This is a genomic window from Nostoc sp. FACHB-888, from assembly GCF_014696655.1.
Lineage (GTDB): Bacteria > Cyanobacteriota > Cyanobacteriia > Cyanobacteriales > Nostocaceae > Nostoc.
This window is the reverse complement of sequence record NZ_JACJQM010000043.1, coordinates 1-56,690: the sequence shown is the minus strand read 5'-3', so window position 1 is coordinate 56,690 and position 56,690 is coordinate 1. Positions and strand designations below refer to the sequence as shown.

Here is a 56,690-nt window from a genome sequence, read left to right as displayed (position 1 = left end):
TGACCATTAGTAATCCTTCCGCAGGTATTACACTAGGCACTACTTCCCAAAACGTCACTATCGCTGATAATGATATTGCTGCCTTTCCAAGCGTCAACTTATCCCTGAGTACTACTGCTGGCTTGGAAGCAAACACAACAGCTACCATCGTTACTGCTACTGCATCCAGTGCCGTATCTGGTAATCAAACAGTCAATTTAGGTGTAACAGGAACAGGCATCACTACCAGTGATTACAACCTTAGCAACAATATCATCACCATTCCTAGTGGGCAAACCGCAGGTTCTGTCATCTTCAGCGTTGTAAATGATGCTGTGATTGAAGGCACAGAAACCGCTACATTGACCATCAGTAATCCTTCCGCAGGTATTACACTAGGCACTACTTCTCAAAACTTCGCGATCGCTGATAATAATATTGCTGGCTTTCCAATTATCACGGTTTCTAGTAACAATACCGTACCCGCCACTACAATCTTTGGTAATGGTGGCACAACTACCCCAATAACGGTACTCGATAACAACACTATCAGTAATTTAGTGTCGAATGCTCCCACAATACTACAGAACAGTACTATTACTTCTAGCACTGGTCAATCGACGCTCACTACCAACAACCTCGAAAACCTTAACACAGTTAGTGATCTAACCAACTTTAACAACTCCACTGTAGTTAATTCCCTAACTGGGAGCAATCTCGTAGTCGGCACTGATGCCAGTGAAAATATCAATGGTAGCCCAGGCAATGACTACCTTGATGGCAAGGGAAACAACGACACCCTCCGTGGAGGCGATGGCAATGACACAATTTTAGGCGGACTTGGCAGTGACACCCTTTTTGGAGGCAAGGGCAATGACCGCCTCATTGGTTGGGGGGGTGGCTCAGGCGAAATTGATCTACTCAACGGTAATCAAGGTGCAGATACTTACGTCTTGGGTGATGCCAGTTCAGTTTTCTATGCCAGTTCCGGTAACGGTGACTATGCCGATATTGCCAGCTTTAAGGCTAAGGATCAAATTGAACTCAAGGGACTTGCTAATAATTACTCACTAGGGTCTGCATCAGCGGTGTCTGACAACAAGTCTGCTGTCGGCATTTTTACCAGCAATGGAACAGAGTTAATTGCTGTTGTTAAAGATGGATTAAAGCTCAACACAAATTTGGCAACAGATACTGGCTTTGTATTTGTTTAACCTGTTTGCGTAATTCCTCATCCCTCTACGGGGTGGGGATGTAAGCGAGTCAAAAACGAAACGTCCTCAAAGTATTTTTCCCAGTAGCTGGAACAATCTTGAGGACAGTTGAGTTTTTGACAACATATTATGTAAGTCTTAGTTAAATTCCAATGATCGAGGTCACGTTAAAAGCAGAAGCCCCACTCAGTTTTGAGCAGGGCTATGTGAAGTTTTATTGCTAAAATTAGAAATGTTTATCTTAGAAAAAGTTCATTATTGTAATAACGCTAACGCTGGTCAACATCATTAAAGCGCCCATAATTATAGATTCACCTAAGCGATTGGGGGATTTTGAAGTGTTCATTTAAGTAAAATCCTTTTTATTAATTGTTCCTTAACCATATCAAAATCAGTATAAATATCTATAAAAGCATTGTAAAACTTAAATTACCGCAAACTTTCTTAGTAATTACTTAATTTATACTTAAATATTTTTACTGAGAATGCGCCATTCTCCTAGTTTCCCCAATACCGTTTGGTTAAGGAATTTCTTGCTTGAGGCAGACAGGGGGTAGTTCGGGAATAGAACCTGTTCCTGAGAAAAAAATTACTCAATACTCAATAATAACCCTCTTTCCTCAAAAGCCTCCCCTGCCTCTCCTGCTCCCCCTGCCGAACCATATTACTAATTTCCCCACAATCCATTCTCCAGTTCCACAATGTAGTAATTTCCGAACAGAATAATTACCTTATCTCCGAGCGGAATATGGGCCTTTGTGGAGTAAAATAAATTTTAGTCAAGGTAAAAATATTTGAACAGAAGATTATCATGACAGTATCTGCGGCATCTAGAAATCAAGCGATCGCTTTTGACTTAGAAAAATTAAATCAGCAATTTGAAACTGCCACTCCCAAAGAAATACTGGCATGGTCTATAGAGAATATCCCAACGGGACTGGTGCAAACAAGCGCCTTTAACGTGGATGACATGATAATTACCCATATTCTTTACAGTGAACTGAAGCATCCCGTTCCTGTAATCTTTCTCGACACCTTGCACCACTTTGCCGAAAGCTTAGAATTAGTAGCCAAAGCCAAAGAAGTCTACAAGCTGGATTTGCAAACTTTCAAAACCCCAGACGTAGACACCCGCGAAGCCTTTGAAACCAAGTATGGCGACAAACTTTGGGACAAGGATATTGCCCAATTCCACCACATTACAAAAATTGAACCACTGTTACGGGGTCTAGACGAACTCAACAGCGTCGCTTGGATTACTGGCCGCCGCCGTGACCAAGCAGTAACCCGTGCGAATATGCCCATATTTGAATTCGACGGTAAAGGTCGGTTGAAAGTTAATCCCATAGCTACCTGGACACGCCAAGATAGTTGGGTTTACGTGGCTGAACACGGAGTAATTTACAACCCTTTACACGACAAGGGTTATCCCAGCATAGGCGACGAACCGATTACCACCAAAGTAGGCGAAGGCGAAGACGAACGCGCCGGACGTTGGCGGGGAAGTGATAAAACAGAATGCGGAATTCATATTTAGTTGTTATGTATTAGTCATTAGTCATTAATATGTTAGACAAATAACTAATGACTAAGGATAAATATGATTAAAATCCTCCATCTCTCTGACATCCACATGGGAAGCGGCTTCTCTCACGGACGAATTAATCCCACAACTGGATTAAATACACGATTGGAGGATTTTGTCAATACCTTATCTATATGTATTGACCGAGCGCTGACAGATGCTGTTGACATGGTGATATTTGGTGGCGATGCTTTCCCAGATGCCACACCACCGCCTTATGTACAGCAAGCTTTTGCCAGCCAATTTCGCCGTCTCATGGATGCCAATATTCCAACAGTGCTGTTGGTAGGCAACCACGACCAACACTCCCAAGGGCAGGGAGGAGCGAGTTTAAATATTTACCGCACTTTAGGAGTGCCAGGATTTGTTGTCGGTGACACAGTAACTACTCACTGCATCGAAACCCGTAATGGCACAGTGCAAGTAATTACCCTGCCTTGGCTAACGCGTTCGACTCTGATGACTCGTCAAGAGACTGAAGGTTCATCTTTGGCAGAAGTCAACCAACTGTTAACAGAACGCCTGCGAGTTGTTCTAGAAGGGGAAATTCGCCGTCTTGACCCAGATGTGCCTACTGTCCTTTTGGCTCACTTGATGGCTGACAATGCTAGCTTGGGGGCAGAACGCTTTTTGGCAGTAGGTAAAGGCTTTACTCTACCCCTATCTTTGCTGACGCGACCTTGTTTTGATTATGTAGCGTTGGGACACGTCCACCGCCACCAGAATTTGAATAAATCCAACAACCCGCCTGTGATTTATCCAGGCAGTATTGAGCGGGTAGATTTTAGCGAAGAGAAAGAAGACAAAGGTTATGTGATGATAGAACTGGAGCGAGGGAAGGCTGAATGGGAATTTTGCCCCTTAACAGTTCGGACTTTCCGCACCATTGAGGTGGATGTCTCGAAAGCAGATGAGCCGCAAGCGGTTTTAATGAAAGCGATCGCTAAGTATGATATTCAAGATGCTGTAGTGCGGCTAATTTACAAACTCCGCTCCGAACAGATGGATTTAATTGACAGTTCCTCTCTACATACTGCTTTAAGTCCTGCTCATACCTACACTATTCAAGCAGAATTAGTGAGTCAGTTGGCTCGACCCCGGATTCCTGAATTGAGTGCAAGTAGTAGCATCGACCCAATGGAAGCCTTGAAAACGTACTTAAATAACCGCGAAGACCTCAAAGACATAGCAACATCAATGCTGGATGCTGCACAGAAGTTGCTAGCGGATGATGTAGAAGTTTGGCTAGAAGCAGCAACTAGTGAATAGGATAAATACAAATTATATTTAGTACAGCGTGTAGAGACGCGTTAGCAAAGCTGGATAAAGTCCAATTTTGCCTCTCTACTAAATCTGACAATTCAAGGTCATCTGTAAAAACCTAACCCCCTAACACCTTTCTCGACGCGGGAAGGGGAAATTTCAAAGTATATCTCCTTTTAGGCTAAGGTATACACACAAGTCTTTCTAAACGCAATTTATGGTTAAGTCTCAGAGGTTGTTTGAAAAGTGGTTGGCTGTGATTTTAGGCACTTATTGATCCCCCCTAACCCCCCTTAAAAAGGGGGGAACCGGAATCAGAGTCCCCCTTTTTAAGGGGGATTTAGGGGGATCTAAAACGTTTTGCTACTAAGATGAGGACTTTTCAAACATCCTCTCAGAGCTACTTAGACACTTCACCGTGATTTTTACTACGTAAAACCTGTCCTTCTCCTTACCAAGGATAGGGATGTCCGATAGGATAGAGTGAGGTTTTGGGGGACTTTCGGGTAATCGGATAACTTGTATGTAGGTCGTAGCCTTAAAAAAGAGAGATTTAGAGACAGGTTCTTCGACAAGGTGCTAGAACCCTTTGATGGATTGTCCGATACAGGTTAGGATAATCCATCAATTAGAGGAAAAACTTTAAGCACGCTTCATCGCGCTGCAACACAAAAATTACCCGAATTTATATTTGGGCACATTTTTGAGGGGTTTGCTACTCTACTATCTATCAATTGTTGTTTTTCTTCTAGCCAGAGGAAATTTTGTAATCAGTAAACAAAATATTGAGCCTTGAATAAGCTATTCTTTACGGGTAAATCTTTTCGTTTTATAGCTTTTGTCTTACCGCTAATTACGTGGTGGGGATACAAAGAAGTACAAAACCAATTTGTACAGCCGCAAGCAGTTGTAGTGTTGGGTGGTTCAACGAGACGTTTAGAGCGAGAGAAGTTTACGGCCAAATTTGCCCGCCAGCATCCAAACATACCAATTTGGATTACTGGGGGTAGTCCACCTACATTCACCCAACGAGTGTTTACCAAAGCTGGTGTTGATCCCAAACGTTTACACTTGGACTATGAGGCCGTAGATACAGTTACTAATTTTACTACGTTGGTAGATGATTTGCAAGCTCGTGGCATCAAGAGCGTTTATTTGATTACTTCAGATTTCCATATGCGTCGGGCTTGTGTCATCGGCGAAATTATTTTGGGTAGTCGAGGCATTTATTTAAAACCAGTGCCCGTTCCTTCAGAAAAACCCTCTGAATCTATCGAAAAATCTATCAGAGATGGAGCTAGAGCAATAATTTGGATAGCAACTGGTTACACTGGTGTAGATGCAGCTAAAAATAAACGGTAAATTATCAGTGCGAATTTGCATGATTTTGATCTAACTCAATATAGGCAAATTAAACAATTAATGCCAATAATAATGATATTAACTAAGTAATAAAAAACACATGAAAATACAATTATCCAAAAACTAGCGCAACACCAACCTTCAAACAACACAATATAAGAACCAATTAATAATTTTTACTCATTTGGTTGCTTGGTAAATACTTTGCGTCCATCAAAGTTTCGAGCTGCGACTTGGGTAACTCGAATCTATCTGTGTAGTTCAGGGAAAAAAACGCCCCAACTTCTCTCACAATTTGATACCCTAGCTTAAATAGATTTGAGAAAAATTAAAGCGTGGAAATTCAACTTGGGCGGGGAAAAACAGCTCGCAGAGCTTACGGAATAGATGAAATTGCTTTAGTCCCCGGTAACAGAACACTAGACCCCAGTTTGGCAGATACTAGATGGCGTATTGGCAATATTGAGCGAGAAATCCCGATAATTGCCAGTGCGATGGATGGCGTAGTAGATGTTCGTATGGCTGTACGTTTGTCACAGTTAGGAGCATTAGGTGTCCTCAATTTAGAAGGTATTCACACTCGCTATGCTGACCCAGAGCCAATATTAGATCGGATAGCCTCTGTGGGGAAAGATGAATTTGTTGCCCTGATGCAAGAACTCTATGCCGAACCAATAAAGCCGGAATTAATTGAAAAACGTATTCAGGAAATTAAAGAACAAGGTGGCATCGCGGCGGTAAGTGCGACTCCAGCCGGTGCAAGTAAATACGGCGAGGCGGTGGCAAAAGCTGGGGCAGATTTATTTTTTGTACAGGCTACGGTAGTTTCTACTGCACATCTGTCGCCAGAGTCTATAGTACCACTTGATTTAGCAGAATTTTGCCGTTCCATGCCTATCCCTGTGGTGCTGGGTAATTGCGTGACTTACGAAGTTACGTTGAATTTGTTGAAAGCTGGGGCGGCTGGGGTACTGGTGGGAATTGGGCCTGGTGCCGCTTGTACCTCCCGTGGTGTGTTGGGTGTCGGTATACCACAGGCAACTGCGATCGCAGATTGTGCTGCTGCACGAGATGATTACTACAAGGAAACTGGTAACTATATCCCCGTCATAGCTGATGGCGGTTTAATCACCGGTGGCGACATTTGTAAATGCATCGCCTGTGGTGCTGATGGTGTCATGATTGGTTCCCCCTTTGCTAGGGCCGCAGAAGCCCCAGGACGAGGTTATCATTGGGGTATGGCGACTCCCAGCCCTGTCTTGCCTCGTGGCACCCGCATTCGCGTTGCCACCACCGGTAGCCTAGAGCAAATACTCGTTGGGCCAGCAGGGCTAGATGATGGCACTCACAATCTTTTAGGAGCCTTAAAGACCAGTATGGGCACTTTAGGAGCCAAAAATATTAAAGAAATGCAGCAAGTAGAAGTTGTGATTGCGCCTTCTCTATTAACCGAGGGTAAAGTTTACCAAAAAGCCCAACAATTAGGTATGGGAAAATAAGGGAGCAGGGAGATGAAGAAGCAGTTCTTGCTGGCGACAAGGGGAGAATAAAAAATTACCTCTTTCTCTTTCCCCTCTGCTCCCTGCCCCCTGCCCCCTGCTTCCCCCACTCCCCACTCCCCAATTCTTCAATAAATTTTTCCAGCCCCCTAAACAATTGCTGGAAAAATCCGATATGTCGCCTACAATAGAGATAGCGGAGACAAATGTTTCCGTTCACTCCTCACACCACACTCCGCCCGGACTACTGTTCGGGCGGTTCCTTATGTTTGTAAATAAATTTTAGAGCTTCTTTGCAAATGTACATCCTTGGACTCCCAAGCTGAGGTTTATTGCTATGGTAGAATTTTCACCAAGTTCAGATATTATTGGCGAAGGTTTTAGGCATGTCAACAGCCGCACAAGTTACCGATTCTAGTTTTAAGCAAGAAGTACTCGACAGCGATGTACCCGTTTTAGTTGACTTTTGGGCACCCTGGTGCGGACCATGCCGTATGGTAGCTCCTGTTGTCGATGAAATCTCCGAACAGTACAAAGGTCAAATCAAGGTCGTCAAAGTCAACACGGATGAAAATCCTCAAGTTGCTAGTCAGTACGGCATCCGCAGTATTCCCACATTAATGATTTTTAAGGGTGGACAAAAAGTTGATATGGTGGTAGGCGCTGTGCCTAAAACTACATTAGCTTCCACTCTCGAAAAGTATCTTTGAGGCTCAATTGGCAATAAAATCCTGTTGAGCTATCCATCTTGTTCTAACTTTAGGTTAATTTTTATAAACAAGTTTGAGAGGCGCAAATTTTGCCGTCTATCAAACTTGTTTACATTTGTATATAGTTTCAGCTTCCGAATATTTTTAGGAGTTTTCTAGCTCAAAAACAACTCCTTAATTCCCGTACTACCAATTTCCACCGCTAGCGCCGCCAATAGAAAGCCCAAAAGTTGAGTTACAATCACTCCACCTTCTGCACCAATCCACTGGTCAATCAGATTTGCTAAACGCAAAATCAACCAAGTAATAAACATCGCCCCTAATATACCTACCACCACAGCAAGATGTGGACTCTGTGATTTCGACATCAGCAACATCACCGTCGTCAAAGTCCCTGGTCCCGCTAGCAATGGTAAAGCTAGTGGAGTAATTGCGACATCGCGTCCTTCCTCAATAATCGGCTGATCTAATTCTCCCCGCAGCATTTGCAAAGCAATTAACAGCAACAATAGACCTCCTGCTATTCGCAAAGAGCCGATACTGATTTCTAAATAATTTAAAATTATTTGCCCAGCAAAGGCAAATAGCAAAAGAACTGCGATCGCAACGATAATTGCTTTATCTATAACTTGGTTTCTTTGCTCTGGCATCATGCCCTTAGTCAAAACTAAAACAATCGGTATATTGCCCACGGCATCCGCCAAGACAAACACAGCGATAAATGTTTGAATGAGAATAGAAGTATCCACGGTAGACAGTTTTTATCAAGGTTTGATCACAACCTAATCTTTATCCTGCTCAGTTTACTAGAACCCAGAGGAAGATTAAGATCAGTAATAAAACAAGTCTGTTGAAGAAAATCTAGGAGTTACGCATTTCTAATTAAGTTCCACAGATATTGAAGTAGCGATATATTTTGATAATCTCTTTTCCATCAATCAACTGTTCGTTGTTGAATCTATGAAGCCTTATTTAGCCGCCGCTATTCAATTGACCAGTGTGCCTGATCTACAGAAAAATTTGGCACAGGCAGAAGAATTAATAGAGCTTGCCGTGCGTCAAGGTGCTGAATTGGTAGGTTTGCCAGAAAACTTTTCCTATATGGGAGAAGAAAAAGACAAGCTCGCGCAAGGTGATGCGATCGCTCTTGAAAGCGAAAAATTTCTGAAAAAAATGGCTCAACGCTTTCAAATTACGATCTTGGGCGGCAGCTTTCCAGTTCCCGTAGACAATACAGGCAAAGTTTATAACACCACTCTACTCATTGACCCAAACGGTCAAGAACTTTCCCGCTACTACAAAGTACACCTATTTGATGTTGATGTCCCCGACGGCAACACCTATCGGGAATCCAGCACGGTTGTGGCTGGTACAGAACTACCACCCGTCCATTTTTCCGAAAAACTTGGTAATTTAGGGCTTTCCATTTGTTATGATGTCCGCTTCCCTGAACTGTACCGTCATCTAGCAGATAAGGGAGCTGATGTTATCTTTATTCCCGCCGCCTTTACTGCCTTTACTGGCAAAGACCACTGGCAAGTACTACTACAAGCCAGAGCCATCGAAAATACCGCCTACGTCATTGCTCCTGCCCAAACAGGCAATAACTACGCCCGCCGTTTAACCCACGGTCACGCCGTTATTATCGACCCTTGGGGCGTAATTTTAGCCGATGCTGGGGAAAAACCGGGAATTGCGATCGCAGAAATCAAGCCCACTAGATTAGAACAAGTCCGCCGTCAAATGCCCTCTTTACAGCATCGGGTGTTCTAAAGACTGGAAAGCAGGGGAGGCAGGGGAAGAAGAACTATTGATTATCGACAGAATGCCCAATGCCCAATACCCCATGCCCAGCCCAGCCCTTATGAATACAACAAAAAACCGGGTAAACACCCGGTTTCTGACAACATTAAAATCATCAGTTTTTTAGGAGGATAGCAGGACTATGCTCCTATTTATTTGTTGTCAAAATTAAACTTTAGCAGCTGATTTGGTAACAACGTTGAGTTCACCTTTAGCATACTTAGCAGCAAAATCTTCCAAAGAAATTTGCTTAATCTTGCTTGCGTTACCAGCTGTGCCAAATTGCTGATAGCGTTCAGCACAAACCTTCTGCATATATGTGATAGAAGGCTTAAGGAAGTGACGGGGGTCAAACTCCTCTGGTTTTTTAGCCAAAGCTTCACGTACAGCAGCAGTGATAGCCAAACGGTTGTCGGTGTCGATGTTTACTTTACGTACACCACTCTTAATACCTTTTTGGATTTCTTCTACAGGTACACCGTAGGTTTCAGGAATTGCACCACCATACTGGTTAATCAGTGCAAGCAAATCTTCAGGTACAGAAGAAGAACCGTGCATTACCAAGTGGGTGTTAGGCAGACGGCGGTGAATTTCTTCAATGCGGCTGATTGCCAAAATTTCCCCAGTCGGCTTACGGGTAAACTTGTAAGCACCGTGGCTTGTGCCAATAGCAACTGCCAAAGCATCTACTTGGGTTGCTTCTACGAAGTCAACAGCCTCATCGGGGTCAGTTAACAGTTGAGAGTGGTCGAGTGTACCTTCAAAGCCGTGACCATCTTCAGCTTCACCAGCACCAGTTTCTAGAGAACCTAAACAACCGAGTTCACCTTCAACGCTGACACCCAAAGCATGAGCTACATTTACAACTTCGCGGGTAACATTAACGTTGTACTCGAAGCTAGCGGGGGTCTTAGCATCAGCTTCTAAAGAACCATCCATCATCACGCTGGTGAAGTTGTTCTTAATTGCTGAGTAGCAGGTAGCAGGCGCATTACCATGATCTTGGTGCATGACAATGGGAATGTGAGGATAGGTTTCTACGGCTGCCAAAATCAGGTGGCGTAGAAAGTTTTCTCCTGCATAATTACGAGCGCCGCGTGAAGCTTGCAAAATTACGGGGCTATCTGTCTCGACAGCAGCCTTCAGGATTGCCTGAATCTGCTCCAAATTGTTAACGTTGAAAGCTGGGATGCCGTAACCGTTTTCAGCTGCGTGATCCAACAGCAGCCGCAGTGGTACAAGCGCCATAGATAGTCCTCCTAATGTGGTTGTCAGCTAGTCGGTCTGAGAAAAGCGTATTTATTACGCTAAATCTTAAGAGTTTTTTCAACTTATAGGAAATTATAACTAGTGTCGTGTATCTATGTTGAAAAAGTTTACGCCATCGTTACTATAACTATGTTCTATACTCCTGTACTATGAACCATAGTTGCTCTGTATTGCTGTAGATTTAGTTACCCTACAGTTAGTAGCTCTGGTAGCCCAGTATCCCAAATGGTCATCTCAAAGCGATCGCACTCCTAACTATTTTGGCAAATTTACAAGCGATCGCATCAGGCAAAAGGCGCTAATCTCTCAACAAATGCTGCGTGTTCAGGAGATTGCAAGCCTGTTTGCAAAACAGTCAATACGGACTGCATATTCCCTGCTAATAACTCTGCAACCCCTAACCACAACCCTGGAAAAATTTGACTTCGCAGAATACCGTTACTATCAGTAGCCAACTCTATATACTCACCCTGTTCCAAATAGAACCAGGTCAATTTATGATCGAGTACTTGCCAGACGATATATTCTTTGACTCCATTGCGACGATAGGCTTGTTTTTTAGCATGGAGGTCAATAGCGACACTACTGGCAGCAATTTCGACAATTAACTCTGGTGCGCCTTCAATATAATCATCTTCACTCAGCCTTGCTTGACCACCCGCTTCTGGGTTGATCAGAAGTACAGCATCTGGTTGGGGTTCGTTATCTAAGTCTAAGCGCACAGTGGGTTCTACTGCTGACGCTACACCAGGTGTAGCGGCTTCGTAAGTAAATAACCAACCAACAATCCAACCGTGCGGTTGACCGTGACTTCTAAAACGTAAAGCAGCAGGCATGATGTAGACAATTCCCTCAATCAATTCGGCTTTTTTCAAGTTAGGCATGGCGTTGTAGCGACGCTCAAATTCATAAAGGCTGAGTTTGTCGCCATTTTCCAGAAGGGGAATTGTCCAATGCTGTGGAAGTGTTTTTACCATGACAATGGTGTTTGGAATTAGTCTATGCCTATCCTACCGAATTGCAGAAATTTCTTGGATGCTGCGATCGCTTTCTTTCAATCTAATAATTATGATGTTAATTTTATGGGTCGCCCGGGATTCGAACCCGGAACTAATCGGTTAAAAGCCGAGTACTCTACCGTTGAGTTAGCGACCCTTTCGCTGCATTTCGCAACTTTGCAATCATAGCATATACATCTGTAGATTTGTAAAGGGGTTTAGAAAAAATTAGCAGTCAACCTTATAGATGCTGTATGGCTAGCTCCTGGTGGTAACACAGTCAGGTTATCACCAGTATTAAGAGAGTTACGGGTGGCACTCCACGGTTCTAGACAGTAGAATTCTTTGCCTTTGACTGTCCAAAATACCAGGTAGGTAGAGAAATCATCATAATCCAAGGTGAGTTTTAACTTCCGGCTGCCATCTATGGCAGTGGCCGATTTACTCGTTAGCTGTCCAAAGGCAAAATCAATTTCATCACGGCTAAAGTCAAAATTGCCATCAAAAGAGTGAATTTCCTTAGTTTGATTATCTTGATACTGCTTAGAGGGAATTTCAAGCTCTAGCTGAGTTTTATCACCACACAGAAAGTAGGGATGGAAACCAGCCGAAAAAGGCATTGGTGTGGATGACAAGTTTTTATACTGCTGGCGGACTTCTAAGGTATTACCTTGAAGTTCGTAGGTGAAAGCCAGTTGAAAATCAAAAGGATAAACTGCCTTAGTTTGCTCATTGCTATCAAGAACGACAGTGAGACTAGCTTTATCTCCAGTTTCTTGTTCTGTTGCTTTCCAAGGCAATTCACGAGCAAAACCGTGTTGTTTGAGAGTATATTTTTGCTCGTTGTGAGTGTAAGTATTATCTGGTAGATTGCCACAAATAGGAAACAAAATTGGATTCCCACCTCTAACACTCAAATCAGGATGAGTAAAGCGTTCAGTGTCCAGGTAAAAAATTTCTTGGCCTTGAATGCGCCAACGGGTGATGATCCCACCACGTTCTGGTACGACTTCTAATTGAGAACCAGCGCCTTCATCAGAAAGAATGTAGGTCTTGTACTGTTGCTGTTGAACTGCAATGCTAAACACAAATTTTAGTCCTGGGTATAGGGATAGTTAGGAGTTAGGAGTTATGAATTTTTAACTCCTCACTCCTGACTCCTAACTTTTACTCGTCTTCTGCAAACACGAAACGATATAACTCGCTCGGGTCTGGTTCTGGGCTGCTTTCGGCGAATTTAACCGCTTCGTCGATTACATACTGAATTTTACGATCAATGGCTTTGATTTCTCCCTCATCCGCCAGTTTTTGCTCCAGCAAATAAGCTGCCAACTTTTTAATTGGGTCACGGGCGAACCAAAATTCTTTCTCCGCTTTGCTTCGCATTTCATCTGGGTCTGCCAAGGAGTGACCCCGGAAGCGGTAGGTAAGCGCCTCAATTAATGTTGGGCCTTCACCTGCGCGGGCACGAGCTACAGCTTCTTGGGCCACGGCTCGGACTGCTAGTACATCCATGCCATCTACTTCGACGCCCACCATGTTAAACGCACTGGCTTTTTTGTAAATCTCTGGCTGGGAAGTGGCTCGTTCGTGAGACATCCCAATGGCCCACTTATTATTTTCGACTACAAAAAGAATTGGCAGTTTCCATAAAGCTGCCATATTTAGCGTCTCGAAAAACTGACCATTATTAGCTGCACCGTCGCCAAAAAAGCAAGCTGTCACTTGGTCAGCATTTTTATCTCCCAGCACTTCGCGGCGGTATTTGCTTTGAAAAGCCGCCCCAGCTGCTACAGGAATTCCCTCAGCCACAAAAGCGTAGCCACCTAGCAAGCGATGTTCCGCAGAAAACATATGCATGGAACCACCGCGCCCTTTGCTGCAACCTGTGGCTTTACCAAATAATTCTGCCATTACCTCTCTTGCTGGTACTCCCGCACTCAGAGCATGAACGTGGTCGCGGTAAGTACTACAAACGTAATCTTCACCCGGTCGCATTGACTGCACAACACCACTGCAAACGGCTTCTTGACCGTTGTACAAATGGACAAAACCAAACATTTTACCTCTGTAGTACATTTCAGCGCACTTGTCTTCAAACAAGCGCCCTAACACCATATCCTCATACAACCGTAACCCTTCTTCTTTAGTGATGTGCGTAGTAGCAGGATTAAATGTGGGTAAAGTACGCTCTTGAACCATTATTTTTGAGTATTCCTGTTGTAAAACTTAAAGTTACGGTCGTGAAGTACCTACACTGATACTTTGTATACAGTGTAGGTTTCGCGTCTCATTCGCCGCTGCTCTGCCCTTGTGTATTCATTGCTGAATACCCGAAACTAAATCCGGTCTGAGTCTTACGCAGCGTTTCTGGTCTTGCGACCTTTATCTCCTTAAGGAAGAACCCGCGCAGCCGCCCACCTTCCGTAGGCAGTTTGATTTTCTTCGTACAACACCGCTTGGATTTACTGCAATGGCATACCAGCGATGGCGTGTTAAATAAGTTGATCTGATAACACCTCAGCTTTTAACAGGCTAGCGTTTGCAAGACTCAACAATCAAACTTTATTTATGCACCAAAAAAGGCCCTTAGGGAATAGCTGAATTTTTAATGTTTGATTTTTAAGTTTTCAGTCACTGCCCTGTGAAAATTTGACTCTAACGACGATATCTGTCGCTTTAAGTTTTTCTCTCTCACCGAAACAGTTTTAAGCGCCGTTAGCGGTAGCGAGGCGTTTAGCCTGTCATGAGTACTGAGTAAAAACTAATATGACTAGGCTTAGGCATCAAATCAGTTCTAAGTAGTGAGTAATTACTACTTCTTCCTCATTACTTCTTACTCAGCAATTAGCACTCACCACTCAGCGCTCCTAAATATTCCCCTTCATAGACTAGCAATCAAGATAGACTGCTTTCTGCATATCCATTAACAATTTAAAAAAAAGAGGCAAAACTCTCTACACCCAAATAGATAATTGTAATTAAAGGTAAATTGTGATATTATTTTCTTCTCTAGTTATCAGGGTCAACCCCCAAAAGTAGTATCTTACTAACCTCCTAGTGGGAAAGTCCCTAAAAAATCAATCATCAATAGATTCTTGCAACCACAACAATTATGCCGTGATTAAAAGCGGTAGTTGTGGTTTGTGCTATCGAAGGCTGATAATAGTTGTGTTAAACAAAAATACTAAGAATTAAGACAGAAAATTGAGGTTTTCTAGGCGAAAACAAAAAATTAGTACTAGAATGTGACTCAAAATTTCGGGAAGGTACAAAACAAGTTGTTGCAATATACACTTGTAGAGTAAATTCTATACGGCATTTTTATGGCACGGTTTTACAGGCCTGGAAAGCTCTAGGTGAATTATGTTGATCACGGTGCAGGGGAAGTAGGCTGTGCGAATTCCGCTAGATTACTACCGAATTTTAGGACTACCGTTGGCGGCAACAGATGAACAATTGCGACAGGCATACAGCGATCGCATTGTACAGTTGCCACGACGTGAGTATTCTCATGCAGCAATTTCTTCTCGTAAACAACTCATAGAAGAAGCTTACGTGGTTTTATCAGATCCAAAACAACGCAGTACCTACGATCATCTGTATCTTGCCCACGCCTATGACCCTGATAACCTTGCTGCTCCCGCAGTAGCACTGGAAAATCGTCCAGAAAGCACCAAAAGGGGTATTGACACCCAAAGTCTTGGTATTGAAATTAACCAAGACGAATTAGTTGGCGCTTTATTAATTTTGCAAGAGTTGGGGGAATACGAACTTGTACTGAAACTAGGTCGTCCGTACTTAGTAAATAAAAATGGTGCTACAAGTGCAAGAAAAGGTCATAGTTTAGCAGACGAAGAAATTTCCGAAAGTCCTGAACATCCAGATGTTGTTCTCACTGTTGCCCTTGCTTGTCTAGAATTAGGTCGTGAACAGTGGCAGCAAGGTCATTATGAAAATGCCGCCATATCTCTAGAAACTGGTCAAGAACTGCTAGTACGCGAAGGGTTGTTCTCTAGTGTACAGGCGGAAATTCAGGCGGATCTTTACAAGTTGCGTCCATATAGAATTTTGGAGTTGCTGGCACTACCTCAAGAAAAGACTGCTGAACGAAGCCAAGGCTTGGAATTATTACAAAACCTTTTAGAAGATCGTGGTGGCATTGATGGCACGAACAATGATGAATCTGGTTTAAATATAGATGACTTTCTGCGATTTATCCAGCAGTTACGCAACCACTTAACAGTTGCAGAGCAGCATAAATTATTTGAAGCTCAAAGCAAACGTCCTTCTGCTGTTGCCACTTACTTAGCTGTTTATGCCTTGATAGCACGGGGATTTGCTCAACGGCAACCGGCTTTAATTCGTCAAGCAAGGCAAATGCTCGTGCGTCTGGGCAAACGTCAAGATGTACATTTAGAACAGTCGCTATGTGCGTTACTCTTGGGGCAAACTGAAGAAGCAACTCGTGTTTTAGAACTTAGTCAGGAGTACGAAGCTTTAGCTTTTATTCGGGAAAAATCTCAAGACTCTCCAGATTTGTTACCGGGGCTGTGTCTATATGCAGAACAGTGGTTGCAACACGAAGTATTTCCCCATTTTCGAGATTTGACAAATCAGCAAGCTTTCTTAAAAGATTACTTTGCTAATCAACAGGTACAAGCTTATTTAGAAGCACTGCCAACTGATGCAGAAACAACTAATGAATGGGCTGTTATTAACCCCCAGTATTTTCCCCAGCCACAGACAAATAAGCCCTATTTCCACAACAATTCAACTAAGACCTCAGCACAACTTAATCACAGCAGAACACCTGATCTAGATTTGCCAGAAACACCAACGTCCGAATATTCAAACTTATCATCACCCCTGTGGAGTTCATCTGGAAGTATAAAATCAGAGGTTCCTGCCGCTGAACGGATGACGACCAGAGGCACTAATCAGCATTTGAATGGTTCAGCTAAAAGTGCTGCACCTGGCCATAGCCAAAAGCGTAGGCGAAGAAAACCTACTCAATCTACTATCCGAGAGCGTATCCCAGATAATCGTCCTCATTCTCGTCGTCCCCGGCGGCGGCGAACTTTTGCTAACACTATCGAAGGGAAAACACGGCTGGTATGGAGAGTGTTTATTTCTTTGGTGAGTCTATTAGTTCTCTGGGTGGTAGCCACAACAACTTTTGGATGGTTAAAAAATCTGTTTTTCCCTACATCCTCTGTGCGTGGTTCAGAGTTGTCTGTACAGATAAATCAACCACCAATACCTATTCCTACTCCAAATAGTAAACTAGGAGCATTAGATGGCCCTTTAACAAATGCAACGGCAGAGGAAGTTATTCGGACTTGGTTCTCGACCAAAGCCGCAGCTTTAGGACCCAATCATGAGATTAATAATTTAGATCAGATTTTAACTGGTTCCGCTTTATCTCAATGGCGGCTGATTGCTCAACAGTATCGGTCAGACAATCGCTACGGCAAATATGACCATAGCTTGAAGATAGAATCTGTTGAGAAGATTGATTTATTTGCAGATCGTGCCGCAGTGGAAGCTACGGTTAAGGAAGTAGCACAGTTCTATGAAAATGGTCAGTTTAAAAACTCTTCTAACGATAATTTGCGAGTTCGGTATGATTTGATTCGAGAACGAGGTAAATGGCGAATCCAGAGTACATCTGTTATGAATCAGATAATTAGATAAAAAAATATAGATAAAGATAAAGCCGAGCATTAAGGATACATTTAGTTTGTTGGTTTTATTGAAATGTATAAGGTCGTCTGGTTATCTTGGAGAGCCTTCATAAAGATAGCCGTAATCGCCTAAAATAAATACTCAGACTAGCTTGTGGAAACGTTTGTATTGAGCCATTTATCCCTTTGATATAGCCAGCGTTATTTCCCAGCACTTTCTAACACCCATAACAAACTCTTCAACATCAAATAAGCAGAAGTCCCTCCTGGGTCTGGATGTCCGATATTCCGTTCCCCCAGGTAGCTAGCCCGTCCCTTTTTGGCATGCATCGATATAGTTTCCTGCAACCCTCTTTGGGCTGCTGCTACAGCCTGTTGCATAGCTTCTAGCGTTCCCTTACTTTCTCCTATAGCCTGCCCAAAAGCGGCTACAGCCGGAGATAGCACATCCACCATTGTTTTGTCTCCTAGTTGCGCTTTGCCACGTTGCAGCACGCCGTCTAAGCCTGCTTGGAGTAGCCCTAACACATCTTGTTCTGTTAATTCTTGCTTATTTGCTACTGCTGTACTGGCTCATAAAAACCAAGTGCCATAAAGAGGGCCACTAGCACCGCCAATGGAAGAAATCAAGGTCATACTCACAGCTTTGAGAATGTTGCTGATATCCTTGTCTGTAAGAGTTGGTAACTGAGTACTTACCTTTTTGAAGCCGCGATCCATATTGATCCCATGATCCGCATCTCCGATCGCAGCATCTAATTCTGTCAAATATGCTTTATTCTGCTCTATCTCGGTTGCATAAGCCTGCAACCATTGTAATATCTGCGACTGACTCAACATAATTCGTAATTAGTTAAATTCCCCAGCGGCAACTTGGTGTTTTTACTGGTGCATCCCATAGGCGGATCATCTCGTCATCTAATTTCAGCAGGGTAATGGAGCAACCTTGCATTTCTAGAGATGTAATGTAAGGGCCTATCAAGTTTCGCACAATTTGCAATCCTTGCTGTTCGCAGATTTGGGCGAGTTTGCGGTAAACAATATACAGTTCGGAAACCGGAGTTCCGCCCATACTATTGACGAAAGCTAATAAGCGATCGCCTTTGGCAAATGGTAGATTTGTGAGTTCTACATCTACCCATTCTCCTTTGTCTTCATCCCACTCGCGCAGTGTGCGGCTGTATGCTGCATCGTCAATGAGCGTTCGCGTCAAAATTTCGGTGATCTCATCTACTGATTTTAGGGCTGTGCGTTCTATTCCTGGCTCACCGTGGATACCGATACCTAATTCAATTTCGCGATCGGTCAATTCAAATGTCGGCATTCCATTAGCGGGGACTGTACAAGATGTTAGAGCAATTCCCATACTCCGCCCATTCAGATTTACTCGGCGACATAAATTTGCTATTTGTGGCAAATCATACCCTACCTCAGCCGCAGCACCACAAATTTTTTCCGCCAGTATTGTTGTTCCCACACCCCGCCGTCCTTGGGTATAGAGACTATCTTTCACTGCTACATCGTCATCAATCAAAATATTTAGCGATCGAATGCCCTCACTACGGGCTAACTCCGTTGCCATCTCAAAGTTCATGACATCGCCACTGTAATTCTTGACGATGTAAAGGATACCAGAGCCTCCATCTACAAGCTTTGCTGCTTCTAGCATTTGGTCAGGAGTAGGTGAAGTGAAAACCTCACCAGGACAAGCTGCATCAAGCATTCCTTTGCCGACGAAACCAGCGTGCATTGGTTCATGTCCACTGCCACCACCTGAAACAATTGCTACCTTTCCCTGAATAGGTGCATCGGCTCGATAGACAAATGCGGGATCATAGTTCAGTTTAATTAAATCGGAATGAGCCGCCGCCATACCTTCTAGACTTTCCCGCACAAAGTCTTCCGGCTTGTTGATCAGCTTTTTCATAATCCGTGTTTGGTTAAAAGGGTGCTAAAACCCAGGTTATAGCGCTTCTCGTTTCTATGCAATATAGTTTGACTTGACTTCTATTTCTCTCTTCCTTTAAGGCTACAGTGTACACACTAGTATTTGAGGGTTGTCTTACAGCGTTTATATCCTGCTAAATCCCCCAATCAATTGGGGGACTTTGAGAGGTTTTTGCCCCACTTTTTAACAGGGATTGGGGGGATCAAAAGCCTGCGGGGAAATGTTAGAAGACTTGTGTGTATACCGTAGCTATCCAAAAATTAAATTACTCAATTCCTGCATCCAATACGACGCTCCCCCTGCTTACCAAAGCGATTGATTATTTTTTTATTTGGAAGTCTCTTGTAGCAATTCTGCATTGGGAAGAGGATGTTTACGTAGCTCAATGTCCAGAGGTGGGAACCGCCAGCCAAGGAGAGACGATAGAAAAAGCGATCGCTAATTTGCAGGAAGCAACAAAAATATAGTTTTGTCGTTAAGAATGCACAACTTGTTTTCTCTCTTCATCTATATATATGTCATGTTCTCTGTGAATGAAAACCTGAGACAATGCCTGATAAGCTTTAGCCCAAGCCGCCATCACTTCTTCTGTAGCAACTTCTCCCAAAACATCTTTCATCGCTTGCAGTAAACTTTCCCCGACAATAGGATATTGCTCTGGTGTAACATGGGTCTGAACATGACGATGAGCAATCTTTTCTACCATCGATTTTAAAGCAGGCAAATTATCAATTTGGGCGGCATAGGCATAAACTGCTGTAGCCAACCTCGCAGGCTGAGAACCATCTCCTTGAGCAGACATATCAAATTGTCCTCTGATTTCTGGATGGTTTTGAAACATAATTTCATACATCCGAGTTGTAATTTGCTGACCGTTCTTTTTCAAGATAGGGGCTGTAGATTTAACGATATCTATTGTTTGTTGGCTAATCATAGTTTTTTCAACCAGTTGGAATGTTGATTGACTTCAATTTAGTGGTTATTCCTATTGGTTACTATGAGCTAGCTCAGTTAACGAGTAATCTAAACATATCTACCCCAGTTTTACCCCAGTTGTTTCCCCAAACTACCACTAAAAAAGGGCTTCAAAGCCCTGTAATGCTTATATTTGTTTGAAGGCGGCACCCGGATTTGAACCGGGGGTGGAGGTTTTGCAGACCTCTGCCTTACCACTTGGCTATGCCGCCACAGCGATATTCCCTGAACTACTTTCATGTCTCTAAGGTCTTCTTAGTAGCTATTCAGTAGCTATAGGGCGCTAGTTAACCCATAATAGCATAGGATTCTGAGGTAGAGATAGTGGGTTAACTGGATGTTTCTGGTAGCCTTTAGGCGATCGCTAGAGAGTTCTGATTACACCTTCACTTCATCAGCAAAAGTGCCCCATTTGACAAAGTGAAATGGACCAGCGATAGAACCCCACAGATGTTCATCAGTGTCTAAATCCCTTCCTCGATCAAGGCTGGAAAATTCTTTAGCGTCAATTTCAAATTCGTTATCCAAATAAGTATTTTTGCCGTCACGAACCACAATGCAGCATTTTCCAGGTTCAACCCTGCCTTTAAAACTATTACCTGTCCACTCTACAACCATGTTGCAACCTGACATTTTTTCCAATTGGTCAACGGATAAACTTTTTAAACGTTCGGGTTCACGAGATGCGCCATAAAATTTTTGTTCTTCTTTAAGCGTGTAGTGTTCAATAACAATGTGGTTTTCTGCCGGAATCAACTTCATTACCCGCATCCGATAAGGTTGATTGAGCATAAAATCATAAGCTTGTTCGAGAAACAAACTTACTCCTGAGAACAATTCCAACGGTAAAGGACGGATACACACACGAATGTGGGCATAAAAAGGCGGATTTTCAAAAGCTTGTTCTTGATTACTAAAGTCAGCTGCCATCCACCGCGCTAAGGTGGCAATATCAGTAGAATGAGTCATGTCGCTTCGCTCCGAATTCAAAATTTAAAATTCAAAATTAATAGTCTCTATAAACTTAGTTGCTTTGTATCCTTTTCTTTGCAGATCAATCAAAATGATTAACCAGTTGCTTAAAAATTATCCAAAATTATACCATTTTGGATTTTAGATTTTGGATTGGAAATCACCTTGCTGTGCTTGCCTTGGTGTAAATTCATCTATCGACAATCATCTTGCAATTTGGGATTATTTCGACACTCGTCAGACTGAAAAATCCTGACTGCGATACCTCCGGTGGGTTTTGCCTACGCAATTTTTCAATTAGATATTATGATCGCTTTTAGTTCTAGAGTGCTTAAAATCCCATTGCCTCGGCTACTGCGCCCAGTTTTGCTGCGATACCTTGTTTAAATAGACTGTGATTGTGTTTAATGGCTGTATCTGGGTCTTTTAGACCATTGCCTGTGAGGACACAAACCACTGTCGCCCCTGTAGGAATTTGGTCTTTTACCTGCAACAATCCGGCTACAGAAGCGGCGCTAGCAGGTTCGCAGAAGATACCTTCTGATGCTGCCAAAAGCCGATAAGCGTCGAGAATTTCTGCATCGGTAACGGCGTGGAAATTCCCCTGGCTTGCAGTTTGCGCTGCGATCGCTAATTCCCAGCTAGCAGGGTTGCCAATCCGAATTGCTGTCGCTAATGTTTCAGGATTTTCTACTGGCTGACCGTGTACTAAGGGGGCTGCACCTGCGGCTTGGAATCCCATCATCCGGGGTAAGCGATCGCACTTTCTGGCTTGATGGTATTGACAAAAGCCCATCCAATATGCTGTTATATTTCCCGCATTGCCTACGGGAATACACAGCCAATCTGGTGCATCACCCAGTGCATCAACGATTTCAAAGGCTGCTGTTTTCTGCCCTTCTAGACGGTAAGGGTTGACCGAATTTACCAAAGTGACTGGATAGCTTTCGGCCATCTCGCGGACAATTTCTAGGGCTTGGTCAAAATTCCCTTTAATTGCCAATACTTCTGCACCGTACAGTAATGCTTGGGCTAACTTGCCCAGCGCCACATAACCGTCGGGAATCAGTACAAAGGCATTCATGCCCCCACGCCTTGCATAAGCTGCGGCGGCGGCTGAGGTGTTGCCTGTGCTGGCACAAATTACTGCTTTTGCCCCTGCTTCCTTGGCCTTGGAAATTGCCATAGTCATCCCCCGGTCTTTGAAGCTGCCGGTGGGATTAAGACCGTCGTATTTTACAAAAACCCGCACTTGTCTGCCAATGCGTTCTGCGATCGCTGGTGCTGGTATTAGGGGTGTGTTACCCTCCAACAAAGTGACAATCGGTGTTTGTTCGCTGACAGGCAAGTATTCGCGATAGGCTTCTATCAGTCCGGGCCAGGGTTGGCGATGAGATTTAGCAACAGGCAGGCTCAAAGTCACGGGATTTAAAATTTCTTGATGTAAAGGATTGGATATTTTAGAAAGGGTCGCACATGGAAGCGCAGGATGGGGAAGAGGAAGAAAGTGAATTTTTCTGTGCCAGTTCCCTGCCCCTTAATTTCAAAAGAATATTACTTAAGAATATTATTTTTTGTGGTGCAGGTGTTTCACTTGCCATTTTTATTTAGAATACCAGTTAAATAGGCAATGCGCTGTCTCTCCTTGGCAGTAGCCTTTGGCAAGGACTTGCCCTTATCCATTCCTAACATTACATTTTTTAAATCTTGGACTTCGTTGCCATTCCGCCACGGAATTTTTCTAAAGCTAATAGTCCTCTCAAAATGCGTGCCCCTTTGGGGATCTTGCTACGCGTACTGTCCCGCAGGGATGGAATGTTTTTTTAGTTGGAAGTCCCTTTTCTTTGGAACACAGCTATTATGATCACCGTCTCTTATGATTGAATCTGAAATACATTAGAGTAATTGATGAAAAATATACAATAATTTAATAAAGCTTAAAAGAACATTATTATAATATTTCTAGTGGTGTGAGTTAAGTTTTGGATTTAATTAGCGATGCCTACTTGTTTCTCTAGTGTTTCTGATCGCGAGTCCCAGGCTAACTGGGTCAGTAAGTTAACCAAGTCTTATTATCAAGACGATCAGCAAGCTAAGTTTATGCATCTACAAGCAGAGGTAGACTCTCTGTTGCAGCAGTTGGAGAATCTGAAGCACCAACGTCTGGCCGACACTAACCAAAAAGAATAATTCATTCTGGGAGATAGCGATGTCTACGACGGGCTATTCGGCGTCGCCAGTGCTTCTTTAATTTAAATTTGAGTAAGGGGCGTGCTATTCAAAGCGCTGATTTTTCTCTGACCAGCGCCTCAAACTGTAGTTATGAGAATTTTCTACTAATAAAGCTAAGGATTGCACATCTGAAAGCTTGGCGATCGCAGCAAGTCTTTGTAAGTCATTGCCTGTAAAATCAGTGTAAATGACTTCATTGCTATCAGACAAAATTATAGTCCGGTCACGGTGTTGCTCTGTGTTTTCGCTCTGAATTCCAGATTTAGACTGATTCAAAGATGCTATTGCGTCTGCTGAGATAGTCAGTATTATTTCTGGTTGAACGTTATTTGTTAAATCAATCACTTGAACGGGCCAATCACCCAATTTTTCTTGCATCTGCTCAAAGCTAGGAATAGCACCAGCCGAAACTTCACCAGATTGCTGTAAAGATTTCCACACACTCGATAACATTACCTTAACCCCTTGGGTATTTTGTCGATACAGTTTTTGTAGAGTGATAGGAGATGGTTGTACCCATTCCAGTGCTGCATTTGTCAAGCCTAAAGGTTTGGGTTGAAGAACATGGTTTTGATTCTCTGGGATTTTTGGGCCAGCAGCTAATAGACGCAAAACTTTACCCTGTAGTTGCACCGCTTTGATAGCGGCTATAGTAATTTGTTGTTCTCCATTTGGTAACCAGACCACAATCTGGATTTCAGGGTTAGAAGTGATTCCCAAAGTTGTCCAGAGAAATTTGGCGGGGGAAGTTTTGGGTTGGTTCAAATTCTCAAAGGGGGAATTTAGCCAGCGTTTTCCATCATGAAATGCACTTACCTCTACCTGATACCAAACTTGGTTATCTGTGAGTTTCAAGTCTGCTGAAGAATTGGGTTGCAGCCATTGGGTGCTAGTAACTTGAGTGATTGGTTGAACTGTACCGACAATTTGACTAGGGTGAGTAGAGGATATTCCCGATGTACCCTTATTATTGAGTCTTGCTAATAGACCTTGAATATAAGCAAGGTCATCTTTTGTAATTTTTGGTTGCGCTTTCAACCAGGAACTAGTATGTCCTTCCCCCCGTTGAACTGCTAAAATCAAAGCGAACCAAGCTTGCACCTCTAATCTATTTGGGTTCACCCGCAACGCCGCCACCGTGCGATTCCACAACCGTTTTTCATCAGCTTTGAGTAAAGTAGCAATTTCTTGGGCATTATGTGGCGACGCTTCAAATACCTGTAAAGCTTTCCCCCAACGACCATCAATCAAATGTGCTAGCACTTCTTGACTAGGACTTGCCCATTTTTTCTGGGCTTGGGTTTTAGTAAGTTGGGAATGCAAGCGAATCAAATCCATTTGCGCTTGCGCCGCCTCTGGCAAAATTCCTTTGCGCTGTTTCTTGATGAATTTTAACCATTCAAAGGCTGGTGTCCACAATCCACTACGGGCAATTGATAGGGCGTTTTGATATGCAGAATCATTGAGGGCTGCTGTTTGGAGGGTAATTGCCTCCAATTGAATTGGTTTAAGGAATAATTTGAGAGGCTTGACTTGGTAAACCTGTAAGTGCGGTTCTAAACCTACAGTTTTATCAACAACTAACTCTTTTGTACCATCACCAGTTACCTGCTGCCATTTGGGTAATTGTCCGTTCGGACTTGTCCAAGACAACATTTGTAGTAAATTGGTGCGTTCTGGATTGTAGTATATAACGTGACCGTAAACACCAGTTCCTTGTTGGCGTTTACCCAGCAAATTAAACCAAACCCCTAGTGATGGTGTTCCACCGTCAAAGCGTTGCACTTTAGTTAAAGGTAGGAGAATGCTAATATCTTGGGGTTCTGATGTCCCATCAAGTGAGGAAGAAATCACAAAGGATTCTTCTGGCCCAGTTACAGATAGTTGAGTCGCTAGATAATAGTAATTTTCTGACTGAGATTTAAACTCTAACTCTTCTGAACGCTGGTAAACCCTGAGTTCCACAAGTTTTTCACAATCAGATTCACAATTAGCACGCTTTTGAAAGATTGGTAGTAAAAATAAGTTTTTCGCATCCTGATACAAAGGCAGAGCTTCCCCGACTATTTGGTTTTTTTTACTCAAATCGAGTTGAATTTGTTTGAGGGTTCGGGGGCGTTCGTGGTTACCAAGAGGGATTTGTGCCCATGCAGGTAAAATTTTATTTAGCCAGCTTACCTGGTCTGGATTGAAGATAAAGAGAACACTAATCCAGGCAAAAGCCATAATTAGACTAGCACTACTTAACAGAATTGCAATCGCTAGCGTTGACGACAACCAACTTCCCCGTTTTAGCTTTTTCTGGGGCTTTTTAACTACGCGTTTCCTTATACCTGCATGAGGTTGATTTTGTTTAGAGGCTTTTGGTGTCGGCTTGCGTGAACGATTTGCCATATTAGTTTTCAATCAATCCAGTGGAGCTTTTTGGGCGTTGAGCAATGGGCATTTGAGCATTAGGTATTGGTTTTTCTCCTTCATCCTCCCCTGCTCCCTCTGCCTCTTAAAAGTCTCCAATATCCAATACCCAATACACTGTTATACTCATCCTTTCAGAAGTTGCCCAGAAGGATTAAGTCTAATTTTTGACAAAATCCGTAGATTTCCTCATGTGAAGCTTAGACAATGGCGAATACACTCTTCACTTAAGTATGTGAGCAGAGTGTAAAAAATTGAAAGGTAGACTTATTAGCCGCAGTCATAGCAAAACCTGGATGCTCGCATGGTTACTAATTGTGGGAGTAAATGGAGTTGCACAAAAAGCACTAGCACAAGAGTACACAGACACAGTAACTACTCAGGCGCAGGAGAGTATAGATTTAAATTCTTCTCCCCTCTCCCCAGAAGATTCGATGGCGCAAATTACATCGGTTTCTCAACTCAAGGATGTACAACCTAACGATTGGGCATTCCAAGCTTTACAGTCTTTGGTAGAACGTTATGGCTGTATAGCAGGCTATCCAGATAGCAATTATCGCGGTAATCGGGCCTTAAGTCGGTATGAATTTGCCGCCGGGGTGAATGCTTGTTTAGATAGAGTCAACGAATTAATCACTACAGCCACGAGCGATTTAGCCATCCGAGAAGATTTAGCAATATTACAAAAATTGCAGTCAGAATTTGCCCCTGAATTAGCAACTTTGCGGAGTCGTGTCGATAGTTTAGAAGCCAGAAACTCTGAAATCAAAGCCAATCAATTCTCAACAACAACCAAACTCAGTGGATTACTCATAGTTGGCATTCAAGGACGAACTAGCAATCGTGGTGATGTGAATCCTAGAGATGGACAAAAAGATACAGATGATGCGGGGACAAACACTAATGTTATATCCTTAGGGCAGCTGTATTTAACTAGCCAAATCACTCCCCGTAGTTACTTGTTTACGGGTCTTTTAGATGGTAAGGGTACTACTGCGCCGAGATTTACCAATAGTGTTTCTCGAAATGATGTTTTACTTGGCTACGAATTTCCCACAGATAACTTGATTGTAAGTGACCTCAATTTTCATTGGCTAGTGACAGATAAACTAGCAGTGATGGTGGGAACAGAAGGCGTAAGTATGCCAACTGCTTTCCGAGGCCCCAATCGGGTAGAAAGTGCTGCAACAGGGCCGTTGTCTTATTTTGCCCAAAGAAACCCAATTTTAAATATGGGATATGGTCACGGCGGTATAGCTATTGATTGGCAATTTGCTAAACGCGCTAGTTTACAGGCAATTTATACTAGTTATCAACCAGGAAACCCTGGTAAAGGTAGCGGTTTATTTGATGGAACCACCACTACAGGTGTACAATTGCTGCTGACACCAACCGATACTCTAGATTTAAGTTTGTATTACGTTAATAATTACTCTTCAGATGGTTGTTTACTAACCTTTGTTGGCGATGAATGCTTAACTACAGTCAATACCACCACCGCAAAATCAGCACCTCTGCAAACTAACGCCGTGGGTGCGACTGTAACTTGGCAGATTTCTCCCCGCATTAGTGCAGGTGCGTGGGGTGGCTATACTAAATCTTATATTCCTGGGCAAGCAGGAAATGTAGAAACAACGAATTATATGGTGTTTCTGAATTTCCCTGATTTATTTGCTAAAGGAAATCTAGGTGGGATTTATGTCGGTCAACCTCCTAAAATCACTAGTAGCAACTTACCTGTAGGGAATAATGTTCCTGATTTTATCAATACTGGTTTAGGACGTGCAGGTGGACAACCAGGGACGACTACTCAAATTGAGGCATTTTATCGTTTTCAGCTAACAGATAACATTAGCCTTACACCAGGAATAATTCATATCTTGGAGCCTGGTCACACACCAGATAGTAACTCAGTTACCATCGGCATTTTGAGGAGTACTTTTAGTTTTTAATTTTGCTTTGCACATGAATATTATTGAGCATGTAAAACAATTTGCTCAAGCGCAAGGATTTCAGGTTGAAATGTTCAGTATGTTGGAAGTGAGCAACCAATTAGAGTCTGTGTCTGTGCTAAAAGTTAATCTAGATGATGTTAAAGAAATGCTTGCAGCAACACCCATCTTTGCGCTCACTCTTGCTTGACATTTTCCCTCACTAATCGGCGGCAGCCCACTAATGGGCATTCCCAGCCGGAGACTGGGAACGAGGCAATTTCTCAAACCTTTGTGTAGTTGGCTTCTACTTTATTTAGTGCTTTCTTTGTTAACCACCTGCAACAGCGGGGACAATACTTACTTCATCGCCATCTTTCAGGGCTGTATTAATACCATCTAAATAGCGAATATCTTCGCTATCGACATAAAAATTTACAAACCGACGTAGTTTGCCTTCCTCATCGCACAACCGGGATTTAATCCCAGGAAAGCTTTGTTCTAAAGAGTCCAATAATTCAGCAATGGTGCTACCGTTGGATTCTAGAGTAGCTTGATTATTAGTCAAATTTTGAAGAGTCGTAGGAACTAAAACTGTTACAGCCATAGAAGTACAAAGTGAAGAGTTAGGAATACAGTTAAGAGTTAAGAGTTAGGAGTTATGAATCAAAAACTCATAACTCATAACTCCTAATTTCTAACTAAACGAGGACTTGTTGCCATTCCAAGCGATCCAGAGTACGTGATCGCTCTAGCGCACGTTCAAAACTATCGAGTTTGGCATCAATAGTCAAGGGTTCGCCAACGTAGCCTTGAATTGCTTCTTGGGTTTTCAGACCATTGCCAGTGATGTAAATCACGGTAGTTTCATCTGGATCAATTTTGCCAGCTTCTACCAGTTTTTTCAGCACGGCCACGGTAGTACCACCAGCCGTTTCTGTGAAGATGCCTTCGGTTTCTGCCAGCAGCTTGATGGCATCAATAATTTCTGCATCATTGACTGATTCAATATTACCACCAGTCTTCTGAGCTAGCTCTACAGCATAAATGCCGTCTGCTGGGTTACCGATCGCTAGCGATTTAGCAATTGTATTCGGTTTAACTGGTTTAATAAAGTCGCGTCCTTCTTTAAAGGCTTGGGCGATGGGTGAACAACCTTCAGCTTGAGCGCCGCTAAAACGAACGCTCTTGTTTTCTACCAAACCAACTTCGATAAATTCTTGGAAACCTTTATAAATTTTGGTGAATAGTGAACCAGATGCTAAGGGAGCAACAACATGATCCGGTAGTTCCCAGCCTAGTTGTTCTGCAACTTCAAAACCTAGTGTCTTAGAACCTTCAGAATAATAAGGACGCAGGTTAATATTGACAAAACCCCAGCCATGTGTATTGGCAACTTCTGAGCAAAGACGATTCACTTGATCGTAATTACCCTTGACGGCCATTAAGGTAGGACTGTAGATCAGACTACCTATAATTTTACCGGCTTCTAAATCTGCGGGGATGAATACACAGCAGTCTAAACCGGCATGAGCTGCGATCGCAGCTGTAGAATTAGCCAAGTTACCAGTGCTAGCGCAAGAAACAGTAGTGAAACCCAACTCTCGCGCTCTGGAGAGGGCAACTGAAACTACCCGATCCTTAAAGCTAAGGGTGGGCATATTAACGGCATCATTTTTTATATAAAGCTTATTTAGACCCAGGCGACGGGCAAGACGGTGGGAACGAACCAAGGGAGTCATACCCGTTCCCACATCTATAACATTGTCAGTTGCAACAGGCAAAAAGGGACGGTAGCGCCAAATTGAATTGGGCCCGGCTTTAATTGTTTCACGAGTAACAGTTAGACGTAGGGCGCTGTAGTCATACTTGACTTCTAACGGGCCAAAACATAACTCACAAACATTACTGGCTTTGAGTTCATATTCCGCACCACATTCTTTACACTTTAAGGCTTGAAAGTAGGCGGTGCTGCTTTGAGTTTGGGTTTGGGTTTTGATTGCCTGAGTCATAAACTAGCTTTCCCTGTTTGTCTGTCTGCTGTCGCCTGATAGTAACACGTGCAAAAATACCAGTCAAACATACCCGACTAAAAATGTCGGGTATGTTTAGTATTGAAAGGAATGATTTTTGTAAACTTTTGATCATAGTAATCCCTGTACCTAGGATTTACACTTAGAACATGAATGTTATAAAAAAATAAAGTGTTAATGCAATCCAAGCATTAACACTTAAAATAGATATGATTATTACCGTTGTTATTGGTAACACGGCTACAACAGACTTGTCCGAAAATAGATTTACGTACTCGCGTGATTATAGCTTGGGAAGCAAAAAAAGGCTCTCAAGGGCAGTTGGTTCAAAGATTTAAGGTCAGCTTGCCAGTGGTTTATTTATCTGAAAATTGCTGCAACTTCAACTGGTTCACCTGTCAAGCTAAAAGGGCGAACTTCAGTAATTTTTACCTTCACCAATTGCCCTTTCAATTCTTTGATGTCGCCACTAAAGAATGTCAGACGATTACCATCAGTACGTCCCATTACCTGAGTTTGATCTTTGGGGTTTTGGTCTTCTACTAAAACTTCTTCGATACGCCCAAAGTAACGTTGCGATCGCTCGGCTACTTTCAAGTTTCCCAAATGATTGAGCCGTTGGAGGCGATCGCTTTTGATTTCTTCGCTCAGTTGATTGTCCCATAATGCGGCTGGTGTCCCTGGACGGGGTGAATATGCTGCTGTGTTCAACATATCAAAGCCAATATCTTCTACCAGTTTCAGGGTATTTTCAAACTGTGCTTCTGTCTCCCCAGGAAAACCGACAATCGCATCGGCACTAATAGAAGCATCTGGCATATACCGCCGAATAGTATCGATGATGCCGCGATATTTTTCATGAGTATAACCCCGCGACATCGCTTTCAAAAGTTCATTATCCCCAGATTGAAAGGGAATGTGAAAGTGTTTGCACACTTTGGGCAACTCAGCACAAGCCTTAATTAATCTCTCTGTAAAATAACGGGGATGGCTAGTAGCAAATCTTAGCCTTTCAATTCCCGGCACATCATGGACATAATAAAGTAAATCTGTGAAGTTGTGCAGATGCCGGCCTTCTGCTGTTGTTCCTGGTAAATCTCTACCGTAAGCGTCAATATTTTGACCAAGTAGAGTAATTTCCTTGTAACCTTGCCGTCCTAATTCTTCCATTTCAGCCCGAATCGCTGACGGTGTGCGAGATTGTTCGACACCTCGCACATTGGGAACCACGCAATAGGTGCAGCGTTCGTTACAGCCGTAAATTACATTTACCCAAGCTGTTACCTTACTATCTCGTCGCGGCTGGGTGATATCTTCAATAATATGAACCGACTCAGTTGCGACAACTTGGTTGCCGTCAAACACCGACTCCAACAAATCTTTGAGGCGATTGGCGTGTTGTGGCCCCATTACCAAGTCTAATTCTGGGACTCGCCGCAATAGCGCTTCACCTTCTTGCTGGGCAACGCAACCAGCAACGATGAGGGTTAAATCAGGCTGCTCATGCTTGCGCTTTGCTTGTCTGCCAAGATAGGAATATACCTTTTGCTCGGCATTATCCCGAATCGTGCAGGTATTATAGAGAATTACATCTGCATTATTTGGATCTTCTGACCATTCAAAGCCCATGTCTTCCAAAACGCCAGCCATGCGCTCTGAGTCAGCTTTATTCATCTGACAACCGAAGGTAGTGATGTGGTAGTGGCGTTTAGAAGTGGTCATGGGCAATTATGCTTAATCAGCGAAATGTATATAAAGTTTTTTTCTATTCTAACCCGCGTAAATCACTGTAATATCATGTGCGGTTAATCAATCTGAATGAACTACCTACAGTGACCTTCGGTACACTGTAGGCTTCCCAAATCATTGGGGATTGCCTCGGACTTGGTGGATTTTTTACGTCCAGAAGTCTTTGGTCTTACATTCCGCGGAGGGTTTATTAGGCTGGGTTCCAAGTGCCGTGGAAGCTGTGAGGGATGACGCTGGGTAATCCTAGTTTACAAACGGGTTCGGCATCCAGGCGATCGCTATCAAATACCCAAACTTCGCTACTATGAGAATTACCATCGTAGACAACAGTTAGTACCCAACCTTGTGCAGGATTTTGGGTATCTTGGGCAAAGATGGGTTCTGAAGGATAACGGTTTTGTCCAAAGTCTGCTTCGGTGAGGGTTTCGGTCTTGTGATCAAAACGAGCGATCGCATTTAATATTTCTTGGCTAATATCTGTTCCTGAACGGGATTTTGACATATATGTGTAACGCGAAGCTTGCCCCACATTTTGCTGTGGTACATTCGGAAATTCACAATGTCCGTTTAATAGCGGCTGAATTGACGTAACTTTGCCAGTTTGAGGATGCAGATGAACTCGCATTAATGTACTTTTAGCTGCGGTGTGAGTCTTACCTGTCGCTACTTCCTTAAGATACTGGTTAGTTTGAAAATCTTCATAACGAGCGATATCCACAATCACTGAACCGCTAGCATCTACATAACCGTTAGCAAAATGCCATTGGAACCAAGGTTCGGTTTCTCCACGACTCACTACAGATAGGGAAACCCTATCAATAACTAAAATCTGAGTTCCTAACTTAGGTTGCCACTCTAGCGAATCACTATAGTTGCTTATTCCTATTAGCAGAGGTAAGACATTCAACCGCACTGGCGGAATGAAAAATACAAGATACTGTCCTGCTAAAACAAAATCATGCACTAATGGCACACCATCTAATTGATATGCGGCTTGTTGGGTAATCCTCCCAGTTGAATCGCTTTTGTAAATATTAAGCGTCGCATTTAATCCAGGGCTAATGCCAAAATTAAAAATTTCCCCTGTTTGTTTATCACGCTTATAATGTGCAGAATAGTTTAATCCTTCAGTTAATCCCCCTAAATCATCTTCACCTGAAGTTTCTAAAGTTTGTAAATCGAGGGCGTAGGGTTTACCACCTTCCCATAGTGCCAAAAGTTTATCTGGAAGTGCTAGCACCGAGGTGTTGGCAGCATTCTTGATGGGCTTTTGCCATTGATTCCAAATTGGGCCTGGTGCAGTCATGCCATAGTTGCCGTAGACTAGTCTACCTGCTGCGGCTTCTTCTTGATAACCAGAGGTTTGCACATAGCGATAAACCCCGGTTGCAACTGCATCGGTAAAATTTACAGCCAGAATTGCTCCATCTCCATCAAACCAGTGTCCCATGTGAATGCCACCGCGTTCTAGCCGTGCGGGCCCATTGCGGTAAAGTGTGCCACGCAAGTCATCTGGAATTTTCCCAGAAAGAATTGGCAATTGGGTAGCGGGAAATTCTTTTGCCGATTCTGCGTTAGCAAGGCTCACCGTTGGCGTAGCCTCTCGTAGAGAAGGTATCGCACCTGCCCAGGCTTTTATTGTTGACTTTTTCTTAATAGTCTGCATAACAGGTTTTTCGCTTACCTAAATTATCGATCTACATAGCTGCATTCTTACATTTTCATTTCTTTTGCAATTTTTTAACAATTTAGGGGTTTAAGTCCCCTGCTTCTATCAAGCAGCGCGTTTTCTGTCGGGGTCTAAATCCCCGGACGCTCGCAGACTCGCTAACGCTTCGCTAACACAAAACGTAATTGCGAATTGCGAATTGCGAATTGGTTTAACAATGCCTCCGGCTGTAGCGCACATTTCGCAGCCTCAACTGTCACGCAACAGTAAGCTAGTCACTATTACCTTTTTTTATACTTTTCGATGCTACTTTAATGGCTAATTTACCGAAAGATATGGTTTAGTTTTGAGCGATCGCTTTACAATTGAAGGGGTAGAGGAGAGAAGGGGAGAAGGGAAGAAAGCTTATGCCCTATGCCTTTGGGTTATTTTTAACTGTACAGTTATTATTGTCCTGCTGCACTAGTATGTCAAAATAAAAATACCCGATACCTCAAGGTGAGCAATCGCTCCAAAAGCTAGATTAAAGGATTGACCTGAGCAATGGCAGACCCAACCAATCACAATCAAGCGGGAGAAGTAGCTCCCAGCACAGTTGACCAGCAAGCTCCCAGTGTGGCTGAAGAACACGCTCCTAGTACAGACTCACCCGAAGCTACAGACCTTCCTACTGCTAACGCGCCAGACCCTAAAACTGCAAACTCCGAAGATAACCCCAATTCTGCTAAACCAGCTGCTGGATCACCCAAGCAAGAAAAACCCGCAGCAGCCGCAGCTAAAGCCGCAAAAAAGGAAAAAGCCCCATCTGTTGAAGATAAGCCATTTGTAGAGTTCATTGAGCAAGACTACTTACCAGCTTTACAAAAAGCGATCGCTCAACAAGGTGTGCAAGATTTACAGGTGTCTTTTGCCAAGCAGAAAGTGCCAATCACTGGCTTTGAATCTGCCCAAGAATGCTGGCAAATTATCGGCAGTTGGAAAGAAACAGGTCAGCGTCAGTTTAACCTGTATTTCCCTGAAGAAGATATTCAAGGGAAAAAGGGATTTTCCTGTAATGAAGGGAAAAAACCTAGCACTCTTGAGTCATTCTTAATCGATGAGCGTAAAATTACACTCGATTTGTTGGTATATGGCTTAGTTCAGCGCTTGGGTGGTCAAAAGTGGCTAGGTATAAATTAGTTATTGGTCATTGGGTTTTGAACAAAGGACAAATGACAAAATGACAAATTAAAGTTCGTGGAAATGGTAGATAACGGCTCCAGTATTGGGGTCGTTATCTATTTTTACATAACCTGATTTGTACATCTCATTGAGAGTAGCTTCTACTTCAGCAAAGCTAGCGCCCGTGAATTTAACGCCTTGAGTGACAGTTAAAATACCACCCTTACTTTCCGCCGCTTCAATCAGTTTAATCATCAGTTGGTTTCCTGTTGGAGGGTGAACTTGAGAGGTAACTACTGCTTGATTCAACGGCACACCGAAGGGAGATACACCTGCTTTTAGTCTCAGCTTTTGTTCGTATTCGTCAACGATATTGGGGATAAAGAGCAAATCCACGATCTGCCCTATACCAAATACACCACCAGTCAACAGCCAAAACAAACCAGTCCCGATCTTGCCATTGTAGAAACGGTGCAATCCTCCCACCCCCATAAATCCAACTGCACACAAAATGTAAGAGACAAGAAGTCGGTCTTTCTGCTGATTTTTTTCAAGATTCATCTTGTTTTCAACTCTTTAGATTTGCTCTTGTTGTCTAAGATGGGTTTTCCATATTGTAGTAGCAACTACAAAAAATTACTGAGGTAGCAATGCTTTAAGAGTAAAATAAGTGCATACTACTCCACTTGATCGAAACAATGCTGATCGCGGAACTACGTTTATCTGACTACTAATCCGCAATTCTTGGTTCCGCAAACATTGAATGATTGTTGCAACTCTTAATCTTTTGCTTACAAATTTCTAACCCGCACCTTGGTAGACTAAACTTTATACAATTGCATTATTGTCGGCTGTTACGCCTTAACAGAACATTACCCTTAGCTTTCTGGTGAGGCATTCCGATATTGGGGGTTTCCCCCATGAGGAATTGCACCAACCCAAAGGGTCTACTTAAGATAATAAAGACGAAAGAGCAATCAAGACATGGTAGATTCCCTCAAAAAACCAGGCTTTGAAGAAATCCGGCCAGGGATTAAAGTCCCGGCAAAAGAAACCCTGTTAACACCTCGGTTTTATACTACCGATTTTGATGAAATGGCGCGGATGGATATTTCCGTCAATGAAGACGAGTTACAAGCCATTCTCGAAGAGTTTCGCACTGACTACAACCGCCATCACTTTGTTCGGGATGCCGAGTTTGAACAATCCTGGGATCATATTGACGGGGAAACTCGCCGGTTGTTCGTTGAGTTTCTAGAACGCTCGTGTACGGCAGAGTTTTCCGGCTTTTTGCTGTATAAAGAACTTGGTCGTCGCTTGAAAGGCAAAAGCCCCGTCTTGGCAGAGTGTTTTAACTTGATGTCACGAGATGAAGCACGTCACGCTGGCTTTCTGAACAAAGCTTTGTCGGACTTTAATCTGTCCCTAGATTTAGGGTTTTTGACTAAGAGTCGCAGTTATACCTTCTTTAAACCGAAATTCATCTTCTACGCTACTTATCTTTCTGAGAAGATCGGTTATTGGCGCTACATCACCATTTATCGCCATTTAGAAGCACATCCCGAAGACCGGGTTTATCCAATCTTCCGGTTCTTTGAGAACTGGTGTCAAGATGAAAACCGTCACGGCGATTTCTTTGATGCGATCATGAAATCCCAGCCGCAAATATTGAATGATTGGAAAGCACGGCTGTGGAGTCGGTTCTTCTTGTTGTCGGTGTTTGCGACAATGTATCTCAATGACATTCAACGCAAGGACTTTTATGCCACCCTTGGATTGGATGCGCGGGAATACGACATCCATGTAATTAAGAAGACTAATGAAAACGCAGGTAGAGTGTTCCCACTGATGCTGGATGTAGAAAATCCAGAGTTTTATCAGCGCTTGGATACTTGTATCAGTAATAACGAGAAGCTGGGTGCGATCGCTAACTCCAGCACTCCCAAATTCCTGCAAATCTTCCAGAAACTGCCACTTTACATCTCCAATGGCTGGCAGTTATTGCGGCTGTACCTGATGAAGCCAATTGATACTGTTTCTGCTCAAGGGGCAGTACGTTAAGTTAAAACAGGTTTGCGAAAGCTTTAGTGGTTCTGCTGATTGCAGAGCCACTTTTTTTTGTCCTAAATATTAGAGGTTAGCCGATTAGTAGTGCGATCGCTAACTTACTGGCAGGCAAAAATCGGATTTGATAAAAAGATTAGTTTAATAACTTTGACTCTTAGATGTGGAATTCCCCGATGTTACCAACAGGGAAAATCCAGCATCCTAGATTCAGTTGCTCTACCAACTCATAATGGAAATTTTAATAACCCTTACACCGATTGTCATCATCGTAGGTTTAGGATTCCTAATTTTAAGCCTTTTCCAAGAAATGAAAAACCAAAAGCCAAGCACTAACAATCGTAATCCGCAAAAACAATTTACTCAGCCGAAAACTAGTACAAGTGTAGATAACTACACTCAATCACAATTAATAAGTATGCTGCAAGGAGATCGTGATGCTTGCCAACGCCTTATTACAGTTGCTAGAAGCCAATATCCAGGGAAAAGTGAGCAGTGGTATTGGGAGCGAGCTATAGAAGATTTAATTAGAGACAGACGTTAATTGTTACTAGAGTGAATAAGCCTATTCAATGACTATAAATTTTTGTTATAGCATTCGTTGTTGGTTTTAGCGAACGGCTTGCAAAGGATTTTATCGGCAAAGCAGAAGAGATAGCAGGTGCAAACCGAGAAAATCCTGAATATAAACCAGTTAATAATGAATTATCAATTGATGTAAATAGTTTAAATATGGCGGACAAAAAATTAGCTAATAGTGCAATTGCTTTAAATACACTGCCAAATAAAGTAGATAGTAGTGATTCGCTAAATGGTGCAGATGATTTAGACTCTAGCAAAGGCGATCGCTAATCTTTCACTCTATGCCAAATAAACACTTTTATCACATTGGTTTTGGACAAGATGATTTAGGTTCATCACTTCCCAGCATTGCTTTATTATCTGGCGACCCGGAGCGATCGCGTCTCATTGCCCAAACTTCTTTACAAGATGTGCGCTTGTTGTCCGAAAATCGCGGACTCAATAGCTATGTAGGATATTTGCCTAACGGTCGCATCATCTTATCAGCTACTAGTGGTATAGGTGCGCCTTCATTAAGTATTGTTGTCAACGAATTAGTACAAGTAGGAATCCGGCAAATTATTCGCATTGGAACTTGCGGATCAATTCAACCGCATATACCAGTTGGTAGCGTTGTTATTAGCAGTGCAGCATTGTGTCGCCAAGGTGCAGCAAATGACATTGCACCTATGGAGTATCCAGCCGCAGCCGATCCTTTTCTCACAGTCGCTTTAGTTGAAGCCGCGCGAGAATTAAAAGTTGAACATTACATAGGAATCACGGCATCAGTTGATACTTTTTACGAAGGACAAGAACGCACTGATTCTGCAAACCCAAATTTAATGCGATCGCTGCATGGTATTACAGAAGAATATCGGCGCTTGAATATCTTGAATTATGAGATGGAATGCGGCACACTATTTAAAATGGCAGGAGTGTATAATTTTGCTGCTGCTGCTGTTTGCGGTGTAGTAGCTGGCCGTACTGTTGGTGAAAATATCATCTTAGAACAAAAGGATATTGCTGTTCAAAATGCGATCGCAACTGCTGTATATGCAGCAGCAAACCTTGAATAAGCTAACAAATTTCTCTTATCTAACTTCTTAGTCTGCCAGATTTAATCTGCTATAAGTAGTTTTCTCATGTCTTTAACTAATCTTTAATTTATTAATCAGTAATCCTAGATAAAATATATTGAGTAAGATGCAATTTTATCAGGGCAAAGGCATCTAAAGTATAAGAATCCTTTAATAGCAAGGATTTAGGCATTTTATTAGGCTATTTTTTCATCAATATCGTTATCTAACAAAGATTTCATAAATCCTGTACTTTGACTTGGTAATTTATTTTATGTAGACACATAAATAAAAATAAAAAAACTCACTAATTAGCTTCTAAGTACAAAAAATGTGTGAATATTAGAGACATATTATACAAACAATAATTATCACAAAAATAATGCCAGTTATTTGAAAGTTTGTTGTAGTAAAGAATTATGAAAATTGGCTTTTACTCTGAAAAGCATGGGTTCATAGCACTAATTTTTTTACTCACTATGATGAATTTATCTATTAAAAGATATCAGCAAAATTGGAGAAAAATCTAACATGAAGAATGCTTGGAGGCGTTGGATTACGACCGTTAACCTAGCTGCAATCGCATTAATGCCGACGCTGATATTTTTAGCATTCTCTCATCGGGCAACAGCTGACGATCCAGGAGCATGTTACATGGTAACCTCCTCTGGTAAAACCGTTGGATTGGGAAGGCTTTGTGGCAATAATATATTTGCCGCACCTTCAGACAACAGAGTTTTTCGAGTCCCAGTCAAACGCCGCTTTGGTGGAACTCCTGTGATTGACGTTACCTTTAATGATAAAAAAACCTTTGAAATGATTGTAGATACAGGTTCTAGTGGAACCATTATCACTCAAGGTATGGCGAATACACTTAAACTCCAGGCTACAGGTACAATCCAAGCCCAAATTGCCGATGGTAGAGAAGTAGAATTCCCAACCAGTAAGGTAAAATCTATTGCAGCAGGTGGAGTTACAGCCAATAATCTTCAGGTAGCGATCGCACCAAAAGCAAGCATCGGTTTACTGGGTCACGATTTTTTTGGCAAGTATGATATTAAGATTCTGGAAAAAGAGGTCGAATTTTATCACCGCTAATGTTCGCAGTTAAAAACGTAGTATCCTACATTTTGGTATCTAATAAATAAGTCCAAAAGCATGAGGATAAATCCCATAGGATTACTACTTAGCGGAGTGATTGTCAACTCATGACTAAGCTGATTGAATACGAAGAAGCCAGCGACGAAGCCCGCGCAGTATATGACGACATCCGCGCCACACGCCAGAATGACTATATCAATAACTTTTGGAAAGCTATAGCCAATCATCCGCCTACCTTGCAACGAACTTGGCAAGCCGTGAAGGAAGTGATGACCAGTCCTGGTGAGATTGATCCACTGATGCGCGAACTAATTTATATCGCTGTGAGTGCAACCAATGGCTGTGAGTATTGCATTGCTTCGCACACAGCAGGGGCGCGTGCCAAGGGCATGAATGATAGATACCATGTTCGCGGAACTCATGGCGATCGCAGCCACTGCCAACATGACCAATCGCCTCGCCAACGGCTATCAAATTCCGGTAGATGAGAGATTTAAGACGTAGGAGTGTAACCTTGTCCATCCCTGTTTAAGATCAGGTTTAGCAAAATTATTGACTATGCCAAAAATTCAGATTAACGGGATTGATTTGTTCTACGACATTAAGGGAACGGGTGAGCCTTTGCTATTAATAGCTGGCTTCCTTTGCGATCATGCTTATTGGTCGCTGATCATGCCATCGTTGATTTCGCAGTATCAAGTTATTCGCTTAGACAACCGAGGTATGGGGCGAAGTTCTGCTCCCAAAAACCCTTATAGTCTGAAACAGATGGCTAGTGACGTTGCAGCATTGCTGGATCACATTGCGATCGATAAGGTGCATCTAGTAGGTCATTCAATGGGTGGTCAGATAGCCCAAGAACTAGTGTTAGCACATCCTGAAAAGGTACAAAGTCTGATATTACTTTCATCGTTGGCAAAGGGTGATGGATTATTTAACAGCATCATTGAGGCTTGGGGGGAACTCTGCGCTAATGTAGACTTTAAACTTTATGAAAAAGTCGTATTACCCTGGATATTTACAGATATGTTCTACTCGATTCCTGGGATGATCGAAAGTCTAATTGAATTTGCAATCAGATATCCTTTTCCACCTGCGACTCATTCACTTCATCATCATAGCCGAGCCATGCTTGACTTTGATACAACAGACCGCCTTCAAAAAATTCTTTGTCCTACACTAGTTCTAGTTGCTAAACAAGATATTCTCACCCCGCTAAAGTTTTCCCAGGAACTTGTTCAAGGCATTCCCAACAGTGAACTTGTAGTCCTCGACAGTGGGGGTCATGGCTTCTTAATTGAGTCATCGGATGCTGTGGTTTCAGCCATGCTTAACTTCCTGGGGAAGTTGAAGCCAGCTTACACTATGTAATTAATAAGGCAATGCAAGATCGATTAGTTTTTTTGAATTGGATTAGCTGTATATCGCTTAATCACATTTCAATCTTCGGATATTGAATCTATAATTTCAAGACTTTAAAAGCTCTTATTTATACATAATTCAATGAATTATGTTTTAATTATTCAAACATTTAATATTCAAAAATAAAATTACTTTTATCTCAAAAATTACAGTGCAATAACGCGTCATTACTCCGAATTAGGTAATTTGAAACTGAAGTTATGTTTTTAGTATATATGTAGTGCTGTTTTTACCCTGTCACACCACCAAAGCCTGAAAAACCACGCTTATGACCACCGTTCACGCGATTTAGGTGAAGTTTTGTAACGAGTTGTGGAATTCCCGGAGTTTTGATTCAGAGAAGTAACAGAGGTTCTCAAAAATATCCAGATTAATTTCTATCTGGGCATTGCAAGTTATAGCAGGAGGAATTGCTGTGGACAAGCAAGGTATATACTTAACAGCGTTTCAGCGTAAGCTTTTGCTCAAGAATCTAGAAACAGATTTACGTCCAGAATACCGCCGTCGTATTGAAATTATGTTGTTGGCAGATGCAGGTCAATCTCAGACTCAAATCTGCGAAGCTTTAGGATGCTCTCAGGAGACAGCGCGGCACTGGATTACTATAGCCCAAACAGGTCAAGCTCATCATTGGAGCGATCGCGCAATGGGTCGTCCCAAAGCTGTGAATGAGCAATATCTGGCTCGCTTGCAAGAGCTAGCAAGTCATAATCCGCGTGAATATGGCTATTCATTTGAGCGCTGGACAGCGCAATGGTTAAGTAAGCATCTGGCAAAAGAGATGGGAATTAAAGTTAGTGCTTGCCACATTAACCGCTTGCTCAAAGAGATGGGACTTTCAACTCGACAGATACGCAAAACTGCGGGGCAAGAGATTGATAACACAAAAAATTCTCGAATTACTATAGGCAATTTGCTACCAAATGCAGAGCCTGATTTTCGATGGTCATTGAATTTCGCTAAGACAAGTAATTAATTCTGGCGTTAAACTTCCAACAAATCATGGTTCAGAACAAAACAGAATTTCCCACTCAACAGCTTGCCCAAACTCTGGGTCAGGCTCTTTCAGAACAATAACTTTCAGACTGCATCAAACAAATTGAAATTTGACAGCCTAGTGCAGGCAAATTGTTCTGTCAGACAGCAGATGCTTCAAAAACCTACTTCTTCATGTTTCTTTCTTAAAATTGCCAATTTTAACTTCAATTTTATGACTAAGGAGTCTACTATGTCAGATATGCTAACTGTTTCTCAAGACGAAATTATCAAGCAAATCAAGCTTTCATGCCAAATTCGTTCTGTGGTAGAAGGTATTATTACTCGCAAGATTATTTTACAGACGGCAGAAGAGGTTGGGATTAAAGTGCAGCCAGAAGAACTACAGCAAGCGGCAGATAGTTTGCGTTTGATGAATAATTTGACTAGTGCTGATGTTACTTGGTCATGGCTACAAAAACATAGTTTATCTCTAGATGAGTTTGAAGAATTAGTTTATTTCACAGTAATTTCTTCAAAATTAGCTCAACACCTATTTGTAGATAAAGTCGAACCTTTTTTTGTGGAACACCAGATTGACTATGCTCAGGTAGTTATGTATGAAGTGGTTTTAGATGATTTTGATTTGGCTATGGAACTGTTTTACGCATTGGGTGAAGGTGAGATGAGTTTTCATGAAATTGCTCATCAATATATTCAAGATGCAGAACTACGTAGAAAAAGAGGATATCGAGGAATATTAAACCGTGCAGACTTGAAACCAGAAATTTCTGCTGCTGTCTTTGCAGCAACTCCACCGCAAGTTGTCAAACCAATATTGACATCGATGGGAGCGCATCTGATTTTGGTTGAGGAACTCATTGAGCCACAATTAGACGAGACATTGCGCTTAAAAATTCTCTCAAACTTGTTTTCTGAATGGCTAGTACATCGTCAAAATGAGGTATCAGCTTCTTCCTCAACCTCTTATTCAAACATGAGTTTCTTAAGGCAGAGGTTAAATTTTGAAAACTACACAGAGCAATTAAAATACTCAGCGAGTTTCTAATTTAGAAACTCGTTCCTCTAATTTGTTGACTTGTTGCTTCAATTCAACCACCAAAGTTGCCAGCCGATCAAACATCGGATCTTGCTGTGATAAATTACCTCTGGAACCCCTTGGCTGTCGTGGGGTAAGTGTTGTTCTTGAGGATGGAGATCGGCGGCTTTGGCCCAGTTGAGACTCTATCTGGTTTAATCGTGACTCAACACGATTAAAGTCCGCTTCCAGGTTGTAGATGCGGGACTCTACTTGCTGGGATGAAGCAGTGTTTCCAAATAACCCACCCCAGAGAATTGTTGCTAAAATCCCGGCAAATATTAGCACTTGGATTTTTTTCATAACAGTCTATTTAGACAAGATGTGTTGGGATAGCTACAGAGTATAAATCTGTAGTCACTTCACTTATTTATCCTTTACTAAATTAGAAAATAACTTCTGCCAATCGATAGAGTTGACAGTATTATCTGCCTGTTTTACTTCAAATGTGACATTACAAGCGATCGCTAGTTTTAGCACTTGCACGCAAAGTTCTGCCACATCCTCACGGCTGATTTTACCCCTAATATTATCGCCTTGCTCAAATATTAATTCCTTACCCCCTGGTTCCTCAGTTAATGCACAAGGTCTAATAATCGTATAAGGAATTCCGCTTTCTCTTAAACTATCTTCTCCCTTTAACTTCCAAGTTAAAATTCCTCCCAATTGGTCATTTAATTTCACTGCTGGCGGTTCTTCATCTAAATTAATGCCAGGTCGTCCGGGACGAGTCACGCCTGCTGAACTAACTAGGATAAATTGTGGTAAAGTTGCCCCGCCGTAAGCTTGAATTGATTCCAACTGTAAAGCAAAACCACCGGGAGAAAATTTGGGATTCAAAGCACCATCGTGTTCAAATTTGCTCAACATCAGTTGGAATGAAGAAATTCTACTTTGTTCAAGTGGCGGCGCATCTTTGACAATTTTTGCCCGAAAGACGGGAATCAAATCTGCAAAGGGAATATGAACATCTATCCAGGTATTAGCTACTGTGTCGAAAGAATAGCTATAGCCAATACCATCCCATTTTGTATCTGTCCGCAGGAAGATTTTATAGCGCTGACCGTCACCTTTGACGCGCAATTTCACACCTTCGCAATCAGATAAGTCGAAAGGTGGATCAAAATTCTTAGTTCTGATAGAAGCAAATCCGCCAGAGTTAGCGGTGGAGACATTACCAGCAAAAAAAGCTGTATTTTCGAGTAATTGGATATTACTAGAACTCACACCACCCATGACTACATCATCCAGCGCCCCCCAATAATCTTTTAATTCGGCTGATGGCTTGGTGAAATCAAATATCGGTTTTTCGTTTGCTTGGGGTAAATATTTTGCAGCCGCTTGGACTAAGTTTTTAACACCTTGATATTCTACATTTTCTGGGGTGTCGCCAACAATTTCTGGTTGGTAAAACTTAACACCTTGATTATATTTTGCTCTATCTGCTGTGTCTCCTTCAACTGGTTGCACGCGCACTGCTGTGCAACAAACTACAGCTTGGATATCAGCCAGAACTAAAGAAGTTAAAGTTTCTGGTTGAGTGATATCCGCAACTACTAAGTCTATATCATTACCAAGAATTGACCTGGCTCTGTCAATATCTCGAACTAGGGCGCGAACTTTATAACCTTTTTGGAGCGATCGCTGCACTACTCGTTTACCTACGCCACCTGTTGCACCTGCTACTAATATTACACCCACATTTCTTCCTCCATTGGGTCTATTTTGATTATCCTTAGGACGGCCTTGGATTAACTGCTGTACCCAGTTAAGGAAAGGAATTACCTCAAAGTAAGTCAGGGTTTCGATAAACCTGCCTAAGTCCCATTGAGAACGATTTTTGTCAGTCATATTTGCGTCCTCATAACTTTCTTAAGTCTAGCCCAATGTCTGTTTTTCCAAATCCTCCGGTACTCAGAGCTTGGATAATGCTGAGTTGCTTTAATTAGGGGAAGGGTCAGGAGATACCTGTAACCTATTACCTATAACCTATTCGCTCAATCACGCTAGGATACTTAATTAGGTATTCCTAATCAAATGGTAATTTACTTATGAGCCAACTTGAAAACATTCAAGCTGAGTACGAAAAGTTTACTGAAGAATTTGAGAGTGTAATCATTTGCACCGTCAGCGCCCAGGCAATACCCAATGCTAGTTATGCTCCTTTTGTAATAGATGATTCCAAAAACATCTACATTTACGTCAGTGGACTTTCAACTCATACCAAAAATCTTTATGCTAATCCTCATGTTAATGTCTTATTTATCGAGGATGAAGCCAAGAGTAATCTAATTTTTGCCCGTCGCCGTTTGAGCTTTGATTGTAGGGCAACTTTGATAGAGCGTGAAACTGACAAGTGGAATCAAATTGTTGAGCAATTTCAAGGGCGCTTTGGTCAAATTATCGAGGTTCTGCGCGGCTTGTCTGACTTTCGGATTTTTCAGCTAACTCCGAGCGAAGGTCGTTTTGTAGTTGGTTTTGGGGCAGCTTATCATATTAGTGGTGATAACCTTCATCAACTTGTTCAAATCACAGGAGATGCTGACAAAAAGCAAGGATGAATTATGAATTAGTTTGACTGTATGCATATTAAATATGGAACTGCTTAGGAGACACAAAGTTTACTTACTCCAAGATTTATCGGTAAGCTTTACTTTATACGCCGTAATTTTGCCTTCGGGTAAAGTGCCATTAAACTATACTTTTTAATTTTATGCTTCAGTTTCAACCTCCTGGCTTTGGACATAAACTTATCCATACATCCTTGGGGGCGATAGTTTACTATACTCAAACGAATGCACCTTGGGCATTTGCTGATACTAAAGATTTACCCCCACTACTGTTTCTCCATAACTTTGGTGGTGGGGCATCTGCGTATGAATGGTCTAAAGTTTACCCGGCTTTTGCCTCTAATTACCATATTTTAGCTCCCGATCTAATCGGCTGGGGAGAATCGGCTCATCCAGTCCGGGATTATAAAATTAGGGATTATCTCAGCACGATCGCAGAGTTTATCATTGAAACCTGTCGTCAACCAGTGACGGTGGTAGCCTCGTCTCTAACAGCCGCTTTTGCTATTCGCCTAGCTATTGTTCAACCCAATTTATTCAAAGCACTGTTTCTGGTTTCCCCGTCTGGATTTGATGATTTTGGGCAAGGTGCTGGACGCAGACTTCCGCTTTCGGTGATCAATGCGCCTCTGCTGGACAATTTTATTTATATGCTTGGTGCTGAAAATGAAATTGCAGTCCGAAATTTTTTACAAAGTTTTCTGTTTGCCAAGTCACAACGAGTTTCTCAAGAAATGGTGGAGGCTTATTTAACTTCTGCACAACAACCTAATGCCAAGTTTGCCGCTTTGTCATTTTTGCGGGGCGATCTTTACTTTGATCTGAGTTTATATATTAAACAACTGACAATTCCCACGGTCATTTTTTGGGGAGAAAAGGCACAATTTACGAGCATCAAATTAGGACGACGCTTAGCAAATTTAAATCCAGGTGCAATTCAAGATTTTTATGCGATCGCAGATGCAGGAGTATTACCTCATTTGGAAGTACCAGAAGTTGTCATTGGTCTATTGCAAAGGTATCTTGAGGGAGTAGGGAGTGGGGAGCAGGGGAGGCAAGGGGAGAATAACTAATGACAAATGACAAATGCCTACTTAGAAATTAACTGTGCATTTAATGCTTTGGTGATGCGATCGCCAGAAGCTTCTAAGTGGGCTAGGGTGTAAATATCAAGGCTTTCACTAAGTTGTTTGAGCCTGACATCAATGGCTTTTTGCAGTTGACGCAATTTATACCAAGCCAGTGTTCGACCATCTTCAGGTGTATCAGTAGTACCCAACATCATCTCTAGCAAAATATTTAGATATTCCCGTTGCAATGAACGGCGGATGCTAGAAATTGGCTTTGGTTCTCCTGGGGTTAAAACTTCTGTCCAGATGCCTGTTTGCAGAGTGTCGAACAGTTCCGGAATGGAAAGTGCTTCTCCAGCCTGGGTTTTTAATTCTATATCTTGTAAACGATTGAGGCGATCGCTGTCTAAGAGCGATCGCAGTACCGCACTTTGGAAACCCAGAATGCGATCGTGAATTGGATAATCAAGGCGGTTGTTAGGTACAGAACTACCCCAGTGTTCCCACCGTGATGGTGCTAGTTGATTCAACAATTGTGGTGAAAAACTGAAAGCATCCTCAGCAAACACATACTTTTGCAATTTTGTCAATGCTTGGCGTTGTTTTAAAACTGAAACTGGTACAAATGTCCAAGAAGCATCATCACTAGCATGGAGACGCCGAAATGATTGTCCACCAATGTATTTAGAAAGCAAGCTGGCGTTCCGAAAATAATATTTAAGTACTCTATTGAATCTAAGACGTAGGTTACTATAACTTTCTCCTTTCGATAGATCACCCTTATCAAGGTGCTGCCACATAGAACGGGCATTATCCATTTGCCACTGCGAATAAAGTAGTACATCACTACTCATATCCCAGACATTTGCCAAAGGATTGATGTCCCAAATATCTTCATCAGTTGCATAAGATAATTCTGGTTGAGGCGACACCAGGGCAATCTGCTCCAAAAAACTTTTTTCTGATTCTGGGATGATTCCCTCAAGTGCTACTGATGGGCTTCTTTTATAACCATACTCAATTGCCCATTCGTCGTAGGGCCCAACAACTCCTGGGAAATAGTCACCTTGTTGTACTCCCTGTGGTGCAATATTCACGGGTAGATAGTCCATCACCGAACCCGCTAAACCTTTAGTGTGAGTGATTTCTGTATTATTTAATTCTTCGGGTGTTAACATAGTGCTGCCATGAAAGTTGTGGCGCAAACCGAGAGTATGCCCGACTTCGTGAGCAATAAGAGAACGCAAATATTGATGCACATACTTTTTCATCGTTTCACTACTGGGTGTAGTGTTTGGCAAAATTGACAATACCAACGCTCCCATGGCGGCTTGATCTGAAGACTCCATGCTATAGCAGAGATCGTTGCCTGCTAAATGTTGTTCAGGAAAAGCTTTAAAACCTTTTGAGAACATTGCAGATAAATTACCTGAGCATGGGTTTTTGCCCAGTTCTGTAAAAGATGAATTTGCTCCCATCAGTGCGTGATATTCTTGCTGAATTGAACGCACCATATTGGCATCCACAATAATGTCTGCATCTAATATTTCCCCGGTGAATGGGTTAACGCGCACTGGCCCTCTGGCAAAACCTGCATCTAAAGAATTGAACCAGCGAATAGTGTTGTAATGTACATCTGCCGGTTGCCAATCAGCATCATCTGGCATTTGCTGCACTTCAATAGCATTTTGAAATCCGGCTTTTTCAAATGCTTTGTTCCACATCAAAACACCTTCACGAATCGCATCGCGGTACTCTAGTGGTACAGCATTTTCAATCCAAAACACAATTGGGTTTTTTGGTGGAGATAAGGAAGCGTTAGGATCGGATGGTTCTAGATGCCAACGATTGATGTAACGTACAAATGGTTCGTGAGCATTATTATTAGAGAAATCTTGGAAAGCAGTAATAAAATATCCCACTCTATCATCTGCAAGTCTGGGAATGTAACCAGTGTTTTCTCTAAGCTGAGAAAAACTGTAGTGTACCTTCAGAGTCAATGCCCTGCTATCAGGTAAGGTGACTAAATTAGCTCCTTCTGGTGATGAAAAACCGTAAATTGAATCAATTTCTACGTTTTCTGGGAAGCTGTTAACATCACCAAAATATGACTTGCTTGCATCCAAGTGGTAATCAGCCTGTAAAGAGTATTTTAATAGAGAAGTTAATCCGGAGAAATCCTGCATTAGCAGTTCATCCAGGTTGATCAGAATATTTTTACTGCGTGGATCAATAGTATGTATTTCGAGTGAATAAAGAACTGAGTCGCTAAATGAACGAGCAAGCGATCGCTGTTCTGGTCTATTTGTTGCGCGGAATTTTACATTACGAGCAACAAAATGTAATCTATTGTTTACTCGTCGAAAGTAAAATAGAAAATCAGAAAGAGGTAATCCACTATAAATTCCACTTTCCCCCACGCCCGATTCCAATGTCACTATAGCTAAATAATCTTTATTTAGCTGCTCTGCTTTAATTTCTAAGTAAGTTTTTCCTGAATCTTCACTGCAATAAAGTGTGAAGAGTCCCTCTAGTTTTTCTGTACTTTTGACTATTTCACTAAATCGGTGAAAATCTTCTTTTCTACTATGAACAAGATTATTGTCAGCACTTGCTAAGTTTTCAATAAATGGGAGTGCATTTAATTGTTGCACATCAATGTTTGAAAGTTGGTTTGCTCCTGCGTAATCACTTGATAATAACAAGTTATACAATAATACTATACAGATTGCTAATTTCCTTATCCAGTATTTCATCCTTTGGCTTTCCACTTAACCAGTTATCATATTGAGGAAAAAATGTGGATTAACTTGCCATTTCCAAGCCCTTCAAATACAGCAGTTTTCCTTTGTATCAAGTACAAAGCTACGGGTTTTGAGGCAGAAGGTAGAAACTCTTTATATCTGATTTTGAGTCCTGCATTTTATACCTCACTTAAAAAGCAAACTGCTGTATCTAGGGATTACGGGATAAATCCACTAAGTCAGACAAATAATATCTCTAGCCTAAAAGTTGTGTAACTAAGCTATCGCCCATCTAAGTTGCACATTTTTCTGTGTTGACTGTTGACTGCTGACCGTTGACTGTTAACTGTCAGCAGTCAACAAACCTGATAAGTTATTGTGTAATTTAAAGGCATAACAGCTTATTGATTGTTATTAGTAGCTAGTTAGGAATTATCCGTTAAAATCGATATCTTAAGATAGATAATTGCTCTAACCAAAGATATATGTTTTTTTAGATTATATCTGTATTAAAAACCGAATGTAGCATTAAAAATGTATTTAGTGCTACATTTGTCAGTCTAAGAAATCTCAAGGATGATTTACCAATAGAAAGCGAGACACTTAAAAAAGCTGTTAGTGAGCATAAAAATGCTTTTTTCGGATAAATTGCGGAAATTTATAGTAATCCCAACCGTTTTCTCACATCCTCAATTGGTTCTTCCCAATGCTCTTCAAAACGGTAGCCCAAGAGGAAATCAGCTTTCTTGCCTAATTCTCGCCCTTTTGCGAGGTTAGCGAAAATTCCTTTTATTTGTTGGGGAGCCAAGATGGGATAGAGCAATTTAGCCAAGCACAAACCGATTTGGAGTGATTTACTGTAGTTTTGTGTAGCAGCAAAAGCAAGTACACCAATTTCTCCTGCATAGGTGGTGTCAAAATCAAGCAATACATGAAAAATATCGTGGGTGACTAAATATCGCAGAGCAAATAGATTACGTTTGGCAATGTCTTCTAGTTCAGGACTGATGTTTAATGGTTTTAGTTGATTTGCTTGCATATGATTGGCATATTCTCGCCCAAAGGAGCCTTGAGGGTATTGGCTTAATTGCTTCAAATCAATTACGGGATAATATCCCACTACTGGTTGCAGCTTGGAGGCGACTGTTGCAGAAACTTTAGCACCGAAGAAATCAGATTTAAGAATGGCAATATCACCCAAATTTTCTGAGTTTCTGGAAGCGATAATTGCTTGGAGTTGTTGTAGTTTTTTGAACATAATGATTTTCTTTAGTAGATTGAAAAAAGGGGAGCATCCCAATGCAAGCAAATTTACCAAAATTGTTACAAGCCAATTGCAAATGAAGCGTAAAGTTAACGGCATAGCTTTGCTTAACGCGCTAGCTTTTCTAAAAGTTGCAAAATGAAGCGATCGCAACATCTGTACTTTGCGATTGCTTTGTTTCACTGCGTTCCGATCGCAATGACCAATTAGCGTCAAACAAATCACCTCTTCCCAAAGATTTAAAATATATTTCTTTTGTATAACTAAAATATGCCTTTTGCTAGAAGGATAATTACCTTTCTATAGTTAATGTTTAATTTGTAGTCAAAAAAAAGCTAATTGGCATGATAAATTTGATTTCTAGGACGATTGCTAACATAAGTTCCCTACTTAAAGGACTTCAGGTAAAATCTTTTTTGGCTGTTGTCGTAGTTGGTTTTCTAGTGCTGACGACAAATGTTAGTGATGGGCCGAATGACAAAGGCTTAAAGGAGAGAGTTCGCCAACAGGTAGAGCAAAATGATGCTGAAAGACCGAAAACAATAGGGCAGTGGTTTAAGGATGCTCGTGAAACCGAAGATTCTCCTGGTGAACGACTTCAGAAGATTGGGCAACAGTCAGGAGAAGCCTTTAAAGAGTTTGGATCTGGATACGTAAAGGGCGCTCAAGAAACTGCTAGTGATGTAGGCGACAGTGCGGCAGAGGCAGCCAGAGATGTCTCAAATAAAGTTGGACGCTAAATGCGTTACGATATGTTATTGGCAGCAAGTACTAATAACTTTTCGCCAATAAAAGAATAATAAGGGCGCTGGTGTATAATCACCGAATTCTAATACTGGGTAACGCGCTTACCCTTGCTGATCATAGATTGTAGTCTTTCTCAGTTGCATAAAATATAGTCCTTTAGTAGGGGCGTACAGCTAGCTGTGCGCCCCTACTGCATGTTGCATCCAAAGAATGCTAGTTTTTAAGAAGCGATGCCAAATAATCCGTCGTAAGCATTAAGGAATTTCTTGGTTGATCACTTATAAAGGCGATCGCATCCTACCGCGTTGCGAACTCTACCGCGCTTACTTTAAAACACAACTAGGCGTTGCTGAGTTTGAATATAAATCATTGCGAAAACGTGCTTGAGAAAAGTACCTGATAGCTTTTTCTCTCACACCTCTATGCTCGCGCTAACAGAAGTAAAACAGGCTTTATAGCTGGCTTTGAGACTTAGCTTGTGTACTTTATTCAAATCTCTTTTTTCTCTCTGCGCCGCGCCAGTTGCTAAAGAGCAAGAACGCTAAGAGCGTAGCAAGATCCCCGTAGGGGTACAAGCCGGGGAACCGCAAGGGCGCACTGGCGTCTGTGCGGTTCAAAAGCATTTTATTTAACCTTATTAGACACAGAGAACACAGAGTTAAGAAGTTAAAGAGAATTCAGTTGGGTATTCTGTGCGGCTGGAGATAAATCAAGGGGTTCATGAAACTTGTATATCTTGTAGCTTTGCCACCATTTCTGCACGCGCCGAAACCTTCAACTTACGAAACATCCTCTTCAAAGCTTGTTTGACGGAATTTTGCGTAATCCAAAGTTTTTCCCCAATTTCCGCATTTGTTAACCCCTGCGCCACTAAGTCGGCAATTTCTAACTCACGCGCTGTTAGAGGACTTACTAAAAGGGAATGGGATATTTTTGGTTTTGTCCGTAGAGTTGACATTTTTGCTGATAAATGAATGCATAAGGCACTCAAATCAGCTAAATCATTGCCATTAAAAGCAGGATTTCCCTTGTCACGAGCCAAGTTAAGCGTTCCGACAAGACGACCATCGCAAACAATTGGCCCAGTCATTACGTGTTCGTGATCAGAACGTGAGCAAAAATGCTTCCAGTCTTTTGGTGATAATAATAACTGTTCATGGGCGGGAGCGTGACGCTCAACCACGTAACGCCCGACTGGATTGCTTTCTAAGCATACTGCTGGAATGGCCTGAACATCGATTTGGGCCGTTGGTTGCTCATCTAGGAGATAAATGCCCCAATTTTGCACGCCAAAATGCTCACCAATTTTATCCGTGAGAGCTAGCCTTAATTCTTGCTCATTTTGGACATTGGCGATCGCATGAAATACAGCGTGGAGAGAATTAACCATAAGTGTACCCAGTTGGGGACTATCCAAGCCTCAACAATTACTTCTATGCTAATACCAAGATAACTAAAACGCTAATTACAGTAGCGACTAGGAGAAGCACATGACAGTTACACAACTCTCTGCTCAGGAACTTTTCCGGGCTGCTTATGAGAACCGCTACACTTGGGACAAAAATTTCCCTGGCTATACCGCAAATATTACCTTTAAGCAAGATGACAAAGTGTTTACAGGTAAAGTTATAATCACTGCCAATCTGAAAGCCGAAGTCTTGGATGTAGATGACGAGCCAGCCCAGAAAGCAATTCATGGTCAAGCCTGGGAGATAGCAATCCACCGCGTCCGCCGCAGCTTTGAAGACACCCACAGCGCCAATACCTTTACCTATGGTAAAACCGACGAAACTGGTGCGGTTGAGCTTTTAATGGGTGGTAAGGCTGAAGGCGATAAATACAAAGTCCGCAATAATGAAGTATGTCATGTTCACCGTTTAATCCACGGTACATACGTGACAATTGACACCTTCAGCAGCCACGACACCGGGGAAGGCTATTTGTCCCATACCTATGACTCTGTTTACCATGATCCCAAGACTGGGGAACAAAAAGGCGGTAGAAGCGAATTTGTTGATGAGTATGAAAAAGTAGGTGACTATTTCATCCTAAATCGTCGGGAGATTCGCACCGAGATAGCAGGACAAGTATCTATTCAGGAATTTATCTTCTCTGATATTAAATTGTTAGAACCTGTTACTGCTTAAGCTGTATCTGGTAATCTAAAAATTAGCGATCGCACTTTAGTTTAAAGGAGCGATCGCTTTTGCTTTTTCACCTTTTTATTGATGAATATGAGGTTTTAAGAAAATAGCTTGAAATTTGGAATATTGACAACTTATTTCTAGCGATCGCTTCAGATATAATCAATATATAGAAAGTAAAAAGCTTTGGTTACATTTGATGGAGATATTATACTAGTTAATGCGCTTCTAGATACGGAATTAACTTAAACTTTCTAAGTAATTTTCCATTTTTAATTTTCTATTTTTAATTGTTTTGGTGGACGCGTAAAATTCCTTGAATTACTTGTTGCACAGCTTCTTTACTCAAACTGCCATCTACCCGCACAATTCTTGAGGGATAAGATGCTGCTAACTCTGCGTATCCTTGCTGAACGCGCCGATGAAAAGCAATTGTTTCTTGTTCAATGCGGTCTAATCCTACTCCATCTCCCCGTTTGCGGGCTAGCCCTACTTCGACATCGACATCTAGCCAAATAGTTAAGTCACTCTCTAAACCAGCAGTGGCAATATAATTAAGCTGATTGATTAAACTCATGTTCAAACCCCGACCATATCCTTGGTAAGCAATGGTAGAGTCAGTGTAGCGATCGCATAAAATATATTTCCCTGCTGCGAGATTTGGTTTAAGTTCTTGTTCAACGTGTTGCGATCGGTCAGCAGCATACAATAAAAGTTCTGTCACTTGTGCAACTGGTTTATCCTCTGCCTTATCTAGTAACAAGCGGCGAAGATGTAAGCCTAACTCTGTTCCCCCTGGTTCACGAGTTACTAGCACAGAAACACCCAGACTTTCCAACCACTCACAACAAAGCTGCATTTGGCTGGTTTTGCCACAGCCTTCCACCCCTTCAAATACAATTAATTTGCCACCCATGCTTTTTAAGATCCAAAAATAGGCTACCTTCTTACACTACAGTACGTCGTACTTTATTACACATAAATTACCAAGACTATTCCGTATCCCTTGCCAATTTTCAATGGTCTGTTTATTTACGCCATGCTGTACTAAATGGAGATATCGAGCGAAATAAATTACTAACTACAATAAGCCAGACTGCTTAATCGAGGTGTATTTACTAAGTCAGTATTGGCTATCCAGCCATTACCGGATAACTCTCCAGGAAAACTTCTAGAAAGATCGATTTCTACCCAAATGTAATTTTCAGATTTGTATGACTTAACTACATTACCTCTATTACCTGTAACCAAGTTCACAAACACGATTGTGTTTGGATAAAGTGTCGTAATAAAATCTCCTTTTGTACTCGGTTGGCGACGTATAGTTTCAGTTTGCACAAGTTGCCGGCATTCACTGCCAATAGTGGGTTTATTCCGCAGGTTTTGAGTCTTGTTATTCGTCTGACAATATTTCAGCACAGCAGTTTGAATAAACCCGGAATTCGGAGATTTAATTCTGACAAATCTATCTCCACTAGTTGGTATAAATGCTAAAGAAATCTTTGTTTGTGCCGGCAATATTCTGATAGCATTAGATGATGTTGAAGGTTCTTTGAAAATTGGAGTGGCTATTTTAGTTGCACGACAACTCGACTGGGAAGAATTGGAGGGAATCTGTGTGATTTGAGCAAATACAGGTACACTTAGAGCGAATGTAGCAATCTTTACTAAAACAAAAATATACAATAACTTCTGAAGTTCCACGTTTTTTCCTTAATATCACTTACGAAAAACTGTACATTAAATTTGCAACTTATAAAGTCTAAACTCAAAATTAACCTTGACATGAAAGCAATGAAAAATATCACTTGACTTTTGAGTAAAGCATTCAACCTACATAAAAAATGATAGATTGCTAATTACTCTACCGTTTTTTTAAATCTTAAATTTCTATTTTTTATTTAGCCAAAAGCTAATTCTTTAGCATACTCTTATGCTTCATCTCCAGATAAAGCTGAAAATTCCTAATTAGCGCTACTGCATGAGTTCCTTGGGCACTAAAAAGGAGGGAATAGCAATGAGGTTCAAGCAGTCCTGGTTTCATTAGATGGCGTTCCATCTTTTTTTTGAATAGCACAGGCTTGTGTGCTGGTTCCCAATCTGCTAACTCTTATTAGGAGAAGTGATTGCCTTTTTAACTGATTAATTAACCACAGACACTTCTCACGATTTGTAGAAACTCGCGTAAAACAGGTGTCATATCCTCTTGTCGCCACACTACAGCCGTTTCTACTAATGGTGTTTTTTCTTCTAAAGCGCGATAAACTACACCAGCCCTTTGAAGATTTTGCAAAGAAGAGGGTACGATCGCAATCCCCATTCCCGCAGACACTAGCCCGATAATTGTCTGCATTTGGATTGCTTCTTGAGTCACTTTTGGGCTGAAACTTCCTTGCTGGCAAAGACTCAAGATTTGATCATAAAGTCCTGGGCCTAAATGGCGGGGGAACATAATAAAATTTTCTCTCAAGAGCGATCGCACTGAAATATTTTCTTGTCTGGCTAATAAATGAGTTTCTAGCAAAGCTACAATTAGTCCTTCTTTTTGAATGCATTCTTGATTGAGAGTATTGTCTTCTAAAGGTGGATGGGCAAAACCCACATGGATGCGGTGATTGAATAGCGCTTGTTCTTGCTGAGTTGTCGTTAATTCCTGCAACACTAACTCCACCTCTGGAAACTGTTCTCGAAACCGCCGCAAAATCACAGGCAGCAAATCGTAAGTTACCAAGCTGGTGAAACCTACTCGTAGTTTTCCTTTCTCACCCCTACCTGTCCGTTGAGTCAGATCAATTGCCTTGGACAGTTGAGCGAACAATTGATAAGCTTCTTGCAAAAATACTTGTCCGGCTTCCGTTAGTTGCACCTGTCGTTTGGTTTTACGTTGAAAAAGTTCTACCCCTAGTTCTGCTTCTAGCTGCTGAATTTGCTGGCTTAAGGGAGGTTGAGCAATGTGAAGTCGTTCTGCGGCTTTACTAAAGTGCAGTTCCTCAGCTACAGCAATGAAGTAGCGCAGGTGTCGCAGTTCCATAGTTATGATATTTTATAAGTCTCAATTATTCATAAATATATATTGGACATTTCAAAAGTTGCTATCTATGATACTCATACATGGAAAGCATAGGATGATGTAACGATGTCGGAAAATTTGAGAAGCCAAGTAGTGACGCAAGGAGTGCAGCGATCGCCAAATCGAGCGATGCTGCGTGCAGTTGGTTTTAAAGATGAAGATTTTAATAAAGCCATTGTGGGTATTGCCAATGGCTACAGCACCATCACCCCCTGCAATATGGGGATAAATCAACTAGCGCTCATAGCCGAGGCTGGGATTAAAACCGCCGGAGCAATGCCACAAATGTTTGGCACAATTACCATCAGCGACGGGATTTCGATGGGAAC

General features: G+C 41.9%; 48 protein-coding genes, 2 tRNA genes and 3 pseudogenes. 27 read left to right on the top strand and 26 right to left on the bottom strand.

Annotated features, from left to right (window positions below; translation table 11 throughout):
• The 6 genes and pseudogenes from H6G26_RS23390 to trxA form a co-directional block, all read left to right on the top strand.
• A pseudogene (locus tag H6G26_RS23390) lies at positions 1-1,193 on the top strand (hypothetical protein); the annotation flags it as partial.
• 811 nt (positions 1,194-2,004) lie between these two features.
• Positions 2,005-2,730 carry a phosphoadenosine phosphosulfate reductase gene (gene cysH, locus H6G26_RS23385; RefSeq protein WP_190731619.1) on the top strand — a complete coding sequence of 242 codons (726 nt, stop codon included), beginning with the start codon at positions 2,005-2,007 and terminating at the stop codon, positions 2,728-2,730.
• A 63-nt stretch (positions 2,731-2,793) separates the two neighbouring features.
• The gene (locus tag H6G26_RS23380) at positions 2,794-4,047 is read left to right on the top strand and encodes an exonuclease SbcCD subunit D (protein ID WP_190731617.1); all 1,254 of its coding nucleotides are present in this window, start codon (positions 2,794-2,796) and stop codon (positions 4,045-4,047) included.
• Between the two features lie 786 nt (positions 4,048-4,833).
• Entirely contained in the window at positions 4,834-5,403 is a 570-nt protein-coding gene (locus H6G26_RS23375) for a YdcF family protein (protein WP_199327051.1), read from the top strand.
• A 335-nt stretch (positions 5,404-5,738) separates the two neighbouring features.
• Positions 5,739-6,902 (top strand): GuaB3 family IMP dehydrogenase-related protein, encoded by a 1,164-nt coding sequence (locus H6G26_RS23370; RefSeq protein ID WP_190731615.1) that lies wholly within the window; start codon positions 5,739-5,741, stop codon positions 6,900-6,902.
• Between the two features lie 386 nt (positions 6,903-7,288).
• Entirely contained in the window at positions 7,289-7,612 is a 324-nt protein-coding gene (gene trxA, locus H6G26_RS23365) for a thioredoxin (protein ID WP_190731613.1), read from the top strand.
• Positions 7,613-7,767: 155 nt separating this feature from the next.
• Here the strand turns inward: trxA and H6G26_RS23360 are convergent, their stop codons facing one another.
• Positions 7,768-8,361 carry a MarC family protein gene (locus tag H6G26_RS23360; RefSeq protein WP_190731611.1) on the bottom strand — a complete coding sequence of 198 codons (594 nt, stop codon included), beginning with the start codon at positions 8,359-8,361 and terminating at the stop codon, positions 7,768-7,770.
• Positions 8,362-8,572: 211 nt separating this feature from the next.
• Here H6G26_RS23360 and H6G26_RS23355 point away from each other — a divergent pair, with 211 nt between their 5' ends.
• Complete coding sequence (locus H6G26_RS23355) at positions 8,573-9,385, top strand: carbon-nitrogen hydrolase family protein (protein ID WP_190731609.1); 813 nt, start codon at positions 8,573-8,575, stop codon at positions 9,383-9,385.
• A gap of 198 nt (positions 9,386-9,583) precedes the next feature.
• Here H6G26_RS23355 and fba read toward each other — a convergent pair whose 3' ends face one another.
• The 5 genes from fba to pdhA form a co-directional block, all read right to left on the bottom strand.
• The gene (gene fba, locus H6G26_RS23350) at positions 9,584-10,663 is read right to left on the bottom strand and encodes a class II fructose-bisphosphate aldolase (RefSeq protein ID WP_012411833.1); all 1,080 of its coding nucleotides are present in this window, start codon (positions 10,661-10,663) and stop codon (positions 9,584-9,586) included.
• Positions 10,664-10,968: 305 nt separating this feature from the next.
• The gene (locus H6G26_RS23345; RefSeq protein WP_190731607.1) at positions 10,969-11,661 is read right to left on the bottom strand and encodes a Uma2 family endonuclease; all 693 of its coding nucleotides are present in this window, start codon (positions 11,659-11,661) and stop codon (positions 10,969-10,971) included.
• A 106-nt stretch (positions 11,662-11,767) separates the two neighbouring features.
• Positions 11,768-11,839: transfer RNA gene (locus tag H6G26_RS23340), tRNA-Lys, on the bottom strand.
• A gap of 61 nt (positions 11,840-11,900) precedes the next feature.
• Positions 11,901-12,770, bottom strand: coding sequence for an aldose epimerase (locus tag H6G26_RS23335; RefSeq protein WP_190731606.1), 870 nt, complete (start codon positions 12,768-12,770; stop codon positions 11,901-11,903).
• A 79-nt stretch (positions 12,771-12,849) separates the two neighbouring features.
• Positions 12,850-13,884 (bottom strand): pyruvate dehydrogenase (acetyl-transferring) E1 component subunit alpha, encoded by a 1,035-nt coding sequence (pdhA, locus tag H6G26_RS23330; protein ID WP_190731604.1) that lies wholly within the window; start codon positions 13,882-13,884, stop codon positions 12,850-12,852.
• A 1,194-nt stretch (positions 13,885-15,078) separates the two neighbouring features.
• Between pdhA and H6G26_RS23325 the strand changes: the two genes are divergently transcribed.
• Positions 15,079-17,379, top strand: a complete 2,301-nt coding sequence (locus H6G26_RS23325) for an IMS domain-containing protein (protein ID WP_190731602.1) — start codon at positions 15,079-15,081, stop codon at positions 17,377-17,379.
• A 191-nt stretch (positions 17,380-17,570) separates the two neighbouring features.
• Here H6G26_RS23325 and dhaL read toward each other — a convergent pair.
• Both dhaL and dhaK read right to left on the bottom strand, forming a co-directional pair.
• Positions 17,571-18,209, bottom strand: a pseudogene (gene dhaL / locus H6G26_RS23320) (dihydroxyacetone kinase subunit DhaL).
• Between the two features lie 13 nt (positions 18,210-18,222).
• Positions 18,223-19,296: a dihydroxyacetone kinase subunit DhaK gene (gene dhaK, locus H6G26_RS23315; protein ID WP_190731600.1), complete on the bottom strand. Its 1,074-nt coding sequence runs from the start codon at positions 19,294-19,296 to the stop codon at positions 18,223-18,225.
• Between the two features lie 257 nt (positions 19,297-19,553).
• Here dhaK and H6G26_RS23310 point away from each other — a divergent pair, with 257 nt between their 5' ends.
• Positions 19,554-19,784, top strand: a complete 231-nt coding sequence (locus tag H6G26_RS23310; protein WP_242053837.1) for a type II toxin-antitoxin system HicB family antitoxin — start codon at positions 19,554-19,556, stop codon at positions 19,782-19,784.
• 8 nt (positions 19,785-19,792) lie between these two features.
• Here H6G26_RS23310 and H6G26_RS23305 read toward each other — a convergent pair whose 3' ends face one another.
• From H6G26_RS23305 to thrC (H6G26_RS23290), 4 genes are all read right to left on the bottom strand, one after another.
• Positions 19,793-20,251 carry a globin domain-containing protein gene (locus tag H6G26_RS23305; protein ID WP_190731599.1) on the bottom strand — a complete coding sequence of 153 codons (459 nt, stop codon included), beginning with the start codon at positions 20,249-20,251 and terminating at the stop codon, positions 19,793-19,795.
• A 182-nt stretch (positions 20,252-20,433) separates the two neighbouring features.
• Positions 20,434-20,504, bottom strand: a tRNA-Cys gene (locus H6G26_RS23300).
• Positions 20,505-20,670: 166 nt separating this feature from the next.
• Complete coding sequence (locus H6G26_RS23295) at positions 20,671-21,261, bottom strand: chromophore lyase CpcT/CpeT (protein WP_190731597.1); 591 nt, start codon at positions 21,259-21,261, stop codon at positions 20,671-20,673.
• A 334-nt stretch (positions 21,262-21,595) separates the two neighbouring features.
• A complete protein-coding gene (gene thrC / locus H6G26_RS23290; protein WP_190731595.1) occupies positions 21,596-22,687 on the bottom strand; it encodes a threonine synthase in 1,092 nt (363 codons plus the stop codon).
• 575 nt (positions 22,688-23,262) lie between these two features.
• Here thrC (H6G26_RS23290) and H6G26_RS23285 point away from each other — a divergent pair.
• Positions 23,263-23,454, top strand: a complete 192-nt coding sequence (locus H6G26_RS23285) for a hypothetical protein (RefSeq protein ID WP_190731593.1) — start codon at positions 23,263-23,265, stop codon at positions 23,452-23,454.
• An 84-nt stretch (positions 23,455-23,538) separates the two neighbouring features.
• Here the strand turns inward: H6G26_RS23285 and H6G26_RS23280 are convergent, their stop codons facing one another.
• Positions 23,539-25,890: a hypothetical protein gene (locus tag H6G26_RS23280; protein ID WP_190731592.1), complete on the bottom strand. Its 2,352-nt coding sequence runs from the start codon at positions 25,888-25,890 to the stop codon at positions 23,539-23,541.
• 317 nt (positions 25,891-26,207) lie between these two features.
• Between H6G26_RS23280 and H6G26_RS23275 the strand changes: the two genes are divergently transcribed.
• A complete protein-coding gene (locus H6G26_RS23275; protein ID WP_190731590.1) occupies positions 26,208-27,863 on the top strand; it encodes an iron uptake porin in 1,656 nt (551 codons plus the stop codon).
• A gap of 13 nt (positions 27,864-27,876) precedes the next feature.
• Positions 27,877-28,053 carry a hypothetical protein gene (locus tag H6G26_RS23270; RefSeq protein ID WP_190731588.1) on the top strand — a complete coding sequence of 59 codons (177 nt, stop codon included), beginning with the start codon at positions 27,877-27,879 and terminating at the stop codon, positions 28,051-28,053.
• A 120-nt stretch (positions 28,054-28,173) separates the two neighbouring features.
• Here the strand turns inward: H6G26_RS23270 and H6G26_RS23265 are convergent, their stop codons facing one another.
• From H6G26_RS23265 to H6G26_RS23250, 4 genes are all read right to left on the bottom strand, one after another.
• On the bottom strand, positions 28,174-28,449 hold the full coding sequence (locus tag H6G26_RS23265) for a ubiquitin-like small modifier protein 1 (protein WP_190731586.1): 276 nt from the start codon (positions 28,447-28,449) through the stop codon (positions 28,174-28,176).
• Between the two features lie 94 nt (positions 28,450-28,543).
• On the bottom strand, positions 28,544-29,854 hold the full coding sequence (gene thrC / locus H6G26_RS23260; protein WP_190731584.1) for a threonine synthase: 1,311 nt from the start codon (positions 29,852-29,854) through the stop codon (positions 28,544-28,546).
• 381 nt (positions 29,855-30,235) lie between these two features.
• On the bottom strand, positions 30,236-31,597 hold the full coding sequence (gene miaB / locus H6G26_RS23255; protein ID WP_190731583.1) for a tRNA (N6-isopentenyl adenosine(37)-C2)-methylthiotransferase MiaB: 1,362 nt from the start codon (positions 31,595-31,597) through the stop codon (positions 30,236-30,238).
• A 217-nt stretch (positions 31,598-31,814) separates the two neighbouring features.
• Positions 31,815-33,290 (bottom strand): carotenoid oxygenase family protein, encoded by a 1,476-nt coding sequence (locus tag H6G26_RS23250; protein ID WP_190731580.1) that lies wholly within the window; start codon positions 33,288-33,290, stop codon positions 31,815-31,817.
• A 546-nt stretch (positions 33,291-33,836) separates the two neighbouring features.
• Between H6G26_RS23250 and H6G26_RS23245 the strand changes: the two genes are divergently transcribed.
• Positions 33,837-34,472 carry a DUF2996 domain-containing protein gene (locus H6G26_RS23245; RefSeq protein ID WP_190731578.1) on the top strand — a complete coding sequence of 212 codons (636 nt, stop codon included), beginning with the start codon at positions 33,837-33,839 and terminating at the stop codon, positions 34,470-34,472.
• 48 nt (positions 34,473-34,520) lie between these two features.
• On the opposite strand, the gene H6G26_RS23240 is transcribed toward H6G26_RS23245, so the two are convergent.
• On the bottom strand, positions 34,521-35,015 hold the full coding sequence (locus tag H6G26_RS23240; RefSeq protein WP_190731576.1) for an NINE protein: 495 nt from the start codon (positions 35,013-35,015) through the stop codon (positions 34,521-34,523).
• A gap of 423 nt (positions 35,016-35,438) precedes the next feature.
• On the opposite strand from H6G26_RS23240, the gene acsF reads away from it, so the two are divergent.
• From acsF to H6G26_RS23200, 8 genes and pseudogenes are all read left to right on the top strand, one after another.
• Positions 35,439-36,515: a magnesium-protoporphyrin IX monomethyl ester (oxidative) cyclase gene (acsF, locus tag H6G26_RS23235; RefSeq protein ID WP_190731574.1), complete on the top strand. Its 1,077-nt coding sequence runs from the start codon at positions 35,439-35,441 to the stop codon at positions 36,513-36,515.
• Positions 36,516-36,750: 235 nt separating this feature from the next.
• Positions 36,751-37,062: a hypothetical protein gene (locus tag H6G26_RS23230; RefSeq protein WP_190731567.1), complete on the top strand. Its 312-nt coding sequence runs from the start codon at positions 36,751-36,753 to the stop codon at positions 37,060-37,062.
• A 319-nt stretch (positions 37,063-37,381) separates the two neighbouring features.
• Positions 37,382-38,155 (top strand): nucleoside phosphorylase, encoded by a 774-nt coding sequence (locus tag H6G26_RS23225; RefSeq protein WP_190731565.1) that lies wholly within the window; start codon positions 37,382-37,384, stop codon positions 38,153-38,155.
• Positions 38,156-38,686: 531 nt separating this feature from the next.
• Positions 38,687-39,253: a retropepsin-like aspartic protease gene (locus H6G26_RS23220; RefSeq protein ID WP_190731563.1), complete on the top strand. Its 567-nt coding sequence runs from the start codon at positions 38,687-38,689 to the stop codon at positions 39,251-39,253.
• 110 nt (positions 39,254-39,363) lie between these two features.
• A pseudogene (locus H6G26_RS23215) lies at positions 39,364-39,760 on the top strand (carboxymuconolactone decarboxylase family protein).
• Positions 39,761-39,814: 54 nt separating this feature from the next.
• A complete protein-coding gene (locus H6G26_RS23210; protein ID WP_190731561.1) occupies positions 39,815-40,627 on the top strand; it encodes an alpha/beta hydrolase in 813 nt (270 codons plus the stop codon).
• Positions 40,628-41,093: 466 nt separating this feature from the next.
• Positions 41,094-41,654 (top strand): helix-turn-helix domain-containing protein, encoded by a 561-nt coding sequence (locus tag H6G26_RS23205; RefSeq protein WP_347242496.1) that lies wholly within the window; start codon positions 41,094-41,096, stop codon positions 41,652-41,654.
• Between the two features lie 252 nt (positions 41,655-41,906).
• The gene (locus H6G26_RS23200) at positions 41,907-42,722 is read left to right on the top strand and encodes a peptidylprolyl isomerase (RefSeq protein WP_190731559.1); all 816 of its coding nucleotides are present in this window, start codon (positions 41,907-41,909) and stop codon (positions 42,720-42,722) included.
• Here H6G26_RS23200 and H6G26_RS23195 read toward each other — a convergent pair.
• On the bottom strand, positions 42,708-43,055 hold the full coding sequence (locus H6G26_RS23195; protein WP_190731557.1) for a hypothetical protein: 348 nt from the start codon (positions 43,053-43,055) through the stop codon (positions 42,708-42,710). The genes H6G26_RS23200 and H6G26_RS23195 overlap by 15 nt on opposite strands.
• A gap of 63 nt (positions 43,056-43,118) precedes the next feature.
• Positions 43,119-44,603, bottom strand: coding sequence for a CIA30 family protein (locus H6G26_RS23190; RefSeq protein WP_190731554.1), 1,485 nt, complete (start codon positions 44,601-44,603; stop codon positions 43,119-43,121).
• A 200-nt stretch (positions 44,604-44,803) separates the two neighbouring features.
• Here H6G26_RS23190 and H6G26_RS23185 point away from each other — a divergent pair, with 200 nt between their 5' ends.
• Both H6G26_RS23185 and H6G26_RS23180 read left to right on the top strand, forming a co-directional pair.
• Positions 44,804-45,313, top strand: coding sequence for a pyridoxamine 5'-phosphate oxidase family protein (locus tag H6G26_RS23185; protein WP_190731552.1), 510 nt, complete (start codon positions 44,804-44,806; stop codon positions 45,311-45,313).
• Between the two features lie 152 nt (positions 45,314-45,465).
• Positions 45,466-46,395 (top strand): alpha/beta hydrolase, encoded by a 930-nt coding sequence (locus tag H6G26_RS23180; RefSeq protein ID WP_190731550.1) that lies wholly within the window; start codon positions 45,466-45,468, stop codon positions 46,393-46,395.
• Positions 46,396-46,412: 17 nt separating this feature from the next.
• Here the strand turns inward: H6G26_RS23180 and H6G26_RS23175 are convergent, their stop codons facing one another.
• Positions 46,413-49,148, bottom strand: coding sequence for a zinc-dependent metalloprotease (locus H6G26_RS23175; protein ID WP_190731548.1), 2,736 nt, complete (start codon positions 49,146-49,148; stop codon positions 46,413-46,415).
• A 646-nt stretch (positions 49,149-49,794) separates the two neighbouring features.
• Positions 49,795-50,394: a Coq4 family protein gene (locus H6G26_RS23170; RefSeq protein ID WP_190731546.1), complete on the bottom strand. Its 600-nt coding sequence runs from the start codon at positions 50,392-50,394 to the stop codon at positions 49,795-49,797.
• Between the two features lie 350 nt (positions 50,395-50,744).
• On the opposite strand from H6G26_RS23170, the gene H6G26_RS23165 reads away from it, so the two are divergent.
• Together H6G26_RS23165 and H6G26_RS42745 are read left to right on the top strand one after the other, a co-directional pair.
• Positions 50,745-51,140, top strand: coding sequence for a hypothetical protein (locus H6G26_RS23165; RefSeq protein ID WP_190731544.1), 396 nt, complete (start codon positions 50,745-50,747; stop codon positions 51,138-51,140).
• A gap of 277 nt (positions 51,141-51,417) precedes the next feature.
• Positions 51,418-51,534, top strand: coding sequence for an AAA-like domain-containing protein (locus H6G26_RS42745; RefSeq protein WP_242053836.1), 117 nt, complete (start codon positions 51,418-51,420; stop codon positions 51,532-51,534).
• 331 nt (positions 51,535-51,865) lie between these two features.
• On the opposite strand, the gene H6G26_RS23160 is transcribed toward H6G26_RS42745, so the two are convergent.
• On the bottom strand, positions 51,866-52,537 hold the full coding sequence (locus tag H6G26_RS23160; protein WP_190731542.1) for a LuxR C-terminal-related transcriptional regulator: 672 nt from the start codon (positions 52,535-52,537) through the stop codon (positions 51,866-51,868).
• 100 nt (positions 52,538-52,637) lie between these two features.
• Between H6G26_RS23160 and H6G26_RS23155 the strand changes: the two genes are divergently transcribed.
• Positions 52,638-53,294 (top strand): DUF3386 domain-containing protein, encoded by a 657-nt coding sequence (locus H6G26_RS23155; protein WP_190731540.1) that lies wholly within the window; start codon positions 52,638-52,640, stop codon positions 53,292-53,294.
• A 283-nt stretch (positions 53,295-53,577) separates the two neighbouring features.
• On the opposite strand, the gene tmk is transcribed toward H6G26_RS23155, so the two are convergent.
• The 3 genes from tmk to H6G26_RS23140 form a co-directional block, all read right to left on the bottom strand.
• Positions 53,578-54,207 (bottom strand): dTMP kinase, encoded by a 630-nt coding sequence (gene tmk / locus H6G26_RS23150; protein WP_190731538.1) that lies wholly within the window; start codon positions 54,205-54,207, stop codon positions 53,578-53,580.
• Between the two features lie 161 nt (positions 54,208-54,368).
• Complete coding sequence (locus tag H6G26_RS23145) at positions 54,369-54,995, bottom strand: hypothetical protein (RefSeq protein ID WP_190731536.1); 627 nt, start codon at positions 54,993-54,995, stop codon at positions 54,369-54,371.
• Between the two features lie 442 nt (positions 54,996-55,437).
• Complete coding sequence (locus H6G26_RS23140) at positions 55,438-56,322, bottom strand: LysR family transcriptional regulator (RefSeq protein ID WP_190731534.1); 885 nt, start codon at positions 56,320-56,322, stop codon at positions 55,438-55,440.
• A 105-nt stretch (positions 56,323-56,427) separates the two neighbouring features.
• Between H6G26_RS23140 and H6G26_RS23135 the strand changes: the two genes are divergently transcribed.
• A partial coding sequence (locus tag H6G26_RS23135) for a dihydroxy-acid dehydratase (RefSeq protein ID WP_190731532.1) occupies positions 56,428-56,690 on the top strand: 263 nt, incomplete at its 3' end.

What these genes read in the sequence shown, in the direction of transcription:
- H6G26_RS23160 (WP_190731542.1), bottom strand. Translation starts at nt 52,537, where the DNA reads ATGGTTAATTCTCTCCACGCTGTATTTCATGCGATCGCCAATGTCCAA.
- H6G26_RS23275 (WP_190731590.1), top strand. Translation starts at nt 26,208, where the DNA reads ATGCTCGCATGGTTACTAATTGTGGGAGTAAATGGAGTTGCACAAAAA.
- H6G26_RS23195 (WP_190731557.1), bottom strand. Translation starts at nt 43,055, where the DNA reads ATGAAAAAAATCCAAGTGCTAATATTTGCCGGGATTTTAGCAACAATT.
- trxA (WP_190731613.1), top strand. Translation starts at nt 7,289, where the DNA reads ATGTCAACAGCCGCACAAGTTACCGATTCTAGTTTTAAGCAAGAAGTA.
- H6G26_RS23265 (WP_190731586.1), bottom strand. Translation starts at nt 28,449, where the DNA reads ATGGCTGTAACAGTTTTAGTTCCTACGACTCTTCAAAATTTGACTAAT.
- H6G26_RS23185 (WP_190731552.1), top strand. Translation starts at nt 44,804, where the DNA reads ATGAGCCAACTTGAAAACATTCAAGCTGAGTACGAAAAGTTTACTGAA.
- H6G26_RS23200 (WP_190731559.1), top strand. Translation starts at nt 41,907, where the DNA reads ATGTCAGATATGCTAACTGTTTCTCAAGACGAAATTATCAAGCAAATC.
- fba (WP_012411833.1), bottom strand. Translation starts at nt 10,663, where the DNA reads ATGGCGCTTGTACCACTGCGGCTGCTGTTGGATCACGCAGCTGAAAAC.
- H6G26_RS23295 (WP_190731597.1), bottom strand. Translation starts at nt 21,261, where the DNA reads ATGACTCATTCTACTGATATTGCCACCTTAGCGCGGTGGATGGCAGCT.
- H6G26_RS23250 (WP_190731580.1), bottom strand. Translation starts at nt 33,290, where the DNA reads ATGCAGACTATTAAGAAAAAGTCAACAATAAAAGCCTGGGCAGGTGCG.
- pdhA (WP_190731604.1), bottom strand. Translation starts at nt 13,884, where the DNA reads ATGGTTCAAGAGCGTACTTTACCCACATTTAATCCTGCTACTACGCAC.
- H6G26_RS23210 (WP_190731561.1), top strand. Translation starts at nt 39,815, where the DNA reads ATGCCAAAAATTCAGATTAACGGGATTGATTTGTTCTACGACATTAAG.
- H6G26_RS23165 (WP_190731544.1), top strand. Translation starts at nt 50,745, where the DNA reads ATGATAAATTTGATTTCTAGGACGATTGCTAACATAAGTTCCCTACTT.
- tmk (WP_190731538.1), bottom strand. Translation starts at nt 54,207, where the DNA reads ATGGGTGGCAAATTAATTGTATTTGAAGGGGTGGAAGGCTGTGGCAAA.
- H6G26_RS23225 (WP_190731565.1), top strand. Translation starts at nt 37,382, where the DNA reads ATGCCAAATAAACACTTTTATCACATTGGTTTTGGACAAGATGATTTA.
- miaB (WP_190731583.1), bottom strand. Translation starts at nt 31,597, where the DNA reads ATGACCACTTCTAAACGCCACTACCACATCACTACCTTCGGTTGTCAG.
- H6G26_RS23280 (WP_190731592.1), bottom strand. Translation starts at nt 25,890, where the DNA reads ATGGCAAATCGTTCACGCAAGCCGACACCAAAAGCCTCTAAACAAAAT.
- acsF (WP_190731574.1), top strand. Translation starts at nt 35,439, where the DNA reads ATGGTAGATTCCCTCAAAAAACCAGGCTTTGAAGAAATCCGGCCAGGG.
- H6G26_RS23155 (WP_190731540.1), top strand. Translation starts at nt 52,638, where the DNA reads ATGACAGTTACACAACTCTCTGCTCAGGAACTTTTCCGGGCTGCTTAT.
- H6G26_RS23180 (WP_190731550.1), top strand. Translation starts at nt 45,466, where the DNA reads ATGCTTCAGTTTCAACCTCCTGGCTTTGGACATAAACTTATCCATACA.
- H6G26_RS23190 (WP_190731554.1), bottom strand. Translation starts at nt 44,603, where the DNA reads ATGACTGACAAAAATCGTTCTCAATGGGACTTAGGCAGGTTTATCGAA.
- H6G26_RS23220 (WP_190731563.1), top strand. Translation starts at nt 38,687, where the DNA reads ATGAAGAATGCTTGGAGGCGTTGGATTACGACCGTTAACCTAGCTGCA.
- H6G26_RS23270 (WP_190731588.1), top strand. Translation starts at nt 27,877, where the DNA reads ATGAATATTATTGAGCATGTAAAACAATTTGCTCAAGCGCAAGGATTT.
- cysH (WP_190731619.1), top strand. Translation starts at nt 2,005, where the DNA reads ATGACAGTATCTGCGGCATCTAGAAATCAAGCGATCGCTTTTGACTTA.
- H6G26_RS23170 (WP_190731546.1), bottom strand. Translation starts at nt 50,394, where the DNA reads ATGTTCAAAAAACTACAACAACTCCAAGCAATTATCGCTTCCAGAAAC.
- H6G26_RS23240 (WP_190731576.1), bottom strand. Translation starts at nt 35,015, where the DNA reads ATGAATCTTGAAAAAAATCAGCAGAAAGACCGACTTCTTGTCTCTTAC.
- H6G26_RS23140 (WP_190731534.1), bottom strand. Translation starts at nt 56,322, where the DNA reads ATGGAACTGCGACACCTGCGCTACTTCATTGCTGTAGCTGAGGAACTG.
- H6G26_RS23380 (WP_190731617.1), top strand. Translation starts at nt 2,794, where the DNA reads ATGATTAAAATCCTCCATCTCTCTGACATCCACATGGGAAGCGGCTTC.
- H6G26_RS23245 (WP_190731578.1), top strand. Translation starts at nt 33,837, where the DNA reads ATGGCAGACCCAACCAATCACAATCAAGCGGGAGAAGTAGCTCCCAGC.
- H6G26_RS23230 (WP_190731567.1), top strand. Translation starts at nt 36,751, where the DNA reads ATGGAAATTTTAATAACCCTTACACCGATTGTCATCATCGTAGGTTTA.
- dhaK (WP_190731600.1), bottom strand. Translation starts at nt 19,296, where the DNA reads ATGAAAAAGCTGATCAACAAGCCGGAAGACTTTGTGCGGGAAAGTCTA.
- thrC (WP_190731584.1), bottom strand. Translation starts at nt 29,854, where the DNA reads ATGACTCAGGCAATCAAAACCCAAACCCAAACTCAAAGCAGCACCGCC.
- H6G26_RS23175 (WP_190731548.1), bottom strand. Translation starts at nt 49,148, where the DNA reads ATGAAATACTGGATAAGGAAATTAGCAATCTGTATAGTATTATTGTAT.
- H6G26_RS23285 (WP_190731593.1), top strand. Translation starts at nt 23,263, where the DNA reads ATGCCTACTTGTTTCTCTAGTGTTTCTGATCGCGAGTCCCAGGCTAAC.
- H6G26_RS23345 (WP_190731607.1), bottom strand. Translation starts at nt 11,661, where the DNA reads ATGGTAAAAACACTTCCACAGCATTGGACAATTCCCCTTCTGGAAAAT.
- H6G26_RS23305 (WP_190731599.1), bottom strand. Translation starts at nt 20,251, where the DNA reads ATGATTAGCCAACAAACAATAGATATCGTTAAATCTACAGCCCCTATC.
- H6G26_RS23355 (WP_190731609.1), top strand. Translation starts at nt 8,573, where the DNA reads ATGAAGCCTTATTTAGCCGCCGCTATTCAATTGACCAGTGTGCCTGAT.